Origin of the sequence: Mycobacterium lepromatosis, from assembly GCF_000975265.2 — a bacterium.
GTDB lineage: Bacteria > Actinomycetota > Actinomycetes > Mycobacteriales > Mycobacteriaceae > Mycobacterium > Mycobacterium lepromatosis.
Genome location: NZ_CP083405.1, coordinates 2,594,889 through 2,652,559 on the forward strand (window position 1 = coordinate 2,594,889; position 57,671 = coordinate 2,652,559).

A 57,671-nucleotide genomic window follows, 5' to 3' on the forward strand; every position below is an offset into this window, starting at 1 on the left:
CTCGAACTGGTTGATTACAACATCAGCCCCAGAAGCGCCAGCGGGTACACCGAGCGCTTCGCTGGCCGCCGCCACAACAATCTCAGCAAACGCAGCGGCCGGCATGATAGGCTGGTTGAACACCTTGTGGTCAGCTAACCAGGGGCATACGTCGGTTCCGACATCTGTCTGCCAGCCGTGGTCTCCGCTGCCAGGCATCTCGATGTGCACACCGAGCAGCGGATGGGTCACGGCCAGCTCCGACATCGCTGATCGATCCGCAACCCAGAATCGCGAGTGCTGCCACGGCGTGGGTGGCAGGTCCACCAATCGACCCTTGGTGCTGTCTGACCCGATCACTCCGACGGTGGCGAGTTGGGCGTGGAAAAACAGGGTCTGGTCGAGGTCGCGGTTCATCGCCGACGTGACAACATGGCCGCCGGTCTCACCGACGATGTCGGTGATGGCGTGTGTGAGTACGGGGTGGGGGCTGATCTCAACGAAAGAGTGGCAGGTACGACTGGACCCACCGACGCCGCTAACAGCCTGCGCGATGGCCTGGTGGAATCGCACCGGGTTGCGTAGATTAGCAGCCCAATAGTCGGCATCCATCACCGCCTGGGTGTGCTCATGAGTAGTGGTGATTATCGGGATGCTCGGCTTCTGCGGAACCAAATCCGCCAGTGCACTTCGCAACTCGGGGAGAATCGGATCGATGATCGAATGGTGCGAGGCTACCTCAACATCGACGCGACGCGCTAATCGATTCTGCTCCGCCACCGCCGAGATCACCGCATCCACCGACTCCGGCAAGCCGGCAATCACCGATTGACGCGGCGAAGCGTACACTGCCAGCGTCACCTGAGGATAGTCAGCAATCAGAGACTCGGCGGTGTCGGCGTCCAACTCGAGCAACGCCATCGCTCCCTGACCCGACAGCCTAGCCATCAACCGGGACCGGGTAGCTATCACCCGCAAGCCCTGCTCGGGTGTCAACGCGCCGGCTACCACTGCCGCGGACACCTCACCCATCGAGTGCCCAATCACGGCATCCGGCGTCACCCCGTAAGAACGCCACAACTCAGTGAGCGCCAACTGGATCCCCACCAGCACCGGCTGGATACGTCCGATACCTACCACCTCGTCGCCATAGGCGAGTGCCTGCTGCAGCGAAAAACCTACCTGAGCAACGAACGTGGGCTCCAGGTCAGCGACCGCCTTGGCGAACGCCGGCTCATCAACCAGCAGCTGCCTACCCATCCCGGCCCACTGCGAGCCCTGACCCGAATAAACAAAAACTCGACCGGGCCCAGCGGCATACTGATCACACCCCACCACTCCCACTCGTGATTGTCCGGCCGCCAGCGCCCGTAACCCCGCGACGGCATCTGCATGGTCACGCGCGAGCACAGTAGCCAATTTGGGGTGCCGGACTCGGTGCTGGTTCAGCGTGTACGCCACATCAGCGAGCGACGCCGCCGCGCCCGGTCCCGACATCCAGTCAGCCAACACTGCGGCTGCCGATGCCACCCGCATAGCCGTCTTGCCCGACACCACCAGAGCAGAAACATAATTCCTACCAACGGCTTCCGGCATAGCCATGTCTGGCGCCTGCTCAATCACCACATGCGCATTAGTCCCGCTGAGACCGAACGACGACACCGCTCCACGACGCGGACCTGGAACGGCCGGCCATGGCGTGCTCTCAGTAGGCACAAACAGCCGAGTCGTAGATGCGTCGATAGCCGGGTTCCAACGATTAAAGTGCACATTACGCGGGATGTACCCGCGCTGCAACGCCAGTACCGTCTTTATAAATCCGGCCACTCCGGCGGCGGCCTCTAGATGGCCGATATTGGTCTTGACCGACCCCAAAGCACACGAGACTTCACCGCGGCCGTAGGTGGCAGCCAGCGACTCGAACTCGATAGGGTCTCCCAACACTGTTCCGGTGCCATGTGTTTCGACATAGTTCACGCTGTCGGGAGTGACATCCGCGAGCCGCAAGGCAGTCGTGATAACGTCTCGCTGCGCCAGCGCGTTAGGTGCGGTCATGCCGTTAGACCGACCGTCTTGATTGGTCGCCGAACCGCGAACCACAGCCAGCACACGATCCTGGTCGCGCAGCGCGTCAGCTAGCCGTTTGAGCACCACCACTCCGCAACCTTCGCCACGCACGAATCCATCCGCGTTGGCGTCGAAGCTATTGCATCGCCCGGTCGGTGATAGCGCCGACCACTTGGACAACGCGATGGCAGTGAAGGGCGACAAGATGAGCTGCACACCGCCGGCCAGTGCCAAGTCACTCTCACGCAACCGTAAGCTCTGACACGCCAGGTGGATTGCCACCAACGACGACGAACACGCGGTATCCACGGCCACCGCCGGACCACGCAATCCCAACAGATACGAGATCCGTCCTACTGCCGCGCAATGCGGAGTTCCGGTGCTCAGGTAGGCGTCGATGTCGACTCTGCGCTCGATATTGACGATCGTGTAGTCCCACGAGGACAGCCCCATCATCACCGAAGTTCGGGTACCGTTCAGCGAATTCGGTGCAATGCCAGCGTGCTCAAGGGATTCCCAGGCAACCTCGAGCAGCATCCGATGCTGCGGATCCATCGCCACGGCTTCGCGAGGTGTGATACCGAAAAATTCAGCATCGAAAGCGTCAACGTCGGAAACGAAACCGCCCCATTTCGTCGTCATCCGCCCCGACGCCGACGGGTCGGGATCGTAGAACGCATCCGCATCCCATCGATCCGGCGGGACCTCGCTAATCGCGTCCCCGCCATCGACCAACAGTTGCCAAAAACTATCCGGCCCAGTTACATTCCCCGGGAAACGACACCCGATGCCCACCACCGCTATTGGCTCTGAAATGTCGGTTGGGAAAGCAGTCCCGGTACGGACAAGTTCGCGTGCCAGTGCCGAGCGTGCGTTCGGCGACAGTTGCGCCGCACGCTCTGCCAAGCTCGTCATGACTCGCCTCTCGTTGCGGCGGCTTCCAACTCGCTGGCCTCGACCAGATCAGAGAGCAGGTCCATTTCCGCTTTGGAGAGTTCCGCGTCCGTGTCGGTCGCCTCCTGCGCCTCGGCCGGTAACGCATAGTCCATTCGTTCGCATAGTGCGGCCGCAAGGTCAGCAGTTGTCGGATATGCCCATACCAATGCGACAGGCAACGTGATGCCCAAACTGGCTTCCAAGCGGTTTCGCAACTCCAAGCCCATCAAGGAATCAAGACCCAGCGTCTCCAGCGGCCGGTCGTGGTCGATTGGATCGCTCGAGCGCAGCACCGCGCGGATCTCGTCGGCGATCGCCGATGCGAGGCGTCCCGGGCGCTCGGCCGCGTCGAGAGCGTCCAGTTGCGCACGGATCTTGCCCACGCCGCGTCGCTCCCCGCTTTTCAGGGTTGCCGTGTCGTGCAAGTTTGCGAACAACGATGAACCCGCCACAGCCGGGAAAGATTGGAACCACTGCCGCGCATCGAGGCTGAACACACCAGTTTGCGCACGATCAGCGGCAAGCACCGTCTGCATCGCGGCCAACCCCTGCTCGGCGGTGAGCAAAGAGACACCGAGATCGGCGAAGAACTGGGCACGCCCCACCTCAGCCCATGGGCCCCAGTTGATTCCGACGGCAGGCAGTCCAAGCGAACGCCGATAGGCAACCAGGCCGTCGACCCACGCATTCGCGGCGGCGTACGCACCCTGCCCCGGTGTACCGAGCAGCGAGGAAGCCGAGGAGAAGGTCAGCCACCAATCGACTTCGAACGCAGCGGTAGCCTGATGCAGCCGCCAGCTGCCGGTGACTTTTGGAACGAACACCCGTCTCGCCGCAGAATCCGTCATGTTCAGCACGATCTCGTCAGCAAGAACCATGGCGCTGTGCAGGACTCCGGCCAGCCGGAAACCTGCACTTTGGACCGCATGCACCAGTCGGTCCGCCGTACCGGGTTCAGAGATGTCGCCCGTTACCACCTCAATCCGGTGGCCCGCTGCGGTCAAGTCCGCTATGGCCAACGTAACATCATCGCTGGGAGCCGAACGTCCGTTCAAGACAATCAATCCCGCGCCTTGCTCGGCCAACCACCGCGCGAAGACGAAACCGAGACCACCCATACCGCCAACGACCAGGTAACCGCCGTCTTGGCTGACCAATGGAACGGGTGGAGGGGAAGCGATCGCGTCGATGCTGCCCGCATGCGGTATTGATATGACGATCTTGCCGGTGTGCTTGCCGGATGCCATGAGCCGAAATGCGTCGGCCGCGTTATGCAGGCTGAATTCGGTGATAGGAAGCACCGGCAGTCCACCATCGGCCACGTGCGCCAAGATGTTTTGCAGCAGTTGACGATACCGCGCAGGATGCAGCTTCAGATTCAGATCAAGGTCTACCACGGAGAAGGACGCGCTTTTCGCCAGCGCAGCCAAGCCCAGGTTGGCATTATCGTAGACATCTTTCTTGCCGATTTCGATGAACCGTCCTCCGGGAGCAAGTATCTGCACTCCTCGCTGGATCGCTTTTCCTGCAAGAGAATTGAGAATAACATCAACGCCGTAACCGTCCGTGAGTTCGAGTATCTCGTCGGCGAAGTCCACACTTCGCGAGTCACCGACGTACTCGACACTGAGCTCGGACAGCATGTGTCGCTTAGCATCCGAGCCGGCTGTTGTGTAGATGCGGGCACCAAGCATCTTGGCGATCGAAACCGCAGCCATGCCGACACCACCAGTGGCGGAATGGATCAGCACACGTTCACCGGGGGACAGCCGCCCAACCTCACACAGGCAGTGCCAGGCGGTGAGGTACGCGACACCGAACGTGGCCGCCTCTTTATCAGATAGCGTGTCGGGGATTGGCACGACGAGATCGGAAATCGTACCCAGGTGTGTTCCGAATGTGCCAGGGCCAAAGGCGATAACACGCTGCCCAACCTCGACAGAGTCAACGTCGTCGCCGATGGCCGTCACGTAGCCGACGCACTCGCCACCGATCACCGGTTCGCTACCGTCGAGTCCCGGGTACACACCCATCGCCTTGAGCACATCACTGAAGTTGAGTCCCGCAGCGACGACACGAACCTCGACTTGATCGCCTTCCGGCTCGCCTCGCTTGACCTGATGCACCGTCAATGCGTCCAGTCGTCCGGGTTGATCGATCTGCAACCGGACAGCGCCTAAGCCACCCAGTTCTACGATCGTGCGGCGAGTTTCGCCTGCAAGTTCGCCCTTCGGTGTGATGGGCGCCGGCACCAACCGGTTGACATAGCGTTGTCCGCCCCGGTAGGCGACCTCGTCGTGGTCCGAGCCGGTAAGCAGCTCCTCGGTCAGGTCGGCAAGTGAGTCGGTGCCGTTAGCTTCAATGTCAAGCAGGGTCGCTCTGAGTTCCGAATGCTCGAAAGTCAGCACTCGGACGATTCCACGTAGCTCGGTCTGCGCCAACGTTACTGACTCGCCTGCGTCGAGCTGCTGCGCACCTCGGGTAACAATCCAAAGCCGTGGACTCTTGCGGGCACCCATTCGCGTCACTGCTTGGACCAAGCCGGCGATCTGGAGTGTGCGCGTCTGCGCTAGTTCCAGTTGAACATCATCAGGCAGCGACTCATCGTTCGCTCGCGGCGGATACACCACGACGATGCCATCCCAGCTGATGTCGGTTCGAGTGATCGCCGCCTGCAGCTTCGCGTCGTCGCTAACGGAGACGAACTCCACTGCTGCTGTCCCACTTTCGCTCAAGCGGGCGCGCAGTGACGACTGCAGAGCGGGTAACAGCGGGTCACCCGCGGTAACGTCCCCGATCAACAACAGGCCACCCTGCGCCGCAGATCTCGCAACCTCCTTATACAGCGGTGCGGGCTCCCACTCCAACGTGAATAGGCGATCGTTGAGTTCCGTTGCTTCGCTGCCGGCTCCAAGCACCGTCATCTGAACTTCGTCTATGACAAGTAGCGGTTGCCCGTCCGGATCAGTCAGGACGACTTCGCCGACCAGCCGATCCAAGCCCTCGGTTGCGGTCAGCAACCCGACCGCACAGACACCGCGAGTGATATCGCCGTACACATGCACGCCCGCAAAACGTACTGGCAGCACCAATGCTTTCCGGGCGGTCGACCCTCCGGCTAAGTCAGTCACCACCCGGGTAGCACCCAGTGTCTGTAACGCAATATCCATCATCACCGGATGCAACAAGAAGGCGCAAGAACCCATTCTCGCCGACGAAGGCAACCGCACCTCAGCGCGGGCGGCACCAGATTCTTCAACCGCAAGCCCGACGACCCCCTGAAACGCCGGACCGTGCTGTTGACCGGCGCTGCGCAGCCGCTGATACAAGTCGTCGGGGCCCAGTTCATCCACCACATCGGCCGGGGTTGCGGTGCGCCCCTGGCGATCCGACGGGTGCACTGACTCAGCACGTTCAACAGTGGCAGTGGCATGAGTGGTCCAACCCGAAAAGCCTTTCCGAGTGCGTATTTCGATCCGGCACCGCTGCTCGTCGCCGGTGAGCGTGGTGACGAGAACAGTGCCTTCGGTCACGTGCAAAACCTGATGAAGATCAAGCTCATAGATCATCCACGGCTGATCTTGTGCGACTCGCTCGTTTGGAAAGGTGTCCGTCGCGGCAGCCAGTGTGACCTCGGCGTAGGCTGCACCTGGCAGTACGCAAAGACCGTCAATAACGTGATCCCCCAGCCACAGCAGATCAGGGCTCAATTTGCTTTCCCATACCCTGGTGCCACTGGTGGGATCAGTGACACCAACGCCAAGCAACGGATGAGTGTCTGCCCTGTGGTATGCCGCCGACGTGGCACTGATCCAATGGCGAGTGTGCTGCCACGGGGTGGTGGGCAGCACCGGGTGCGGTTCGGGTGGGTGAGGAGTTCGGGGCGGGCGGCTGGTGTGCGTAGCGTTGAGGTTGGTGTGGAACTCGAGAGTGTCGTGGGCGTCGCGTTGTAGGGTGCCGATGCTCAAATATCCGGCAACGAAGGCACTTTCGTCGACTGTTCCGGCGGTGCTGCGCACAATATCACTGATCGCATGCGTGAGCAGGGGGTGTGCGCTGATCTCAATGAATGTATGATAGTCGCCGCCGACGTTGCTAATGGCGTGAGTGATGGCCTGCTGGAAGTGCACTGGGTTGCGCATGTTGGTGGCCCAGTGCTCGGCATCGAAGACGGGGGTGCTGTCAAAATCCTCGTATGTGGTAGAGATGATCGGAATGGTGGGTTGCTGCGGGGTGAGATCGGCTAGCTCCGAACGCATCTGAGGTTGCAGCGCATCCATAGCTGGATTGTGCGGTGCCACCTCGATGTTGACTCGGGTGGCGAAACCGTTCTGCTGGCGCACCTTGTCAATCAGAGCATCGATCATAGCCGTCGGTCCGGCAATCACGGTTTGGCGCGGGGAAGCATAGATCCCCAAGCTCACCTGCGGGCAGTCGGCGATCAACGCCTCAGTGGCCACGGCGTCGAGTTCGAGCAACGCCATTGTGCCCTGCCCAGACAACGGTGCCATTAGCCGCGACCTGGTCGCGGTGACCCGTAACCCCTGAGCAGGAGTCAGCGCCCCGGCCACTACCGCAGCAGCCACTTCGCCCATCGAGTGACCGATCACCACATCGGGTTCTATCCCATAGGAACGCCACAACTCGGTCAGCGCCAGCTGCATCCCCATCAGTCCCAGCTGAATCTGTTCGACGCCGACGAGCTCTTTGCCGCTGGCGATTACTTCATACAACGAAAAACCTTTTTGTGCAACAAATTCGGGCTCCAGCTTGGCAATAGCTTCGGCGAATGCCGGCTCGTCGGCCAACAGTTGGCGACCCATTCCGGGCCACTGCGATCCTCGTCCCGAATAGACGAACACGGTGCCCGGACCAACAACGCTGTCACAGGGGGCCACCACACCGGAGGTGGATTGACCCGCGGCCAGCGCACGCAACCCCGCCACCGCTTGGCCCCGGTCAACAGCCGCCACAGTGCCGAACTTGATGTGCCGGGCCCGGTGGTGGTTCAGGGTGTGCGCAACATCAGCCAGCGGCACCGCCGCTCCAGGGCCTTCCATCCAATCAGCCAGTACTGATGCTGTCGCAGCCACCCGCTGCACCGTCTTACCCGACACCACCAGCGTCGACACCGCTGGAACAAGGCGCAGCGCCGAACCAGGTGCCGGCACTGCCACCGGGTCTGGTGCCTGTTCAAGCACCACATGTGCATTCGTCCCGCTGACGCCGAACGACGACACCCCCGCCCGGCGAGGACGACCGGTAGTTGGCCATTCGAGGCCTTCGGACGCAATGTTTAGCCGCGATGCAGCCTCACTGGCGTATGTTGTCAACTGACGAAAGTTGAGGTGCCGCGGAATGAAACCACGTTGCACAGTCAGCACTGCCTTGATGAACCCCGCGATCCCGGCCGCCGCTTCCAGATGGCCGAGGTTAGTCTTCACCGACCCGATCACCAATGGAGCAGAGCCCTCCCGGCTCTCCCGACCGTTGAAAACCTTGCTCAGCGAATCGAGTTCGATTGGATCACCCAACGGCGTTCCCGTTCCATGGGCCTCGATGTAGTCAATGTCAGCAGCCGTCAACTTCGACGACGCTAACGCGGTGCGCAACAACTCCTGCTGCGCTGGCCCGTTGGGAACGGTCACTCCGCTGCTAGCGCCGTCCTGGTTGACTGCCGAACCACGCACTATGGCGAGGATGCGGTTGCCGTCGCGCACCGCGTCATCCAACCGCTTAAGCACCACCACTCCGGCACCCTCGCCACGCACATACCCGTCGGCGGACACATCGAAGGCCTTGCACTGCCCCTCCGGAGATAACATCCCCCAGCGCGAACATGCGATGCTCGGGCCCGGGCTAAGCAGCAGATTGGTTCCACCAACCAAAGCCCCGTCGCTTTCTCGGCGACGCAAGCTCTGACATGCCAGGTGCACCGCCACCAACGACGACGAGCAAGCGGTGTCGATGACCACCGCCGGTCCACGAACCCCAAGGATATACGCCAACCGTCCAGCAGCGAAGTTCGCCGAATTGCCAGTTGGTATGTAGGCGTCGAGATCTTCGGGCCGCAACCGGCCTGCCAACGTGAGCATGTAATCGTAAGCGGTGACACCGACGAATACCGAGGTTTGAGTCCCACGAATAGTGTGCGGCGCGACACCCGCGTCTTCCAACGCTTCCCAGGCAACCTCAATCAACAACCGCTGCTGTGGGTCCATTGCCGATGCTTCGCGCGGGGAGATTGAGAAGAACTCCGCATCGAACTCATCAGGCTGCCAGCCGGTAAGAAAACCACCTTCGGTGCTGCATATCGTGCCCGGCACGGTGTGATCGTCCGTGTAGTAAGCGTCGGCATCCCACCGGTCGGAAGGAACCCGAACGATGCCGCTTCGGCCATCGCACAACAGATCCCAGAACTGCTCGGGGTTGTTGACCCCACCCGGGAATCGGCACCCCATGCCGATCACCGCGATCGGTTCAGTGCTGGACTTTTCGGCGATTTCCAGGCGTGCGGTGAGATCATCGATCTTGTGCAACGCCTCAGTGATGATAGCCCGGCGATCAGGTGTCGCGGCGGTCATTGCGTTCCTCTTAGCCTTTCCGAAAGTTGATCCAACAACTCGGATTCAGTGAATTCGTCATATGCTTCGCCCGTTGTCAGCCCAGACGGTGCTTCTGGTTCCAGGAGTTCAGGCAGGATGGTGGCCAGATAATCGGTAAGACTGTACACGGTCGGGTAGTCAAAAACGACAGAAGCCGGCAGGAACTCGCCAAGGCTGTCCGACAAAGCTCGCTGCAGGGTCACGCTCATCAGCGAATCCATGCCGAGTTGGAAGAAGCCAGCCGACGGGTCGAGTGCTTCAGCGGGAAGCATCCCCATCGCCTTGGCGGCTAGGGCACTGACGTGGTCGAACAACATGTCGTGTCGACGTTCCGCCTGGCAGGTCCTTAGGGCTTTGCGGAATTCACTTTCCTGAATTGGTACCTCGCCCGGCGCGGGCAACAGGTCATCGACCATGCGTAACACCCCGCGTGTCCGGTATGCAGCGGCCAATATCGGCCAATTAGCCGCCGCCACAACCGAATACACTGGCGCTTCCGGATTCATCACCAACGGCAACGCCCCGATAGCTACGTCGTCAGTCATGGGTTGCAGGCCGGATTCAGCGCTTACCTGGGTCGCGTCTTGCTGCACGTCGGCCAGCGATTTCCACAAGCCCCAGGCCACGACAGTGGCCGGCAATCCGACCAGCCGCCGGGCGTAGCCCAGAATGTCCAGGAAGGTACTGGTCGCGGTGTAGTGCGCCAGCCATCGCGAGCCTATGAGACCTGAGATCGAAGAGAACAAAACAAAGTATTTTACAGGCTGTTTCAGCGACAAACGATGCAACAACGATGCGACGTCAAGTTTGGGTCGGAACATCGCGGCCACATCGTCATCGGTCATGTCGCTCAACAAGACCGGCTGGCCAGCAAAGGCCGCTAAGTAGATTCCCTCTAACGGAGGCAGATCCACTCCAAATCGATCGAACAACGCGGTCATCGCGGCGGGGTCGGTTGCATCCGCAGCAACCGAGATGAGGTTCGTCCCGGTTGCGGCGAGGCTCTTGTCCAATTCCACCAGCCGGGTGCTGGAACTGCGGGACACGGCGACGATCGTCGTGGCCCCCATCGCGGCGAGCTGACGGATCAGGTGCGGTCCGATATTTCCGGTGGCCCCGATGACGAGCTGGGTGGTAGCTTGCCCCGAACTCAGCTTCACCGGCGACACCGCGGATACAGTTCGCCTCTGCAGCCGTGGTGCGCGGCGTAGACACGCTCGGTAAACAACCTGGTCTTCTCGGTCTTTTTCGTCCTGGCCGGCGACTTCGTCCAATATGCACCGGGCAGCCAACTCGGGAGGCATCGACGCATCGAGATCGATGATATTACCCCAAATTTCGGGATGTTCCAGCGCCAATGTTCGGCCAAAGCCCCACAACACCGCGTGGGCGGGGTTGGCACGCTCACCTACTGCAACGGGTTGAGCATTACGAGTCACGACGACAAGTCTTGGTTTCGAAGTACCCATAACCATCGCGGCCGCCAACCGTCGCACCGCATGAAACAGCCGGTACCCGGACTCCGGATCGACGGGGTCAACAGATTCGGTCGAGACCGACGGCGCATAGAGTACGTTGTCCACACCCCGTAAAGCTTTATGCAGGTCGTCCAACGTGCTCACATCATGATCAAGCACCGAGGGGGCGAGGCACTCGACCCGGGATGCAGGATCAGCCAATACCACCAACCGGGCCAGTTCGTCCGACAGTCCGGCATCGGACACCACCAGCCACGAGCCGTTGCTGGCCCACGTCGCACCAGGCTCACTTGTCAAGGGGCGAGCGGGCCAATCAAGCTGGTAGATCCAGCCATCGAGTTCCGTGTTTCCAATTCCGGTCGCGTACGTCATAACCCTGTTGCGGTCGAGAGGTTGCAGCGCGGTCGTGCTTGCCAGCAGTGTGGTGATCCAGTGACGGGTGTGCTGCCAGGGAGTGCTGGGGATAGTTACGTGTGGTTCCGCAGGATGAGGGGTGTGTGGTGGGTGGGCGGTGTGGACGCTGTTGAGGTTGGTGTGGAAGGTGATGGTGTCATCGGTGTCGCGTTGCAAGGTCCCGATGCTGATGTACCGGGTGCCGTGCTGGGTGCAGTGCAGGGTGTCAGTAATGGCTTGGGTTAGCAGCGGGTGTGCACTGATTTCGATGAAGGTGCCGTGGTCAGTTCCAGCAGTCATGATCGCCTGCTGGAAATGCACTGGGTTGCGCATGTTGGTGGCCCAGTGCTGGGCATCGAACACCGGGCACGAGCCGAGGTCAGCGTAGGTGGTGGAAAGAATCGGAATCGCTGGAGTTCGTGGGGCCAAATCGGCGAGCTCGGAACGCATCTGCGGCTGCAGCGCATCCATCGCTGGATTGTGCGGGGCGACTTCAATATTGACCCGACTGGCAAACCGATTCTGCGCACGCACCTGGTCAATCAACTCATCGATCTGTTCAGTGGGCCCAGCGATCACCGTTTGGCGCGGAGAATTGTAAATACCCAACGTCACCTGAGAATAATCGACGATCAACGCCTCCGTCTCGGCAGCGTCGAGTTCGAGCAGGGCCATGCCTCCCTTCCCGGACAGCGGAGCCATCAGCCGCGACCGAGTGGCTGTCACCCGCAGCCCCTCGGCGGCGGTAAGCGCCCCAGCCACCACGGCGGCGGCCACCTCACCCATCGAATGCCCGATCACCAAATCGGGTTGCACCCCATAGGAACGCCACAACTCGGTCAGTGTCAGCTGCATGCCGATTAAACCCAGCTGGATCTGCTCGATACCAACCAGTTCCTTGCCATTAGCGAGCACATCGTGCAATGAGAAACCGGCGTGGACAACAAACATCGGTTCCAAATCGGCAACCGCAGCCGCGAAAGCCGGTTCATCGGCCAGCAATTGACGCCCCATCCCCGACCACTGCGAACCACGCCCCGAGTACACAAACACCGTCCCCAACCCCGGCTTACCATCCTGCGGCCCGACCACACCGGGCGCCTGTTTGCCGGCGGCCAACGCCCGCAATCCAGCCACCGCCTGGATCCGATCACGGGCAACCACGGTGCCAAACTTGGCGTGCCGCGACCGGTGATGATTCAATGTGTGGGCCACATCAGCCAACGCCACTTCAGCACCGGGCCCGTCAATCCAATCGGCCAGCATCTTTGCCATCGCTGCCACCCGCTGCGCGGTCTTACCCGTCACCACCAACGTCGACACCGCAGTGTTGGAACTGCATTCGGTCACCGATGTCAGCTCGGGACCCTGCTCAATGACCACATGCGCGTTCGTCCCACCCAAGCCAAACGATGACACCGCCGCGCGCCGCGGCCCTGCCTGACCTGCCGAGGTCGGCCACGAGGATTGCTCGGTGGGGACGAAGAACCTAGTCGATGCAGCGTCGATGGCGGGATTCCATTGCGAAAAGTGCAGATTCGGCGGAATCTGGCCATGCTGCACCGCCAGCACTGCTTTGATGAAGCCCGCGATGCCCGCAGCTGCTTCCAAGTGACCCAGGTTGGTCTTGACAGCCCCCAGCGCACATGCGCTCTCACCGCGGCCATATGTGGCCGCCAGGGCCTCGAATTCGATCGGGTCCCCCAACACTGTGCCGGTACCATGGGATTCAACGTAGTTCACGCTTTCGGGCGCGACGTCGCCAGCACGCAAGGCGTCGGTGATCACATCACACTGCGCCGCCGTATTCGGAGCTGTAACGCCGTTGGAGCGGCCATCCTGATTGACAGCAGAACCGCGCACCACCGCCAACACCATGTCACCGTCACAAACCGCATCGGTCAACCGTTTAAGCACCACTACGCCAGCACCCTCACCGCGCACAAACCCGTCAGCGGCTGCATCGAACGCCGCACATCTGCCCTGCGGAGACAACAATCCCCATGCAGAAATTGCGATTTGCGTCTCTGGGCGCAGCGTGATGCTCACTCCGCCGGCGAGGGCCAGATCGGTTTCGCGTAGCCGTAAACTCTGGCAGGCCAGGTGCACCGCCACCAGCGACGACGAGCACGCCGTATCAACCGCCACCGATGGACCACGCAGCCCCAACAGATAGGAGATTCGGCCGACAGTGATGCTGTGAGCGTTTCCGGTTCCGCTGTAGGCGTCTACATTCTCCAGACTGGCGGCCAACATGGATTGGTATTCGTTGAAGTAGACACCAATCATCACGCCGGTTCGGCTGTTGCCTAGGGAATCCGTTGGGATTCCAGCATTTTCGAGAGCTTCCCAGGCAACCTCGAGTAGTATCCTCTGCTGCGGGTCCATCGCTGCAGCTTCGCGTGGAGTGATACCGAAGAATTCCGCGTCGAAGCCCGCGATGTCGGGGATGAAACCGCCCCATTTCGTGGTCATCCGCCCCGGCGTCAACGGGTCGGGGTCATAAAGCGCATCCGCGTCCCAACGATCAGGTGGCACTCTCGAGATTGCGTTGCGGCCGTCGATCAGCAGATCCCAGAAGCTGTCCGGCCCCGTCACATCCCCAGGAAAACGGCAACCGATCCCCACTATCGCAATGGGCTCTGCCACCGCAATCCGAGAGAGCTTGGTGAATTCTTCGACAAGAGCAGCGCGCTGTTGCGCGGTCATGCCAGAAATTCGACTGAAAGCGGTCTTCATTACACCAACCCCTCGGCCTCAGTCGAGGTCGATTCGATGCGGTCGAAGAGACTGTCCAATACGCCTCCTGCCGAGGCGGATAAGGCGGACATCTCGTCTCCTTGCGAATCGTACTGCGGTGCGACAACTTTTGTCAGATACGCGGCTAGTAAAGCAATGGTTGGGTGGTTGAACAGCATAATGGCCGACAGCTCTATCCCAATGAACTGCTCGGCTTCACGCCGAATTGCCATTGCCATAAGGGAGTTGAGCCCAAGTTCGGCAAATGGTCGGTCGGTGTCCAACTCCGCCTCAGCCACCCGGAGCTCTGCGGCGATGATGGTCCGTAAACCACTTTCAAGCTCCTTCCGTACCTCGGCGGCCTCCATCTGCGACCAATTTCGTTTCGGAACTAGATCGCTGTCCCCGGCAGTCGATCCGGCGGACCCATAGGACCTAGGGACTGGCAGCACAACCACCTGTGCAAAGTCATAGGCATCGACGTACTCCCATGCGGTGAAAGCCTCCGAGGGCGTGATGTCACGCGACCCCATTCGCTGTAACTCGTCACTGACAATCTGCGCATCAGCGGCGAATCCAAGCCCGCGCCAGGCTACCCAATCGAAGCTCATAGTGTGACAGCCCTGTTGGCGACGCGCACGAGCCAACGCGTCCAGGTAGGAATTGGCGGCAGCGTAAGAGCCCTGACCCGGGATACCGAATATTCCTGCGGCCGAAGCGGTCAAGTAGAAGAAGTCCACGCTGCCAGGTGGAAAGACCTCGTGCAGCACCTGGCAGCCGGCGATCTTAGGCCACATAACCTGACGAACCGGATCGTCGGTCATGTTGGTCACTAGTTGGTCATTCGTAACGCCTGCCGCATGAATGATCCCCCGGATCGGCGCGGCACCGTCACGGTCACGCTTGGCCAACAAGGCCTGCACATCGTCGTGGCGTCCGACATCAACCGCAACGGCTTCGACTGTCACTCCACGCATCTCCAGGGCGCAAATCGCATCGATTTTTTGACGCAGTCCGGCGTTGAGAGTGTCGAGTTCCCAGTCCCTTCTTGGCGGTAACGGTGTACGGCCCATCAACACCAGTCGACGAGCACCGTGGTCAGCGAGCCAATCGGCCATCAGCAGACCAAGTGCGCCCATTCCACCGGTGATGAGATAGGCCCCATCGGACTTGCATTGCAAAGATTTGCGCACCGGCTCACTTTGGATCGGCACCAACGTCGGGGCACGCACGACGCCGTCACGTAATACGAGGATCGACCTAGTTGGTGTTTGAACCAGACTGGCAAGCGTCGGCCCAGATTGGTCGAGAATGTCGTCACGATCGGCTCCAAGCTCATTAGCCGCAAGATCGACGAGTCCACCCCACAGCTCAGGATGCTCCGCGGCGATGACGCCCGCAAAACCCCACAAAAAGCTCTGGCGTAACGCGGACGAGGCTACCGATTCGTGAACTCCGCGTGTGACGATCCACAGTGTTGCAGGCTTGCCCGGCTCCCGCTTCGCCAAAGCCCTCACCAAACCGCTGATCTCGGCAGTGATTCGCACGGCAAAGTCGACGTCGGTCTCGGAAGTGGTTGCCGGGTGGGAATCGGCGACGTAAACGACGTAACGTACATCAGACACCCCATCCGCTGACGTAACCAGCGTGTAGCCCGCCTCCTTGAGGCGCACGCCAAGCGCAGCGCCGTCATCGCCGATTACCGCGACGGATCCCGCACCGGCTACCGGGGTGGTGGAGCAAGCCAGATCAGTCCGCGGTTGCCAGTCGATCGTATGTACAAAATCCTTGGCATCTGTACCGGCATCCGCATGGGATTCAAAGAAAACAGCCGAACCCGGGTGTTGCGCGTTGTCAAAGTCTAGCGCCCGATACCGAAGTGACCGCATCAACGCCCACGGCACCCCACTGCCGTCGGCGACAGTGACATCGACAGTGATCCCGTCGTAGTCGCGAGCGGTGCGATTCAGCATCACCGAACCACATGGTCCTGTAGCGGTGTCGCCTAACCACACCTGCTTAATGCTTGCCGGCACGTAAAGCTGCGTTTCGGTCATGTCCTCCAGCACGGGGACAAGAATTGCGGCGTCGAGTAGCGGCGCGACAGCCCCATCGGGAAGGGTATCGGGAAACTCGATCTCGACCTTGCGACTAGTTGACTGCCGCGTCTTTTGCGCCCAGGACTTGACGGACCACTCGAAAGGCAGGCCGTCGACCCCACGCAACGCGAGCAGCGTGACTACGTCGGGAATCGGGTCTGAAATCACTTCAAGATGACCGTTAATCTGATCCGGATGGTGCGATGGAACCGTGGAACGCATCGATGCTGAAGAAAGCTGCGCGGTCACATGCCGCGTCCACCGATTCTGGGAAGTTTCGGTGACAGGACTTGAGGCCAGGCTGACCGATTGGTTATCGACGACAACCTGAATCAAACGAGGTCGATTAGCGAAAATGGGTTGCTCGAATCGGACCTCGGATAGCGTCGAATATCCCAATTCTGCTGCAGCGCAAAGGATTGTGCGCAGTACAATAGAAGCAGGTACCACCTCAACACCATGGAATCGATGCCAGCCCCGATAGGGTTTGGCCTGCGGCGCCAGCCGCGCCTGCCACAAGTGAATGGGCAAACTGCCGAAGACCGCGGTATGTTGGCCAAGTAGTGTGCCCACCTGAGGAGCCAATCCAACAGAGTTGACCGAACGTTTCCGAGTGATCCAGTGACGGGTGTGCTGCCAGGGAGTGCTGGGGATAGTTACGTGTGGTTCCGCAGGATGAGGGGTGTGTGGTGGGTGGGCGGTGTGGACGCTGTTGAGGTTGGTGTGGAAGGTGATGGTGTCATCGGTGTCGCGTTGCAAGGTCCCGATGCTGATGTACCGGGTGCCGTGCTGGGTGCAGTGCAGGGTGTCAGTAATGGCTTGGGTTAGCAGCGGGTGTGCACTGATTTCGATGAAGGTGCCGTGGTCAGTTCCAGCAGTCATGATCGCCTGCTGGAAATGCACTGGGTTGCGCATGTTGGTGGCCCAGTGCTGGGCATCGAACACCGGGCACGAGCCGAGGTCAGCGTAGGTGGTGGAAAGAATCGGAATCGCTGGAGTTCGTGGGGCCAAATCGGCGAGCTCGGAACGCATCTGCGGCTGCAGCGCATCCATCGCTGGATTGTGCGGGGCGACTTCAATATTGACCCGACTGGCAAACCGATTCTGCGCACGCACCTGGTCAATCAACTCATCGATCTGTTCAGTGGGCCCAGCGATCACCGTTTGGCGCGGAGAATTGTAAATACCCAACGTCACCTGAGAATAATCGACGATCAACGCCTCCGTCTCGGCAGCGTCGAGTTCGAGCAGGGCCATGCCTCCCTTCCCGGACAGCGGAGCCATCAGCCGCGACCGAGTGGCTGTCACCCGCAGCCCCTCGGCGGCGGTAAGCGCCCCAGCCACCACGGCGGCGGCCACCTCACCCATCGAATGCCCGATCACCAAATCGGGTTGCACCCCATAGGAACGCCACAACTCGGTCAGTGTCAGCTGCATGCCGATTAAACCCAGCTGGATCTGCTCGATACCAACCAGTTCCTTGCCATTAGCGAGCACATCGTGCAATGAGAAACCGGCGTGGACAACAAACATCGGTTCCAAATCGGCAACCGCAGCCGCGAAAGCCGGTTCATCGGCCAGCAATTGACGCCCCATCCCCGACCACTGCGAACCACGCCCCGAGTACACAAACACCGTCCCCAACCCCGGCTTACCATCCTGCGGCCCGACCACACCGGGCGCCTGTTTGCCGGCGGCCAACGCCCGCAATCCAGCCACCGCCTGGATCCGATCACGGGCAACCACGGTGCCAAACTTGGCGTGCCGCGACCGGTGATGATTCAATGTGTGGGCCACATCAGCCAACGCCACTTCAGCACCGGGCCCGTCAATCCAATCGGCCAGCATCTTTGCCATCGCTGCCACCCGCTGCGCGGTCTTACCCGTCACCACCAACGTCGACACCGCAGTGTTGGAACTGCATTCGGTCACCGATGTCAGCTCGGGACCCTGCTCAATGACCACATGCGCGTTCGTCCCACCCAAGCCAAACGATGACACCGCCGCGCGCCGCGGATGCCCTGTATCTGGCCATTCCATCTGCTTATCAACAACTTTCATCCGCAACTCGCCAAAGGGAATATGCGGGTTCGGGCTTTCAAAGTGCAGATTCGGCGGAATCTGGCCATGCTGCACCGCCAGCACTGCTTTGATGAAGCCCGCGATGCCCGCAGCTGCTTCCAAGTGACCCAGGTTGGTCTTGACAGCCCCAATGAGTAGCGGAGAATCCTCGGCACGTCCCCGACCCAGCACCGCGCCCAAGGCGCGCGCTTCGATCGGGTCCCCCAACAGAGTCCCAGTCCCGTGAGTTTCGACGTAGTCAATGGCAGTCGGTGGCATTCCTGCGTTGGCATACGCGGTGCGAAGAACCGCTACTTGGGCCGCCGGGTTGGGAGCCATCAGCCCGTTGGAGCGGCCATCCTGGTTGACAGCAGAACCCCGGATAATGGCAAGCACCCGATCACCGTCGCGCTGCGCATCGGTCAACCGTTTAAGCACCACTACGCCAGCACCCTCACCGCGCACAAACCCGTCAGCGGCCGCATCGAAAGCGCGGCAACGACCGGTCGGCGACAACGCCCCGACCTGATCGAAGCCACGAAATATCGCCGGGGACAACAGCAAATTCACGGCTGCCGCAATGGCCAGGTTGGAATCCGCGGTCCGTAAACTCTGGCAGGCCAGGTGCACCGCCACCAGCGACGACGAGCACGCCGTATCAACCGCCACCGATGGACCACGTAAGTCGAGGAAATACGAAAGGCGATTCGCGATGATGCTCATCGCGCCACCCGTGTTACTCCAGCCGTCCACTTGCGGGAGATCGGTGGAAGCGATGGCGCCATATTCGCTCAGGCATGATCCGGCGAATACTCCTGTCTGCGAACGACGCAGCGAGTTGGATGAAATTCCCGCGTGCTCCAACGCCTCCCAAGCCACTTCCAGCAAAAGGCGCTGCTGCGGATCCATCTTGTCGGCTTCGCTGGGTGAGATCTCGAAAAATTCCGAGTCAAAGGCGTCAATGTCCTCTAAGAATGAGCCCCACCGCGTGGTACGGGCGAGCAGTGTCTTTACTTCCGGCGAGCCGTCGTCGAAGAGCTCCCACCGTTCGTTGGGAACCTGCCCTATCGAGGAACGACGGTCACACAGAAACTGCCACAACGCTTCTGGACCAGATATCCCCCCTGGGAAACGACACCCCATCCCGATGACAGCTATCGGCTCCTCGAGTGCACCCTGGACCGAGCGCCTCAGCGTCAATTCCGATTCGGGGTCAGGGGCGGGAGCAATGAGATAGGTGGCCAACGCGTTGATCGTCGGATGCTCCCAGAAGTCGATCGGGGATACGGTCTTACCCAACAAATCGGTCAATTCCCCGGACAGCACGACTGCATCGCGAGAGCTCAGACCTAAGTCGGCCAGTGATAGATCGAGATCGACCTCATTCGGTGCACAGCCGATATTCGTCACCAGGTAGTTGACTAGCCAGTGGCAAAGATCGGCTTCGTCACCAATGCGCACCGTCATACCGTCACGTCCAGCCGTTTGAATCCGTCGCTGCGATAACGTTCAACACAGGATGAACGTCGGACCTTGCCGCTTGTGGTGATTGGGATCGAGCCCGGTGACACCAGAACGAGGTCGGCCACATGCAAGCTATGTAACTTCGATATAGCGGATGTGACTTCACGCTTCACCGAATGGACTTTGTGCATTTGATCTTCTGCGGACGCTCCGTGTTGCTTGAATTCAATGATCGCCACCAGCTGCTCGGTGAGGTCATCCGGCACAGTGATCGCCGCGACCCGACCTCCGGTGATCTCCTGGATCGTCGCCTCGATGTCGTCCGGATAGTGGTTGCGACCATCGACAATGAGCAGGTCTTTGATGCGGCCCATGATGAATAGTTCACCGTCGGAGATAACACCCAGATCTCCGGTCCGCAGCCACGGACCTTCCGAAGTGTCGGGCGCGGGGTTAACGATCTTTGCATTGAACGTTCGTGCAGTCTGCTCGGGCTTCCGCCAATATCCCATGGCAACATGGTCGCCCTGTACCCAGATCTCCCCAACCGTTCCAGCCGGGTTCTCGATCATGCTCTCTGGATCGACGATTCGCACAGCCGATGCGTCAGGGGAGCCGTAGCTAATGAGTTCGGTCGCAACATTCCCTTCGACTCGACGGGCCTTGGCCTGACTGGCCGTCAGGTATTCGTAGTCAAAACGAACCGCCTTAGGCGCGGTGCCGGGTTCCGGAGTCGCCACGTACACAGTAGCTTCCGCAAGCCCATACGAGGGTCGTACCACCGTGGGGTTGAGATTGAACCGAGCGAAGCGCTCGGTGAAACGTTTCACCGTTGCGATATGGACTCGTTCGCTGCCGCTGATGATTCCGGCCACGTCGCCGAGGTCGAGCCCGGTCATGTCGTCGTCGGACGTTCTACGCACGGCCAACTCAAAGGCAAAATTCGGTGCTGCAGAAAAGCAAGCTCGGGTAGTTGCGAGAAGTTGCATCCAACAAGCGGGGCGCCGCAAAAACGACATAGGGCTCAACAACACCGCACTTCGCCCCACGACCATTGGCGTAAAAATCCCAAGAATCAACCCCATGTCGTGAAAAAGGGGAAGCCATGACACCGCGGTCATTGTCAGAGCTTTTGCGGCATCGCCGAGATAGTCGTTCAGGCCCTGCTTAACGTTAGCGATAACATTTTTATGCGATACCATAACACCGGCTGGCGTGCGTGTCGAACCGGACGTGTATTGGAGGTAAGCCGGGTTGGTAGAAAGCTGGGGGACCTCTTGAAGCTGGAGTGACGCGTTCAAATCAAGCAAATCAATCTCAATTACAGACGGAGCGTTCCACCCATCTTGTTCACATACATATTTCGCCACGTCACTAACGACGGACGAAGTCGTAAGAATAACGACCGGTTGGGAATCCCGGAGCACCGCCGAAACGCGTTCGTCGTGAATCGCATACTGCGGTGGCGAAAGAGGTACCGCTATACATCCAGCCTGGAGAGCCCCTAAGAACGCGATAATGTATTCCAGTCCCTGTGGAGCCAAAATTGCGACTCGGTCACCGGGCACACCACACAATTTGAGTTCTTCAGCAATGACGCATGCACGCACGTAAACCTGGGACCACGTCAAACTCTCAACAAAACCCTTCGGGTCTGACCCGTAATCGATGTATGTGTAGGCGGTAGTGTCAGCCTGCTGATCCGCCCGTTCTTTCAGCAAAGCGGGGACGGAATAGTTGGTTGCGACCATACCACACCTTACCTTCCACCTTCCGTTCGGTTTTGACAGCTCATTTGGCCTAACCGCGTTCATGATGTAGCTGAACTGTGCTACCCCCCGATGGATCACATAGCTCGACTTCCCGACGCTGGGAAACTACGCGAGCGGAGCTGACCAGGCTGTTCTGACGATTACGCAGCTCTGCTATCGAAGCACGTCTACGTGCCTACCGAAGCCCATCTGCATGGTGTCAAACCATACTGGCCCTTGACTAAACTTGCTCCCCATAACAATTCCCCCCCTACAATCACTTCACTTAACATGTTAGGATAATCTCTTCCTGAGACAGCTGCGTGCATTGGTTGGAAAATCCATATGCTTCCCAGCTATCGTCCACGCCGTCGACAGGTGCTTCTACTCTATCAGCTAGACGTACTGGTCCCTACTCGCGATTTCTGCTGCCGTTGGTATGACCTGTGGTAAATCGGTAGACGATGGTCGGCCAAGTGCTATTTAGCGTTAGACGGGGCGCCTGCGGCCAACTTCGGGACTGATGTCCAATTTGTAACGAGATTCACACCTACTCCAACTGCACCGGTCATGGCGTCACGGGGTAGACAACAGTTAGCGATGCACGCCGTCCGATCCGCGACCACTAGACCCAGCTAAGCTCAATCACACAATTCGAGCGTTTTGTCTTCTATATCGCATACTAGCTCTGACAAATTATCGTTAAGGTAGAAATGGTCCCCAGGAAACACACGAATCGCGAAAACTCCCGTAGTTCGCTCACGCCATGGCATCATGTCTTCTCGGGTCGCAATCCAATCCTTATCGCCAATGTACGCATAAATTGGGCATGACACCGTCGTTTCTGGCGAACAATTATAACCTGCAATGATACGGGCCGACCGCAACGTAGGAAGCACCCCAACACGGAATTCTTCGTCCTCAAAAAAATCCGCATTCATGCCAGTCATGCGGACGACCAAGTCCAGCATATCGTTATCGGAAAAATCTCCGATCTGCTTGTATCTGATATGCCCTGGAGCCGAGCAGGCCGAAACGAAAAGGGCGATGAGACGATGCCCCGCCGATTGGAATCTCAACGCAACTTCGAAAGCCAGCATGCCGCCCATGCTGTGACCAAAAAAAGCGATTGGCTCCCCCATCGGCGCCGACGGCTTCATCATCGCAAAGATTTCGTCAGCGAGGGCGGGAATACTAGTGAGCGCCGGCAGTCCATACCCATCGCGCTGCCCCGGGTACTGAACAGCGATCCGCTTTACGTCAGCTGAAAACTCCCGGGAAAATGGGACATAGTATGTCGCATCTCCACCTGCATGCGGGAAAATATATAGTGTAGGTGCGGTAAACTTTTCGCCACTTTTGCCGTTGTTCGCGTGCCCGTTCACCGCGCCAGCATACCCTGGTCCAAGAACGTACAGCAGCACCTCGAGCGTCAAACAGAGACGACAAAGTCTTACCTGACGGCGTTACCGGATACGTTGCCTTCGACGACACCCGCCTTGGGCAATATCAGCGCAGCGTAAGGGCCGCAGCCGGTAGACATGCGGAGAACGCTGGGGCGCACTACCACACTGGCCGCACCGGTGCCGACGAGAGACTATTCGGCGAGCAGAGCACGCTGGGATAGCTAACCTGCTCGAGGTCCGACACACTCTACGTCGATGAGGCACCCACGACGACAACGAAGAAATGGTCGGCAAACAACTTGGTCGTGGCCGCGCTACCCTGTTGGTGTCCGCCCAGTGTTGAGCATTGATCCCGGAGGCAGCACCGCAACATCGAGAACGCAATCCCGCGCACATTTTTCATCTCGGTGCAGCACCGATAGATTGACGCCAACAACGATAGCAACAAGTTTTCCGCATCTTGTGTGATCGGTGCTACCGCGTCGACCAGCGTGGAGATCCTTGCCTTGGCTGGTCTGGCCAAGTTGCGGCCAGCCGGCACCACTGGGTCCGCGTAACTGGTCCCAGATATAGCGGTTTAGCTAGCAGTTCGGCTTGTTCGTCGTCGGTGAGCGCCATCGGCCCATCGTTGCTATAGCTAAGGCTGTGGCGAACCACGCTGTCAGCCCGTCGACAGAATTCATATCACACCGGCCGAGTGGCGGACAGCCCAGCGGCATACTACGACTGCATCCCGCGCCGTCAGTGTACTGATGCGCCACTTGTTCAGGCAGGTTCCGATTGGATCTGTACCCCACTGCTATGACACACAGGTAATATATACCTGTCAACAAGTTGACAGGTATATAAGCGTTAGCTTAACCAGTAGTTCACATGGCACGGACCGCGTACTCGACGAGGTTCCAGTACAGCTGGTTGATCTAGATCGACGCATCGGTGGGTGGAGTTTCCACCTGATTCGGCATCGAGCATCAGTACAGCCTGGGGGGACAATTCACCACCAGCATTGATCATCGAACGCACCGTACCGGCGTTGGCCGATCAATTCGGGCGTACGTGAGCGTAGACGATCCCAAAGATCATGCACCCGCTATCTCGTGCGGCAAGCGCCCAGCCATAATTTGGTAGCAAATTTATGATTATGACTTATGATAAGTGCAGTAGCAAACTCAACTCGAAAGAACATGATATTGATACAGGTCATTCCACGGGCACCTGATATTCGGACACGTCAACGAACAAAACAAGGTGTCGGTCAAGTTAGCGCTTTCTCAGCAAGCACCTATCTGCCTATTATCGGCAATGGCTATCGCCTATGGCTTAGTTACGACTGAACAGCAGGATTTTCCTCAAGCTCGACGCGGGAAACCCTGTTACAGCGGGACGCCCTGGCAGCATTGCTAAGCTATCGCCGACGCTCCACCAGGAAACGTGCTCTTTGATACGTCCCGTCACAATGAGTAGCTACTGATTCTGAGCGCAATCAAACGACGATTCCGTTGTGTATGTCAAAAAACACCGTATGATAGCGTCGACTCGGTCGCACGCAGAGACTGGAACCTGTGCGCGCATTCCAGAACCGGGGCTGAACATGCCATCATGTGCCGTGCCGATGGCAACCCAATCACCGTGCTGGTTGTTAACGATGCAGCTGTCCTCGCCGAGATTAGTGTCGATGACGTTACGCTACGAGAACTGGAACATCGTCGCCGCCGGCGATGGATCATCGGCGGTCTTAGTGGCCCCGCACGCAGCGACCCGATGTGATCGTTCTAGACGCGGATGCTACCCGAGATGAACCGGCTCGACGTGCTGCACAAATTACGCGAAGATCGCCCTCGCTATCGCACGCGATGCAAGACCGCATCGCTGAGCTAACCGCAGGTGGCGACGATGTCACCAAACCGTTCAGCATCGAAGGGTAATGCTGCGGTTACGAGCGTTGTTACGATGCATCGGAGTTACGACGGTAAACAGCAATGCGAGGTTGGTGGACGGCAACTTGGTGTTGAACGAAGACAGTTACGCAGTAATGCACGCTGGTGACAAATCTCGTCGACTTCCACCGAGTTTGAGCTGCTACGATTCATTGTGCGCAACGCCGAGCCAATGCTTGAGCAAGGCTCAGATCCTGGGCCGGGTGTGAAACTACGGTTTCAGCGGCCGCTCCAACATCGTCTAGCTTTACATCTCCCCACCTACGGCAAGAAGATAGACAGCGGTCGTGAGCCGATGATTCACATGCTACGCCGGGTTTATCCAGCCCGCTAGCGTTTGCCGAGCTTGGTCGCTTCGGCTGTGGCTACTGGATCGGGCAAATCGTGGTACTCACCGTGGTGTGCGTGGGAATTATCGCTGCCACCGAATTAGCCTTGAACCACCATCTGATGGCGTAGCTCGGCAAAACCCCTTACCGCTCCGCGTTTATGTACCCTAAACCGAAGCATCGGGAGGTGGCGATGCGAGCACTCCTACATTATCCGAGGCCGGGAAGGTTCGAAGTTCCTTAGTGCCCCCGGCGAGCCAGCCGCCATGGTGGCCGCAGTGGTCAACAACGGCCAAGTAGTCGATGACGGCTACCTGACCAACATCGGCTCCCACGCCGCATTGCCCCTCAAGCCGCCTAGGCCCAGCCAAAACGAACCGCCGGGAGCCGCACGTCGGCAATTTTGGACCTCGACGATCTCGATCGGTATCGGGTCGATGCCACTCCGAGCCGCAACGAAAGCAGCATTGTAGTCGCCGACCTGTCGATGGCAGGCGTTTATTCCACCATGCTTCGGATGTGGATCGTCTCTGCAATCGTCACCGTGGAATCACGCTGACCGCCTCGATAACCGCCGGCACGCTCATAATAATAAAGGGCGCTGGCGCCGCTACGACACGTCGCCCAAACCGCGAACCATGTGGCTGATCTGCCGCTGGACCGCAGCGAGGTCGCATTGCCGGTGCGGGTTCCCGAACCCAAGGTGGGTAAACTCGGATCGGCCCTCAACCGGATGCTCGATCACATCATGGCCGCACCGGGACACAGCAAGCGAGCAAAACCCAGTTGCACCAGTTCGTCGCCAACGCCAGTGACGAATTAGACAAACCGCTGGGCGCGACTATACCCAACCTAATCAGCACAACGGATGGGCCAGGATGGTCTGGGCCAGGAGGCGGCTGCACATATGATGACATGGGTGGTATCGGAGACCAAGTAGACAACGCGCCTCGTCAAGGACCTACTGACTTCCTGGGCCCGGGGCTTAGTACTCCAGTCGCCCGTTAGAGTGCGAACAGGACGCACACGCGGCAAGACCGGGCCACCGGTGAGAGCTTGCGCCACCCGAAGAGCCAGCGGTTGTTCCCGGTGATGGGGCGTGATTTCACCAAGGTGATGACTAACCTACTTGCCCAACGCACGCATTCATCCTCATCCCGGAGCCAGCACCGTCGCGGTTGACCACCGACCCCAGCCATGGCGTGCTGCAGGTGATCGACAACGATCCTGGCATTTCAGTAGCACTTCAGTCGGCGGTGTTCGAGCGGTTCGCCCGCGGCGACTCCTCACGCTCGCGCAAAGATGAGCAGCATCAGGCTTGAGTCTGACAATCGCATCCGCACAGTAGTCAAGGTACACAACGGAACGATCACGGTGAACAGTTCCACCCGGTCACGCCGAGTTCACGGCTCGGTTGCCACTCAACGGGTGGCAACCGAGCCGCCTATTAGTTCTGGGTCACCACGTGATTAGAAACAGGCCACACCGATTTCGAATGGCCTGTTCACCGACCACAGGGTTGACCAGAGGCGCTGGCAGCTGTCGTTCTAGATAGCGATCGAAGCGATTTCGGTTCCACAAACGGTTGTGGTGTGTGCTCATCACGACGCGGTGCGTAGTGGCGAGTTCTTGGTGGCTAGACCTTACGCTAGCAGCTACCCGACTTGTATCCCAGCATCACGCCGTTAACGTTGCCAAGCACAACGGACTTTACCTCAGGAGAATTGCAATAGGTGAGAACGGCGGAGATGCCCGTCGCGGCACCACCAATCGTGATGCTGACGGTGCCACCCGCAGTTGTGCATACGACCGCACCAGTGATGTCTTGGTTCTTCCCGTCTAATGATAGGTTGACCCGCCGGCAGCAGGCGATGTGGCGCCTATACTCGAAGTCCCGGTGCTGGTAATTGGCTTGTTGCTCAAAAAGCCAGAAACACCAGCAACCAAAATTGCCGCTCCGGCTATCGTGACGGTCCGGCCACGCTTCACCTGTTCTCCTTTGTTTGATCTTTGCAGTTCATCGCAGTTGAGGACCGTCTCAACAATACACGGAGTTAACACAACTGAACAAAAAAATTCCGCGAAAAATTCTTACTGGTAACCCTTAGCCAGTCGCATGGTTATTACCCGGATAAAAAATGTACGCATCTCTTGCCCGGGTAGCCGGATCGATGGCGAGGTAGTGACTGCGGCCCACAAACCCCTACCGAGGTCAACGAATCGACCCACAGCGAACACACTTTACCGTTACACGACACCACGGATTTCGACGACGCTGATCATGAATTCATTGTTGCCTTATTGCCATACGCGATCAAAAAACCAACAACCGCATGGGTGGAACAACGACGTGTACTCGTTCCTCGGCGCCCCCCGCACCGACTCCGGTGCATCCCAACCTCTGGCGGCAATCGACCCTAACCACCAAACAAGGGCTGTTCGGGGTAGTTCGCGGTATCTATATCTATCAGGCCCACAGCTTCGATATATCGAATATTACCTTTGTCGATGGCAACACGGGGATTATCGTAATCGATTCCCTAGTATCCACCGAAGTGACCGCTGCGACACTGGACTGGTATCGCAGCCATCAGGATATTGACAGTCCCGTCGTCGCGGTTATCTGCACCTATAGCCAAGTAGACCATTTCGGCAGCGTTCTGATGCTAGGTCTGGGCCTCACCACACAAGCGGATGCGGATCCGGCGATGGCCCGGCATGCGACCTACATGTATAGCACCCGGTTCGCCAGCGGACTCTCCCAAGCCAAGTGGGCTGCGGGCTCGGCCAGGCCCCGTCCACCGGTTAGATCGCTGTCATCGTTTCGATGATAAACATCTGTCCGATCGATAAGGCAACGCCATCGACAGCGTGGCGATCAAGTTCCAGATAGCGCCCGGCACCGAGGTCCCTACCGAGATGCATTATCTATTCCCCACGGTTTTCTGCACCCTGTGCAATGACCAGGAACGCCACCCACAACCTGCTAACCCTGCGGAGCACGTTGGTGCGCGATCCGCACATCTGGGCGTGCTACTTCACCGAAGCGATTGCCATCTTCGCCGATCGAACCGCTGTAGTGTTCCCCTCGCATCATTGGCCAACCTGGGGACGAGAGAACATCGTCGAGTTCATGTCACTACAACGCGACATGTATGCGTATCTACACAACCAGACACTGCGACTACTTAACCAGGAGTACACAGGTGTTGAAATCATCGAATTGTTCCAAATGCCACCCGCACGGGAACAGTGCCTGGCATATCCCAGCTACTACTGGTTGATCAGCCACAACGTGAAGACGGTCTACCAGTGCTGCATGGGTTGGTTCGATGGCAACTCAGCGCGGCTGTAGTCGCACCCCCATAAGCAATCGGGACCCGTTACGTCGATTCGATAGTTGGAATCGACCGGATCATCGAACTTGCCCCAAAAGCATTGTAATCCAGGGACTTCCGTTGGGAAGTAAAGCCACTCAATCATGCGATGTTCACCGACAGCTAGCATGCCACGGCCCGGGAACTGCACTCCGACACAGTGGAAAAAGTGGCCTACGGTTAAGGAAATGCGACATGGAGCAACTGTTGCATGAGCGAGGTAAAAGAATTGGGCTACAGCAACTTCAACACCGCTAGTACGACTAGCTCCGTATCAATGCTTAATCAGCCAACATCTAAGCAAATCTTCGACAACCTCACGTCCGTGTCAACGGCCCGCATTAGCATCTCGACATCGTCACTGACATCAATTTCGCAAATTTTCGCACAAACTATCAACTTCCTTACGCAACAGAACCATATTTACCGTCATGTTGCGGCGGTATAAGCAACAGCAACTGTTATAATGAAATTGTACAATAAGTTTCGACAACTGAGTATGACGATGAACGATTTCAGTTCACCCGAGCTGGAAGTGTTCGGCGACCGAGCCGCACTGCAGGCATTGCTGGGTGTGCTCGACGAGCCAGACCCAACTTCAACATCGTCACGCTGTAGCGCTCCGGCTGAAGCGACCTCAAGTGACGTCGATAACCACCTTGCACTCAGCAACACATCGCAATGCCGAAGGGGTCAATGACCACTCGAGCTGCATAATCGGTTAGCTACAGGATTCGGGATTTCAAAGCCCTCCCGGTCATAGTCGACGGTAACCGCTGTGCTGCCGGCATAGTTCAAACTTTTTCTGAGCTGGACGCTGCGTACAGAATCCAGGCCTTCATGGCCACCGCCAGATCGACGGCTGCTAATAAAGCACCCTACCGGTGGCATCTAAGACCACCACCGATTCTCCTTGCACGACATGGGCAATAGCCCGAGGGGGACGTCGAAGTTGAGCACGATCACCGTGTCGAACCACTTCTTGGTGAAGTCGGTCAGCTTGTTATAAAAAGTGACTACATATCCACGTTGTTAATCAAAGTGTCCACCCTGCCGAATCGCTCGCAAGCTACTTCAACCAATCCGTCGAACTGGTCCCAGTTTCCTACTTACACTTGATAAGCCGCAGCGGCGCTACCGGTTTCGGCCTCGACCTCCTCAGCACTCGCAACGCAGTTATCCATCTTGCGGCTGGCGATCACCCCGTTAGCTCCATAACGCACAGCGACGAAACCCATGTCACGTACCCATCCGCCGCTGCCGCCGGTGATCAATACTAACCGGTAGATGATATCGAAAAGCTGATACACATAACCTATTATTTCGCTGCATCTTGGCCGTTCGCGACCACACGAGCCCAACTATGGTAGAGATGAGCTGCGGAATCATCGAGTCGAAAGTTTCGGTGATCTTGACGTCAGCTTTACCGGTTCTTACCCGGCGGCTCAGGCCTTCTCCAACACAACACCAAGCTTCCAGTTAGACAACACTGGATAATAGTTGATGTTCTCGATGGAAAGCCAGCGGACCCTCTCGTAATGCTACAGCAACTCGCTGCGAGTTAGCAGCCCATGTATGCTCAGATAGACACCATCGGCGCAGGGATATTCGCCATAGTAACCCGGCAGATACCAGAAGAAATCCAACAGCAGGTCACCGATCATCGTCATCTCCCAACCCACAATCGCTGCCAGTCGCGCCGGAGCCCGTGCGCGAACATCACGTTGGCGACTGGTAGTAACCGTGCATGATGCCTGGGGCGGTTACCACGCAGCCAGTAGGCGGACTGACCTAATTCGGGCAGATTGCACACCTGGTACACGTCAAGGAACTCCAGCCAGTAGTCAACCTTCCGTTTATGGAATCCATCGGGATGGCCAAAGCCGTCAAGTCCTTAAGCGCGCCAATCGATTCTTTCTAGCTTAGCGGCACCATAGACAAGCTCGAACACCAGCCCGCGACGGGCCTGCAGATCGGTATCAAACGGCGTTTGCTACCCGTAGTCCATCGGGACTGCACCCGTCTATTGCTTGCATCACGTAGAACGGCATGCCGAGCATCGTGCCCGCCTCATCGGCGTGAAACGTCACTGCGTGTCAGAGAACACCGGCATCAGCCGGATCTTTTGCAATAAGCTGTCGATACGGCCGGCGGTGGCTGTGTGTACCAGCCACCTAGAGCACCATGTGCGCCACTGCTGGTTTAGGACCCCGCTCAATCAAACAAGCGTATTCTGCGAGCAACCCCTTAGCTGTGCAGCGACAGCTCCCCGCCGCCCGAAGCCCCGTTTTCGTCCAACCACCAACCCAGAAAACACGCATCCGGCTGAGGCCAGGATACTGTTGACCAGTGTTTACACAGCACGCACCCGCTGCAGATGCAGAGGATTCTTACTAAGGAGCCTAGCAGCGCTGACAACCACGATAGGAAGAAACATGCAGGTAATACTGACCCGACATGCGTTACCGCTGTGCAGCTAACACGGCGATGGTTCCGATCTCGACCTGTCGAATAAAGGCTAGCGTAGGTCGTGCGCCTGCTCGCGGCACTTGGCCAGTTTCCCATAATCCGGGTAGTGGACAGCCCACAGCCCCGTACCGACTAAACCGACGAACCAGTCACGACGGCGTGTAAACTCTCACGTCGACATAGAGGACCGATGCGCAGAGTACGACCCCGGCGTCCCATTGTATATCCTTATCAAGCAGGTCTGTGCAGAACATCCCGGAATGGGCGCGGATGACTCAGGACCATCTGCCTGGTGCGGTCGCAAGGATGCTTTTCGCGCATGCGTCCGCGGGCGACCAATAACCTGATTGCCGCCGCCGATCCCGAAGGACACCGTTAAAATGCTTAGCCGTGGCGAAAATAATCAACGTGCTTCTATACGATAGTCTGAGGACGGCCCGACTGTTATCATTTCCCTCGACTAACACGTCGCTGACACAGTTATCGTACCACGGTCTGGCCAAGCAACGGTAACGACGGTGAACGCAGTCAAGCGGGTGCGGATGGGTTGCCTCGAAATCAGCGGTGGTGAACCCAGCCGTCACCAGCGTGGTAGACAAGTTCGACTCGACAACAACTGACCAACTCAAGGAGCTCGGCCTGTCTGCATTGGACAGGTATCTGCGTTCACTCGGCATCGAGCACTACGACAAATTGGGGGGCGGAGTGCATTTGCCGATGGCAACTCCAATCTGACTGTCCGAATCTACGACGACAAACGAACTGTCTGGTTCGGCGTCTACCGCTGCATGGGCTGACGCCGTCCACGCACGAATATGGCACGCGAGTACCGAGTGGTCGCCGCGCTGCAAGACATACCAATTCCTGTGGCGCGCACCGCCGCCCTGTGTTAGGACAACGTGGTGCTGGGTGCACCGTTTCAGGTCTCGAATTCGTTGCCGGGCGAGTGGCGCAGCGGTGTGCCCAACTCAAAGCGTTAGGCGGCCGTACCGTCACCGACTGCTACATGAACGCATTGATCCGAGTCCTCGTCAACTTGCACAGCGTCGCCCCAAACGCGTTGGTACTGAATAACTTCGACAAAACAGCGGATATCTGGAACACCGAGTGCACCGATAAGGTTCGCAATGGGACCTGGTAAGGCTGCCTGGCGATCATCACTACGCCAACGTCGATCGACACATTCCGTTCTGCTCCAGACTATTCCACCGCGAAGTCACAGCTCGATCGTACACGGTTTCTACCGGATCGACCACACCATTCTGGACAACGACAACCCGACACAGGTTCATGCTGTTGTACGCTGGAACCTTTAGATCCTAGGGGGACCCGCTCAACTATACGACGTCGATGTGTGTGTACTGCTACCTCGCGCTCAACCTGACCGTCAACGCGCAAGCCGACTGGACATTGCCGCCGCTACCAACTACCGACCAACTTGCAGATCGGTACCCGTTGGTCGCCAGCTCGCCGCTGGGGCATTAAAAATGCTACATGGCGCTGGCCTACTTCAAGCTAGCCATCATCGCCGCGGACATCGATTCGCAGACGTATGTCGGAGCGGGCACAGGGAAAGACGAAACGTTTAACGACAAGAGGCCTGAAGTCGTGGCACCGTTGATTTCCCGAAAGCTGGCGGAGCTTGCCAAGCTGGGCATGTAGTCAACGGTTTCGAAACTCATCACCGATGAGCCGCCGCGTAACGTTTCTTGACCGTGCGACGCAGCTGAAGGATCCGCGCGGTGCCGACTGCCACTGTTAGCAGTCCACCACCCACGGCCGACAACATGATGGCTACCCCCAGAGGCAAGCTCCAATGCCAACCGAAGAAGGTAAACGATGTAGAAGTGGTGTTTTGTGCGATGAAAATCAGCAACAGGATCAAAATCAAGAAGCCGGCAAGCAATGCCGACCACAAGGCACCCGCGCGGGTAATCGGGACAGCCCGTTCCCCAGGTGTCAGGCCGGCGGCAGGCGCTGGCTGACTAGACGGGCCAGAAGGATTGCTGGTCATAAGATACCATCTTGTTCCTATCCCAGGCAGAATGGAACCAAAACACGCGAAAAAATCTGCCAAGGTGCACGCCAGATGCAGCAACGCCTCATCGTTTCTGACGTTCGAATCGGTGGTATAGAAATGACGCGACTCGTGCGTTATGCAATACTCCCCGTGGCAGCGTGGCGAGTCACCGTTTACCTGGTTGCTGCTTGAAGCAAGTCCGATCCGCTTGGGGCGCAGACCCGTAGTGTGAAATCCATTGTGATCGGTTCCGGTGCTATCCGGAATCTGCGATCGCCGCCGAAATCTATGCGCAAGTGTTGCAGGTCACGGTTTTAACCTCGGGTGGCGGATGGGAATTAGCAGCCGCGAGGCGTATACCTCGGTAATCACTCAAAGACCATTCCATTGACCTAGTACCGGAGTAAATCAGCAAGCTGCTGTTGTATTTTCAAACTGACTCCACAACGACCGTGCTCGACGCAGTCAAACAAGAGCTCCTGTACGCGGCTGCCCGAAGACCTATCACCTCTAACGCCATCATCGGAAATTTTACACCGACGCGGTAATTGTCACCAATCTGACCTCCACCACACGGCACTCGAAAACGATCACGACTTGGCGAACAGAACACATTCGCTGGATGTGAAGTTTGCCGCGCTGCAGGCCTTCCAAGGGGTTGCGACAGAAGTACTCACTCGATATCAGCCCGAGCAACTTAGCGGTGCCCAACGACTACGGCGGTGCGGTAACCGTGCACACTCCCTTGGAAAGAAGGGTGACCGCCGCGAACATCTTCATTACATCGCAGGCCATCCCACAAAGTCACCTGGTGGAACTCGACGATCCAAAGCACCACGTACTGGCCAGCAACATTGTTCCGCTGGTCAATTCGCAGAAGAAACCGGACCGTATCAAAGATGTGCTGGACACGGTTTTCATCTGGCTTGGTCACTGCCGCATTTGGTGCACCTGAACTGCTCGCCCGAGCCGTTGTTGTTGTGTGGTGGCCGGGGGTGTTGGTGTTTGTGGCAGGAATTGTTGGTCGGTTTCATAGGTGGCAGGTGAAGTAGTGTTCTGGTGTGCCATCGCTGGCCGATACGGTCGGGAGTTTGGTGGGCTAGCCTAGATCTTGTTGGCGCTGGGTGTTGGGGGCGCTTTCGGGTGCATGCTATGGCTGTGGGGTGTCTGTTTGTTCACCGGCCCTCGGCCAGCCGGTGTGCCCCCGGCTGTGTTGGTGCCGTGTTGGTTTCACAGTTCGTCGATGACCTCGCAGCCGGTGATGACGCGTACGGCGGTGCTCTAGCCTAGGGCAGTACTTGACTTTTTGTGGGGATCGACCGCGGAAGGAAGATAAAAGCCATCCACGGCGTGATCTGGTGACTTGTGCGCGTGGCGGGCTAACACATCACCAGAAAAGCGCAACTGATCCCCGGCCACCCGCCACACCAGACGCACCCCCAGCATCGCCAGCTTCGATGTCGCGGCCGGTGACCAACACCAACTACTCGGCGGCCCTTGCAAGCAGCCCACCTACGCCGCGACCAACCCTAAACCACCAACACAACCCAGGCAGTGCGAACTAGCTCATCCACCAGCGCCTCACACACTGATGGATGAGCCCAATCAGGCCGCGGCTTGCCCCATAGCAGCAGGCGACCGCCAACCCGATACTTCACGCCCCATGGCCAAAACAACTCACTGAGCAGTGATTCGGTGAAGCTGTGTATTTCAATATGCTACATTCATCCAGAATGCTAGACTAATACCCCGTCAACTACCCCGTCAACGAGGTGATCGATAACGCCGCGACAGCGGCTAGTACTGTGGGGCGAGTCGCGTCAAGCCGCTCGTAAAGACGCTTATCGGGTGCTTGAGCGGGTGTATCTGGATTACAGGCTAGGCGCTCACTAACCCTGGGTAGCTCTCCGACAGCAAACAATAACGCATCGGGGCGGCACGCGTGGTCCGGTTGATCCACCAATCCTGTTTATGGCCTAGCCGTTCTGGGACGTCGATGCCGTGGTTCGTGATGAATCGCAGAATAAAATATTGTGTTTGCAAAGCGAATTGAACAAAACCATTTCTTTCGTACACGAACGATATCAACTAGGAACTAGGTTTACTGACAAAGAAGCGATGTTCGGTCGAGGCTGGCCAATGAATTCGTGGCAAATTTTATCGGACTCGGCCGTAGCTATCGTTGGTTGCAGCTTATCGACGCGGCCGTCCTGGCCGCTGCACGGGATCGTGTGAATCTCTGCGCGCGGCCTCGCTGATCTTGGCAGCACACAAATTCTAGCCGGTTGTGTGCTAGTCGTCGACTAGGACGAGCGTTGGGCTGTATCGACAGCTAACGGCCCTGCAGCGACACCGTACCGAGCATATAGTTGTCCGACACAGTTATCGGTCCTGTTCCAGCCATTCGGGGATCTAAGCCGGGCGCTGAATGCGGCGTTGTTCTCGCCAACATCGGTGGACGTCACGATTAACGGCTAGAGCAACGTCATCGGCGGCGTATTGACCACCAATGTGCTGACCGCAGTCAAAGCCCGGCGGCGAGCCGGAACGGGTATCGCACGTGCAACTATCTACTTTCCCACCTCGACTACACGTGGGCGCTGACAGCGGTGCTTATACGACTGTCATTAATCTCGGTGCTGTTCGAGCGGATGACCGCGGTGCCCTGAGGATGCCAGTGCAAGACGCTCCGAGTCCGCTACGAGCTGAACAATCAGCGATTCCTCGAGGTGCCCGCGGAGAGCACCGTCGCCCGGATACTGAAAGTCTAGCTGCCGCTATCTCTTACGGTGTTTATCGCCGAGCTGCGCGTGGTCATAGTGACTAACACCGCGGTGGTATCGGTGATCAGCATCGAAGGTTTGGGCATTTGATTTACAGCGGGCTAAAAAACCAATAAAAGCGATCAGATCCTTGCTGGCATCATCGCGATGTTTGTGCTTACGATCGCCATCGACGTGCTCATCGATGTGGCCGGCCGATTAGTCACGACTTGGGAACGTGCCACGCGTACTGCCCGGCGGTGTCGCTCAGTAGTGGCCCCGATCGTGGGCGGCGCGCGATGCACTTTTGTGGCACGGGCGGTGTCTTATTCACTGACCGCCGACCTGAACTTTGCCTGGCCCACCGCACCCACCTTGAAGGGTTTGGAGTAGACCCCGCAGTGGCGGGGGCCTAGGCTACCGCTGGTTGCTCTGATGCTGTTGGGTTTCCTGGCATTCCTGGCTGGCAACTACACTGACGTAACCAATGCCGATCCGACGGTGGTCAATGCCGCACGCGTGATCGTTACGATGGAGGCAAAGGTGCTGCTGCGGATCCGAAGTATCTAACACGTTACCGTTGACACTGGGCGTGTTGCGCAGCACAACGCTTACAGCTAGTGGTGGCCGCGTACAGCACGCCTAGGTGGGCTAGGCGGTTACCTCATAAACGGAACCAAAGTCCGTGCATTCACCTCACCCTAGTCGGTGCATTGATGGTTGCCACGTTGGCGCTGACCGTTGACATACTACTAGTAGCTAGCTTTGGCGGCGTGGGTGTCGATGCCGGACACACGCCGACTGCGTAAACGCATCGGTCAGCGAGAGCGCACACTACTTTCCATAGCGAGGTTCGCATTTACCGACAAGCGTGCTGCGGTGCGTGGGCATATTCTACTTCTACGGTGGGGAGGTTAACCGCACCGGCTACGATGCAGAGCGAAGCGAGGAGGAGCAGCACACATAGACGCAGCATCCTCTAACCCGACGTGACCCCTTGGCTGGTGATGTTAACTTGGTGCACAAGGGATGTCTACGCGAACGAAATCGGTGCTACTGCAGTTCTCTGACAAGAGCATCAGGGCTCATGGCCGTATCGCCGCCACGGCCACCGCAACTAATCTAGCGTTCGACGCCTTCCACGAGGTGAATACCGACGAGAGTGACGCCACCAAGCAGTTGGGGGTTGACCGTCATGCTGGCTATGCGAAAACGTCAGCTTGATATCGCCCGCAACGGGGAAAACATGTGATTGGCGGACTGGCCACCAGGGGTAAAAACACCAAAGCATACAATCACGCGCACGACGTCGACGTGGTGTTTAGTGCGTTCTTCAATGCCCTACCGATCCCGCCGCCTCGGTCTACACGAACGGGTGGCAAAAATCACTTTCCCGATGGTCTATGTGCGAGTACCTGAGATGCCCGTCGCAGCCGAGACCGTGAGCTAAACTAGCTCGGGACGCCTTGACGGAATCCACTTGCGTTCACCGGTCGGAACACCATCGTCGACGCCAACGCTCTTATCATGGACTATCTAGGCTTGGCAGAGCGGATCTGATCACCCCACCTGCTCGGCCTGCAGCCGCCAGGTCTTCGCGCCAATTCTCCGCGCCGATGATGACGGTGACGATATCGGAGCGCGGGAAGCTATCGTAACGCGTGCGCGCGGCATGGCCCGCTTCGACTAGTTCAGCCACTGACTTGTTGCAAGCCAGGGAGTCGCGAGCACGGCAGAGCAACTCGATGACCCGGGTGGCGGCCGACAGCAGTTGGCCGGAGTTTCCTTCGCACATCGCACGCACTAAGTCCGGAGCGGTTCTGGCTACCCGGGTGGCGTCACAGAACGATCCTGCCGCCACCGCGAACGCCAGCGGAACCTCAGCGGCGACGACGGCCAAAGCCTCAGCGAGCAAATGCGGCATATGGGAAATGGCAGCTGCGGCGGCGTCATGCTCGTCGGATTTTGCCGGTACTATCAGCGCGCCGCAGTCCAACGCCAACGTCATCACCATCGACCACACCGCGGGGTCCACATGGTTATCCACGCTAAGCACCCAGGGAGCCCTGCTGAACAACCCGGCATGTCCGGCGCTCCAACCCGATTGCGCGGTGCCGGTCATCGGGTGCCCACCGACGAAGCGAGCCCGCAGACCAGCCGAAGCAACCGCGTCGAGCACCGCGGTTTTGACGCTGGTGACATCAGTGAGCGGACAGTTGGGCGCCAATTCGCGAATGCGAACGAGTATAGCCGGCAATGCCGGCATCGGCACGGCCAGCACGATCAACGCGTCGGTGTCGGCGGCACGAATCAGCGCGTCAACAAGTTCGGTAGTGGCGTCAAAACCGTCTGACCGGGCACCTTGTGCGCCTTCCACTGAGCGATTGTAGCCGAAAACCTCACGACCAGCTGCGGCCGTGGCACGCATGATCGACCCACCGATCAATCCCAGCCCAAGCACGCACACCGGTCGCTCCGCCGTAGTCCCAGCCACCATCCAAGGTTGACACAGTTTGCGGGTCGTGGCTGCCCCCAAGTGCTGTCGATCACGAGCGTTCATCTGGTCAAGGAGCCCGGTAGGCGACTAGCGTAAGCGCCCATGGGGGCACAACGGGCGTCGGCGAAAGTCCCGATGACGAACATGCCGGACGGTTTTGGCGTTGCGGTCGTGCGAGAAGAGGGCCAGTGGCGCTGTTCTGCGATGGCCTCCAAGTCGTTGACGAGCCTGACGGCAGCCGAGACGGAACTGCGTGAGCTACGGTGTGCGGGAGCAGTCTTTGGTCTCCTGGACGTCGACGACGAATTCTTTGTCATCCTGCGCCCAGCACCGTCCGGGACCAGGTTGCTGCTGTCGGACGCTACTGCTGCGTTGGACTACGATATCGCCGCCGAAATTTTGGACAGCCTAGACGCCGAAATTGATCCCGAAGACCTCGAGGATGCAGACCCCTTTGAGGAAGGCGACCTGGGGCTGTTGTCCGATGTGGGGCTACCGGAGGCGGCGCTGGGAGTTATCCTCGATCAGACCGACCTGTACGCCGACGAGCAACTGGGCCACATTGCCCGTGAGATGGGCTTCGCCGAACAGCTGTCAGCTTTGATCGACTGCCTCGGTCGGTGACCGCATACGCAGCGATGTCGGGCACAGCGGGGCGCCGCCATAAGCCCCGGTCAGTGACCACTGACGAAGATTTGATCTGTGCCGCACTAACGGTCGCCACGACGGCGGAGCCGCGCGATGTGCCGATTGGAGCAGTGATCCTCGGTGCCGACGGAACCGAACTCGCCCGGGCGGTAAATGCCCGTGAGGCCCTTGGCGACCCCACCGCGCACGCCGAGATCTTGGCAATGCGAATGGCGGCCAGTGTACTCGGCAACGGTTGGCGGCTGGAGGGGACTACATTGGCGGTCACCGTTGAACCGTGCACCATGTGCGCGGGTGCAATAGTCCTGGCACGCATCGAACGACTGGTGTTCGGGACCTGGGAACCCAAGACCGGAGCGGTCGGATCGCTGTGGGATGTGGTCCGCGACCGTAGACTCAATCATCGCCCGGCGGTACGTGGCGGAGTACTTGCTCAGGAGTGCACGGCACCATTGGAGGCCTTCTTCGCTCACCAGCGATTGGGTAAGGAGCCGCCGGTTCGGTAAACTACGCGATGGTGGTGTGTCCGAGCGGCCTAAGGAGCACGCCTCGAAAGCGTGTGACGGCAAAACCCGTCCGAGGGTTCAAATCCCTCCGCCACCGCCAAAGTTACCCGCAAGAAATCGCCGACGAGAGCCCTACGGTCGCAGCTCAATTACTGCCGGGCTTAGCCATCGCGGCCATCGCGCTGGGCCATCCGAGGAGAGTCCACAGGCACGGCGTCGAGGACGACCTTGTTCGCAAGCTAGTTGTCGTCGGCTGTTTTCACGACAAAACCCATGACTTTCATCCCGGACGGCAATTTGAAGCACGCGACGGCGGCCGGGTCCCACAAAATCAGTGTTCGCCGGATTGACCGGCACGGTCAGTGAATTTTTCGGTGACAGTGACATCGGAATGTAGTTCAAATCCTGCCTACTTACCTACCTCGGATGCTGGGTCTCGGCATTAGCTCGACGCCATGTTGAGGAAATCCAGACTCTAGGCTATCACCACTTTCGGTGGCCTACAGTCCCTGCTGCTGAAAAGCCACGTTGGTGATGTCCGTATCAGTGGAGTAGAGGGTCGACCGCAGGGCACTACTCAACACCTCCGCGACCGCTGAGACCAGCAGCTACGCAGGCATCTGTTGAGATCGTGAAACAGCGTTATATCCGGTGAAACCGCGACTATGACTTGCTCTAGCGCCAGTATCGGTGTGACCCGTTGGTGGTACGGATAACCTCGACGCCTGGATCGGTAAATGTTCCACCCTGCGTTGAGTTGCTAGCCAATCTTGCCACTGACAAGTCCCGTGCCATCGCTTTAAAGCCACCAGATCAACCTGTCGAAACAACTACTGGCACCCCATCGCTACTGGCCTGCACAGCAAACAACACACCACCCACGCCAGATGCTACCGCGTCGATAGTCGCTGCGACGGTATGGGCCGGGAAAACTGCCCTTTAACCCCAGCGGTGCGCGATGATCAGCGGTTCGTCGTCTGGTACAGACAGCTAAGAATCCAACACAGCCGTCTTCAACCCAAAATGCCCTTCACGCATTCCCGACCACCAGAGAACCCGATGCGTCCTTGCCAACAGACGACCAAATCACCCACTAGAGCCGCCAAACCAAAAACCACCAAACACCGCGTGCAACGCCGGACCCGTGCGATGTGGTTACTAGTGCTGCAGAGGCTGCGGCTGCTGAGCGCCCCCATAACCCAGTTGGGCCGCGGTGTAACGAGCGGCTTCAGTGATGGGTACAGCATACACCGCGGTGCCATAGGCATAGATCTCGGTCCACACATCGCCGAGCGCCGTCGTGTCGAAGCGCATCCCGACGATCGCGTTGCCGCCTTTGGTACGCGTTTCGTTCATCAGCCGTCCCATTGCCTCGTTGCGGCTCTCGGTCAGGTTTTTGGTCATGCCCTGCAGCTCGCCACAGAACATCGATTTGAATCCGACACCGAATTGGGAAAAAGTATTTCGCGATCGGACGGTGAGGCCAAAGACTTCGCCGCAGACACGTTGAATCTCCCAACCGGGAATGTCATTGGTAGTAACGACAAGCACCAAACAACCTTTCTGCAGAAAAGAGATTTGGGCTGGTTCCCGCTGCAGAGTACAGTCCCGTTTCTGCAATTGCTTATTCAGCGGCACGCTGAGTACACCAGATCTACTGAGCACGCGTTTAAAACTATGCTATACTGCTACGGTTCCTTGTCGTGCGTGGGGTGGTTCCCGATCAAGATCCCGGCATGGGTCTTCCTCGGGAGGCTGGTTTCTGCACCTTTCTTCGAGGGCACGTAGGCGCTCGTCCACCCAGGTGGCAGACGGAGTCGCGTTCGTCGCCCACGTCGAAAACCTTATCTTGGGGTGGTCGTGGCGACCGTTTTCACCCACATTAGACAAATCCTGGCACAGAGGCGCCTGCTTAGTTCAGCGGCAAAGTAGTTACTACGCAACAGGTGCTGCGGTACAGCGCTGATTATTTTCGGCGCGGCCAAATGCCTAACAATGACGGTAGGGCCCAGCCATCCACTAGCAGTGGAGCAGGATCACCCAGCGTTAATCAAAAAACAGGGTTATGTCGATCTCGAAGAAAGGAACCCCGGCAATATACCGATGGCGACTTCTGGCACCTCGAAGCGTCGGTACCAGGGCACCTCATCTAACTTCGGAGGCAGGATCTGACGTCAAGCCGCCAGTCTCCATCATCGGCACCAGCCCCAGCCCGGGTCATCGCCACAAACACAAACTGGGCTACTCGATCAGACCGGACCTCATACCTAGTCAGCACATTGCAGTTTGTTATCTATGGTGTCGAGACCGCCTCTGCGAGAAAAGTGCCGATAACGATCATATCAATAAACCGAACACGCAGCCGGCCTTCAAGACCAAGACCACGGGACCGAAAACCCACGAGCGACCAGTCGGCAAAGGCCGGCACCCGTTAAAAGTAATGCCACATGCGTTAACCGTCACACCTTTGCACTCTATCGTCTTTCGTAGACGCAAACTATTGCCTAATTGCTAGTGTTAGAAAAAGTTACTCCGCGATATTGCCGGTGACCCGAGAGGGCTGCTTCAGCTTAGCGGCATCGGTGGGCCTGAACGGCCAGGAGCATTCAAATGGCGGTCGCATGCGTACGGGAGGCAGGTACGGCTAAAGCGACCATGTCGTTCGGCCTGGCCAGAACGTATCGACGGGCTTGAAGATGCTGGTGCCCGATGGTACCGAGAAATTCTCTTTGTACGCGGTAGAGTTCCTCGCGGCAGAGGCTAATCAGGATGCTGGTTATAAGAACTAAGCGGTGCACGAAAAACCTCGGCGAGCGGGTGAGATGCTAGCAGGGATCGCCTGTTGGATTCGTAAGCCAACGTAGCAGTTAGCAACGTAATGCATACCAATACGCTGACAAGTTTTAGGTCGTGTAATTTTCTGCGGGAGTCAAGCGTTCTTTTCAAACTTACACCACGAAACATGGTACTAGGCATGTGCCTAATCGCAACGTGTTCGGCGGCCCGCTGGAACTTTGCATGACTGAATCACTCACCGGCTTCTATCGCTACAGCTGCTGCCCAACCAGGTTCGAGCATCTCAGTCGGCACACCCTCTGTGCTGGAAGGACCGCTGCATCCCTGGATCACCAGCACTCTAAATCTATAAGGACCTGCTAACACCGGTGTCCGAGTACCGGTTTCCCGTCCTGCTATCGAGCAACCGCTGGTGCGTGACCGCGTTACACTGGATGCAAATATAATATAACAGCCGCGCTAGCCGGTAGTATTGGCGTCATCGGACGGCTCATGCTGGAGGTGGCCCCGATCGGGGCGCTGCAGAAACACAAAATCGACCTTGCTGACAACTTGGCTAACCTTGCAACGCCGACGACCATATAGTTTCATCCAGAGGCAGCTAGCAGCAAGTCCTGTGCCTTTTCTCAGTTGTTCGTAGTAGCCTCGGTCGAGCTCATCAGCGCTTAGCCCGCCTCTGTGATCGTACCACAACCACTCCGCATAGCACGTGGATCCCTCGTGTATCCACAGTCCCCACAGCGTTGACGAGAGGTTGCTGAACAACCAAAAGCGAACTCGCTTTACCTGAATGACCTCAGGCAGCTAGTGGTGTGTGTTATTGGGTGGGTACGTTTGGTTGGTTGAGGTAAGTGGGTGGTGTATGTGGTTGCCGCCTTGGAGTTGCGCGTTGGTGATCGGGGTCGGCTGGAGTGGTTGACGAGGGCGTCGTGTGTGCTGGTGGGGCAAGTGACGCGGGCGTGGATTGGGTTGGTGGTGTCCGGTGGGGTGGCTAAATACTGATATCCTGGTTCGGGCACGCCGGGGACGGGATGTGCTTCGGTGCTTGTAAGAGATGTTGGTGGGTACGGGTGAATCGCTCGTTTATCTGGGTGTGACGCATTGGGCGGCGCGGTTGATGGCTGATCGGCTGGGGATCGCATTCGCCTCGGTCGCGTGGATTTGGCGTAAATAGGGGCATCCAGCCGCATCGTGTGGAGACTGTCAAGTTCCCGGGCGGGAGGCCAGACTGTGTGATGTGGTCGGGCTCTACCTGGATCTATGTGCGCTACGCAGCCTTGATGATTGAACGTGAAGGTGAGAGATCTTCGCCGCCGGTCCTGTCGCAGCAAGAACGGTGAAGCGGTAGCAGCCTGGCCTGGGTGACGCCGGGGAGGGTGGGAACCGTCCTAGGTCCTGCCTGGGTGCTGTGCGGCCAACACGCTTGATCGGGTTGGGTTCATCGTCGGTCGATCGGGTCAGAGGCGGGGCGATTCCACGCCTTGCGGATTGCCAATCTCCACGCGCCTCTCCCGGGGCCAATATGTCAAAGCATGTATCTTGACAATATCATCTTCTCGGTGAAGTAACGCCGTGTTTAACGAGCTTTGCCACGTTGGTATTTGGAGAACATGGACCTAGGTGCGGACGCACAACACCGCGTTTGCGGGCCGCGGTGATGAATTGCGGCATCTAGGACGCAGCAATCGGGTAGTTTCAACCCGCTACTCGTGCGCAATTCAGCGAGGCGCAACGGCTCGCTTTCATTTTATCGTGCGGCGGGACAATTAGACCGGCAGCACCCAGATCATCGCGCATCGACGCCCCCTGTCCTATGCGGACCCCGCCAACAAGAACCTCCGCTAGCGTGATGGTGTGAACGAACATATGCCCGGGTACACCCCACTAGCAAAAATCGCCGTCGCCGCATCATGATGCGAGTCGACAGGGTTCATATGCGCAATCAGGACGCTCGCGTCTAGAACGATCACGCGGGTCCAGTCCACCCGCAGCTCAACTAGATAGTTTGGGGCCAAACGCATCGGCATAACAGCCACTGCTTGCCAACACAGCAGCACGATGGGCCCTATCCTCTGCACGCTCATCATGCTCGAAAATACCGGCACCCACCTCGAGCAGACGCCTCAACAACTTCGATCGAGACTAACCGAGCCATCGCTTGGCCGGCCTGCTACAACGTGTGCGCTAATTGCGGGGTTTCGGTCACCTAATACTAAGAGCGTGGATGTGTGGTCGACACCAAAATAAAATGTGCCACTTTTCAGCACAGCAATACACCTGGTAAAACCCAAATGCACCACAGAATGCGCAGTTCCAGTAGCCATTTCCTAGGCCGGGTGTCCGCAGCATGGTTGGCTTCGACTGACTCAAGGGTGGTCCTGATGCCAGCCAACTCCAGCAGCAGCCGGCACAGTCCGCTGAACGACCGCACCGGCAGGACCAGATAAGAAATAGCGATACGGCAGCGCAGCCATCCTCCAAACCTGCAAGCGGCTGGAACTCGCTGTGTGTTGCACGCGAGTTTAGCCACACCAGCAACTCGGTGCGACGACGCAGCCTGACTAGAACATGCTGGAACACGTCGGGGGGTATTGTTGTCCCAGCCGTCGGAAGCGACGATCACCACCCCGCCGCGCAACAAGCTGCCACGGTGCGGAGCCAGCAGGGCTGGCGATACTGCGGCTGACGGACGTGCCTCTACACCGGTTGGTCACTTTAGGCATTGGCCCAATCCAGCGCCACCTCGACCGAGCGGTGCGCCAGCACCGAGGTGAGCCGGATCAGCGAGGTCGAAAAGGCGAAAACCTTGGGGTATATCCAAGCCTGGCGCAACACCATCGCTTGTATCGAGTATAGATAGATCGTGAGCTGAGGGTGCGTCAAGCAGCTTACGTCGCAGACCAGGACTACGTGCCAAGGCCGTGTTCGCGGCCACATCACCGCTTCCCAACCGGTCCCCCGCCCGCAAGTCGATTCTTTTGCCGTGCAAGCTGGGCTCACACCGCAAACTACGGCTTCGGGGCAACAATATAACGATCCCCTATCCAGGAACCAAGCAAACGCAGGTATTCGGTATCAAAACCGGGCAAACGGTTCATCAGAGCATACAGGCAATACGGCCGGGAAGAACATCGGACAGTTGCAGATTCACGCCAGTGGCGTCATCGTAATCCGTGACACTCCGAGTGACCCAAGACACTGGGGTGCCACGGGCTTGGCTGGCACTGGATCGGCTGTCAGCGCGATGCATTCGTACCCGCTGCGGGTGTGCGGGGCCCTGGAACGGACAGCAGCGAATCGGGGCGTGTCGTGCCGTTAGGATTCGACGATCCTGAACGGCGGCCGCAAACTATGTCGAAAATTGCTGAGATCATCCCTCTGGTTGACCAACGTCAAGCCTGGCAACCCAGTACAGCGCCGACGGGGTGGGTGAGGCCCGATGCCGCAACACTTGCACGAAATTCACTGGGCCGGCTAGCCAGGTACCAGCATGCCCGCGTTGCGCTGCCGCCCCACCAGAGCGGCAACAAACGTCGCTAAATCAACATCCCGAAAAACAAGTGGGTACTTCATGGCGGTTCAGCCCAATTTAACCCGGGCTACGCAACACCCGGATCAGCATAGGCACGACGAGCACCGCCAGCGCTGCAGCGACGTACTTCTTAAGTTGGCTACCACCGCAAAGTTGCAGTCGATCGATGGGAGCGAGCTCGATGGCCGGAGCCTGGACTCGAGGTGCGTTATCAATGGTCCCTACCGAGCTTTCTGCATCGGCGGGTTGCTGGAACGCGCTACGCTCTGCCCCGCCGGTTCCGCCTCCAACGACTCCACGAACTGACCCAGCAGCTTCTCCTACACCTGCTGCAGCATGCCGCTGCCGAATTGGGCCAATATCCCTACGATCTTCAGATCGGTGTGCTGACGGTGAACTGGTTGGCGAATTTCATCCGGTGCGTCCTCATCATGGGGCGGTACTCAATAAAAAATAAAAAAGCGTCACGAATCTGGGTGCGGTCGTCGAGAGTCTTAGCCAACACCCTCAAACTGACCAGTACAGACTTAACCGAATCGGGCGGAGCGAAGTCCGCAACAACCATACAACAACCCAAGTATATAACCTCGGCCATCCCGGTCAGCTTATCCAGATCAAGATCGTCCGCGCTGACTAAAGAATTAGGTGAAGTGTTCGAGCAACGGAATAGATCGCTGGGTATCGCACGGCGGAAAATAGCGTTAGCCTGGCACGACTCAGGGTAGCAGATTTAATGGCAGAGGCAATGTCGCCACAGTCCGGTATAGATGTCTAGGCTGCGGTTCTACGAACTTCTCGCTGGAATTCGTTTTCAGCACAGTCGCTTTAATCGATCAATATCACTGGAAATGTCGAACTGCGATGCCGCACACGCCCCAGGATGGGCCGACCCACAAGGTAGGTCTCGATTCCGAGATATCCAATATTACCGTGCCGGGCTTTCCGGCCAGCTGGATCGACAGCAGCCGACGTTGGTACTTCCAGCCATAGAACGCCTCGTTCGCGGTCAACCCATCGTAACAATGCAGTCGTATGCTCCTGGCATTCAGCACCTTTGCAAGCATTTTCACAGAAGTTGTTTACCCAATCCAGACGCACCTTCCAGCAACGGCTGGCCCAAACTGACCGCCAGATAGATAGATCGTCGATACCGTCATCACAGCGACAAACCACGATGTCGGTGGCGGGCCTTTCAGTCGCCAGCCGCCGCACAGTTGCAGGATTAGTCCGCGACTGATCGCCAAACATCACCACAATTCCGGCGACTTTTGAGTCCACCCGCTCGAGCGCAGCACACCCAAACATCCATTCCCGAAATTGCTGACGGTAACCCACGTTGACTCCTTCTAAGCGGTACAGCCAGCACGCACCACCTGGCCAGCGCCACCCAGAGTGACAATGAGATGGCCGAATCAGCGCTACTTACAACATCGATACTAGCTCCGAGCACGATCCTATATTGATATGGCAGAAGCTTTGAGGTACAAGAGTTCTCCTGGAACAATCGGTCGCGAGAACAACACCGATGACCCGCCGGGCTATCATGCGTCGGCTTCCTCAGTAGCGGGTAAGGTCAGGCTGCTACCGTAGATGGCGGCGATGTGTTCAGCGGCGATCGACACCGCGATTTCCGCGGAGGTCTTGGCGCAGATGGCCAAATCCTACCGGGGTATGTATACGGGAGTGCTCGGCCCCGGCGAGTTCGAGTTCATTCGTAATCGACACACTACGCATGTTGCTGGCCGCCAGACCAATATATCTAACACCATTACCCAATTCGGCACTAAATGATTTCGACCTCCGGACCAGTGGGGCTGGCGATGACCACCGCGGCGCTGTCGATAAGACCGCAGTAGCGTCGACCATCGTAACCGAGTACCTCCCGCAGTTGTGGGCCAGGGCGTCGCCGATAGGTGTGGCTACGTAGATCTAGATCAACCGAGCCGGTAATTGCTACGTCAACCAGATCTCCAACAAACCACCGGATAGACATGACATCAGCTCGACAAACACGAATCCCAAAGTAGGCTCACAACCACGACTCCGGCTCACCTTCGAGCCTATTCTGTGGCAACGTGGATGGGTCGACGGATGCTGACGGCATCGCGGTTGCCGGATTGGGTAGGTAATTCGGCGCATGCCGCGCCAGCAGGGATGTCCATGTACGTAGCGGCACTGCGTAAGGAATTTGATGACCCGTTGTTAACCAAGACGGGCGCCGATTGCTGCAGATCACAGCGTCCATCACCTTTGCCGAACATGCCGCCCCGGGACCGATTGACTCTATCTTATCGCGAGCCGATGATCTATCTACAGCTCAATCTTTGTACGACCCTTTCTGAAGTATCAGATCATCACCGTAAAGCGCGCCAACTAGCCCCTGGCCATAGGTGCGCCGACACCCGCGCTGTAACACCACCGCAGTTGATACTGGTCGCGTCGGCCGGAAGCGTGGACGGTGAGATTGCAATCTTATGGCACAGCTTGGCAATCCCGGAGTCAAAACAGCGCATCTCCCAGAGCGACACAGCGGTGCCCGAGAAGTCGCAGAGAGTCGTCGTTGTCACGTTTACTATTGGTACTATTGGCTCTGCGGTCGCCAAGAACCTCGCTGCCGGGCGATTGGCTCACCTGACCGGTACCCCGCGGTCCGGAGATCAATCGGGCGAGTGGTGTACGACCACCTTAGCTCCATCGATACGCAAACCCGACGCGGCCGAATTGCTTCGCTTCATCATAACTTCACGATGCATCCGGGTGATGCTCCGGGGAGCCAGCGCCGGAGTGATCCTATTCCGACCGAAGGTACCATGTCTCCCTGTGGAGCCACAGGGTGTGGTCAGTAACTCGATACCGCATTCGATATCAAATTGAAAGATGACGATAGCCCACGGGTGTCCGGTCGCTTTAGCTACCAGGCGCGGGACATGTCTGCGTGCTGCCTGATCCAGGCATGCATCGCGATCCCGGCAGCAACACCAGCGTTGATGCTGCGGGTCGAGCCGAACTGGGCGATTGACACAATCATCCCCGCGCCGGTCCGGGTCTCGTCGGTGATGCCGGAACCTTCCTGACCGAACACGAACAGACACTGCCGCGGCAACGAGATCTGTTCCAGGCGCGCTGCCCCCGGAACGTTGTCCACCGCGACCACAGTCAAGCCGGCGGCTGCCGCGAAGTCCAGCAACTTGGTAGTGCTGTCGTGATGACACAACCGCTGGTAGCGGTCAGTCACCATGGCGCCCCGGCGGTTCCAGCGCCGACGCCCAACAATGTGCACGGTGTCAACGGCGAAAGCGTTGGCGGTGCGCACCACCGAGCCGATGTTGGCATCGTGACCGAAATTCTCGATCGCCACATGAAAGGAGTGACGGCGCCTGTCAATATCGACAACGATCGCTTCTCGAGTCCAATAACGGTAAGCGTCGACAACATTGCGAGTATCCCCGTCCCGCAACAAGACTGGATCATGCCGCGGGTCATCCGAGACTTCACCGGGCCAGGGTCCGGCACCGTTATACGATGTTCCCCATTCGGTAGGGCCAAGTTCACTCATCAGACGGTCCACATCCTGGGGTGAGTCCCAAAGAGCACCGCCATAAGATACAATAACACCTGGTTCATGACGCCCCTAAGTACAGGATAACGCGTTTACGTGCACCAAATACAATGACGCGTCGGGCAAGATCAGCACCTACGAACCGTACGCAGCGCAAGCCGAGTTGAGTCCTAGACTGAACAGCGTCGGCGAAGCAAACCGAATCGTCGCGATACAAGACCACTATAGCGTCGGCAGCAAGCCCAAGCAGCATGTGGCCGCCGCCGGTTAATGCCCCCCGGGTCGCCAAGGTGCACTCCGGTAACCGGCGCGCCGTCAGTTCGCCAGGCCGACAGGCTGGCAATCTTTACCACCAGGCCGGTGTCGTTCGGGTTTGTCGATAACGGCACCACCGGAAATGCCACAGGGTAGGGGCTATCGCAGTATTAGGAATCCGGTCGCACGGTAAGTAGCTAGACACCCACGGACCGCACTTCGATCCTGCAGCGGGGCCAGGCAAACCGTGCCGGTAAGTCGGCTGGCAGGCGCCGACAACGGCGAGGCAATGTTCGGCATGCTGGCCATCTCGCTCTCGCAGCTAACCAATTCGGTGGACCCCATCAGGTGGGCAAGCACGCCGTAGAGCCCGAACCGATATCCTCGGGTTTGGTGCGCGGGGCATGCAGACCCGGTCAGAGTCGCGTCAATGTCGATCAGCACGTAAGTCACTACCCTACCGCAGATTCGGCACCGCCATGTTCCAGCCCAACAATCCCAGCAATTCGCCGAGGAAAACGCCATGCGCACCATACAGACGACCGACATGGCTCGAGCCAGAGTAGCCAGACAGACAAGCAGCCATGACAATCCTCCAAGGAAAGCACGCACCATGATCGCGCTAGAGGCTACCCCAATCCCAGATCGGCAAGGCTCAGCACGCTGCGGTACCGCAGTCCTTGAGCTTTGATGGCCTCGGCAGCACCGGTAGCGCGGTCCACCACGGTGGCCACGCCGACCACGTCGCCGCCCGCATCTTGCACCGCGCGCACCGCTGTCAGTGCCGAGGCCCCTGTCGTACTCGTGTCCTCCACCACCAACACTCTCTGACCAGATACCTCGGATCCTTCGATACGACGTTGTAAACCATGGTTCTTCACGGACTTTCGGACCACGAACGCGTCGATCGGACGCCCAGGTGAATGTATGACAGCCATCGCTACCGGGTCAGCGCCCAAGGTCAGGCCGCCGACCACCGTGTAGTTCCAGTCTTTTGTGAGTTCGCGCATCAACCGGCCGATCAGCGTGGAGGCCCGGTGGTGCAAGGTGGCGCGGCGCAAGTCGACATAGTGGTTGGCCTGTTTTCCCGACGACAGCGTGACGGGCCCATGCACTACCGACAGCCGACGTACCAGATCAGCCAACTCTTTTCGGTCACGTTCGGCCACCCCCCCGCCTCCACTTGTTTGTTTACGGCAAGCAACAGACTCCGCGGAATCATTCGCCCCACGGTGACAAGAGCCTGGCACTACAAGCCCGGAAACTGATCACCTTGCCACCCGCGATGTGGGCCAAAATGTAACTGCCCACGTCGTCGATTCCGAGGAGCGTGAACAACGATAGCTTGGCTATGTTGTATTCAGGGCCAGGTGTGGAATTACATGGGCACAAAAGCCAAGTATACCACATGTACACTCGCGTCGGTGCCTTTCAAACCGGCCCGATCAGGCCTTCGCTGAAGGCGATCAGCCAGAGCTTGGACCCGAATAGGTCGATCCGATCCCCGTTCAGTCAACAGCCCGGCAACGCTGGCGATATTGACGACGGTGGCGATACCAGAATTGAGCAGGGCCGAAGCAGTCGTCCAGAATTCGCCAGACGTGTCGAAGCCGGCATTGTTCACTAAATACCCGAACGCCTGCGAGGAGCCAGTTGGCGACTTTTGTCGTAGTCGACGGGATCGAAAAGATCCACGGGCAAAGTCTCGGTACAGCCGGTCTCGCTCTGCAGCTCGTCCGCCAAGTACGTCAACCGGTCGACATCGCGCGCGACTAGAAATCACGTTGTAGCCATTATGTGCGTAAACGGCACCGAACCCGGACGTGGACCCAGTGATCAGGGAGGCGGAGCGAATCACATGAGCGAGAGTGCACTGAGCGGGACCTATCCTTCCCGGATTCCCGAGCCACGCCCAGCACGCTAGTCAGTATTGGTAGTTCGTGGTCCGATGGCTGTTACGTCCCACCGACGGTGGGTATTGGATGCCGTCCCAACGGCTATCGTCGCAGCTAATAGGTCCAGCAGAGCGACCAGCCGAGTCTAGCAACCCGGCAACATCCGAGTCGCCGCCCCTGGCTGGCGGCAACTCCGCCCGGCCGGCCGGCGCCAACGGACGACTCGGCGACGCGTTGCGGGTAGACGCTCCCGCTTCCTGAGAGGTCTCGGTGGGCAACGGCGGCAATACCCGCAACAGGTCGTTGAATTGGCGCACGGTGCGCAGACCCTCGTCCCACTGGGCACGAGTACTGCCGATCGGCATGCCGACCAACGTCCAGTTCTGCTCGTTCCACATCACCTCGGCACAGTCAGGTGCCGTGTGCGCGAAGGTAACCATGCGCCGATCGCAGGCCCGTCGAGCCGCGTCCAGATTAGTGGAATACAGCATCCGCGGCCCAATCGCACCCAGCAGCCAGATATCGCTCTCTCGTGGCTCCTTGAGACCTTTTAACCGCAAGTCGACCACGACGTTGGTACCCACCTTGCGATGCAGCGCGATCACCGTCGCAACCTCCTCGAGATCGAAGATATATACTGCCTCACCGCGGATCTGACCCAACACGACGTTGTACGCGGGGATATCGCCCACCGTAGACATCACGCCGCGCTTCCACCGCTGCAGGATCTCGGTGGATTCGCGTTCGTAGTCGAATCCGTGCGACCGCGCCCACGATTTACGGCGTCTGCTGCGTCCGCGGCGACGATCGATGTCGACGTAAAGCAATACGACCGCACCGACGAAGCACAGAGCGGAGAGCGTGAACCAAAGTGGGACCATCCCAGAGAGCGTATCTGCTGTCAGCCCGAAATCGAGAATTGCGAGCAGTTCGCAAGTCCGTCACAAGCCGACTCGGCCCATTCCCTAGAGCCGATCAGCCCAGGATCAGCGCCTCCCCGTCGGGTCTAACGTTGACCGGAAGGGTGTCCCCGTCGTGCACTTCGCCAGCTAGCAGCATTTTAGCCAACTGATCGCCGATCGCCTGCTGCACCAGTCGGCGCAATGGCCGGGCACCGTATACGGAGTCGAAGCCGTGCTGCGCCAACCAGCGCTTAGCCGGTAGCGAAACCTCCAGCTGCAACCGCCGCTGAGCGAGCCGCTTGCCCAGCTGTTCAAGCTGAATGTCGACAATCCGCACCAGCTCTTCGGGGTTGAGCCCGTCGAAGATCAGTACGTCATCGAGGCGGTTGATGAACTCCGGCTTGAACACCGAGCGCACCGCCGACATTACCTGCTCCTTGCTGCCACCCGACCCCAGGTTGGAGGTCAAGATAGGGATGGTGTTGCGGAAGTCGACCGTGCGGCCTTGCCCGTCAGTCAAACGGCCTTCGTCGAGCACCTGCAGCAGCACATCGAAGACATCCGAGTGGGCCTTTTCGACCTCGTCGAACAGCACCACCGTGTAAGGCCGTCGGCGCACCGCCTCGGTCAGCTGACCACCCTGGTCGTAGCCGATGTAGCCGGGCGGTGCACCCACCAGACGGGCCACCGAGTGCTTCTCACCGTACTCGCTCATGTCGACACGGACCATCGCACGCTCGTCGTCAAACAGGAAGTCAGCCAGCGCTTTGGCCAGCTCGGTCTTGCCGACACCGGTCGGGCCAAGAAACAAAAACGAGCCGGTCGGCCGGTTAGGGTCGGCAACCCCGGCTCGCGAGCGTCGCACCGCGTCGGAGACCGCGTGCACTGCCTTCCTCTGCCCGACCACACGCTTGCCCAGTTCGTCCTCCATACGCAGCAGCTTGGCGGTCTCGCCTTCCAACAACCGGCCGGCCGGGATGCCGGTCCACGCTGACACCACCTCGGCGATATCGTCAGGACCGACCTCTTCCTTGAGCATCACGTCCTCACGAGCCTGGGCCGTCGGCACCGCCGCTTCCAGTTTCTTTTCCACCTCGGGGATGCGCCCATACCGCAGCTCAGCGGCCTTAGCCAGGTCACCATCACGCTCGGCGCGCTCGGATTCCCCGCGCAACGTCTCCAGCTGTTCCTTGAGTTCTCGGACGATGTCGATCGCCTTCTTCTCATTATGCCACCTCACGGTTAGCTCGGCGAGCCGCTCCTTCTGGTCGGCCAGTTCCGCACGCAACGTATCCAAACGCTCCTTGGATGCTTCGTCTTCTTCGTTCGCAAGAGCCATCTCTTCGATTTCGAGGCGACGCACCAGCCGCTCAACCTCGTCGACCTCGACAGGCCGCGAGTCGATCTCCATGCGTAACCGGCTGGCTGCTTCGTCGACCAGGTCGATGGCCTTGTCCGGCAGAAACCGAGCGGTGATGTAACGGTAGGAGAGCGTGGCCGCTGCTACCAGAGCAGAGTCGGTGATGCGCACACCATGGTGCACCTCGTAGCGGTCCTTGAGCCCACGCAGGATGCCGACGGTGTCCTCCACCGACGGCTCACCGACAAAGACCTGCTGGAAACGCCGCTCTAGCGCTGCATCCTTCTCGATGTATCTGCGGTACTCGTCAAGTGTGGTGGCGCCGACCAGGCGCAATTCGCCACGAGCCAACATTGGCTTGATCATGTTGCCGGCATCCATCGCCGACTCACCAGTCGCACCAGCTCCGACGATGGTGTGCAACTCGTCGATAAACGTGATGATTTGTCCGGCAGAGGTTTTAATCTCGTCGAGCACGACCTTGAGTCGTTCCTCGAACTCTCCGCGATACTTGGCGCCGGCCACCATTGACCCGAGATCCAGCGCCACCACGGTCTTGTCACGCAGGCTCTCCGGCACATCACCAGCGACGATCCGCTGAGCCAAGCCCTCTACGATCGCGGTCTTGCCGACACCAGGCTCGCCGATAAGCACCGGGTTATTCTTGGTGCGACGGGACAGCACCTGCACAACACGACGAATCTCGTTGTCGCGGCCGATAACTGGGTCAAGTTTGCCCTCGCCGGACCGGGCGGTCAGATCTGTGGAGTACTTCTCCAACGCTTGATAGATGGACTTGGGATCGGAGCTAGTTAGTCGAGAACTGCCACGTACCTTGACGAACGCCTCCCGCAACACCTGCGGCGAAGCACCGTGCCCGGTCAGCAGCTTCGCGACATCGGAGTCACCCGTTGCTAACCCTACCATCAGGTGCTCAGTCGACACATACTCGTCGTCCATCTCGGTAGCGAGCTGCTGAGCGGTGGTGATGGCAGCCAGCGACTCTCGCGACAACTGCGGCTGCGAGCTGGAACCGCTGGCCTGGGGTAATCGGTCCAACAGTCGCTGTAACTCATTGCGAACGATGTCGAGCTCCACACCGACAGTCTCCAACAACGGTATGGCGATTCCGTCGTTCTGTGTGAGCAGCGCCAATAGCAAATGCGCAGGTCTGATCTCGGGATTACCCGCGGACGACGCTGCCTGCAGCGCTGAAGTTAAGACCACCTGCATCTTGGTGGTCGGGTTGAAAGAGTCCACGACGATCTCCATTCGGGGTACGTCATAAAAATGCTTGTCGGGTTGTCCAACGCCGTCAACGTTAAGCCTGCTAAGCTCAATTTTATCTTTGGCGGCTACCTTAGGTCTAGCAGACGGTCCTAGGCCCCGTTTGCGACCTTCCCGGCCGGTTTATCCGGTTTATTGCTAGAGCAAGCCCGCGGGTAATCCCGGCCAGCGCGACAGCGACAACAGCCACGTTCAATGTGCTGAATTCCAAGGTGCTATCTCAGGATGCAGCAAACCCCACTGCATCGGATTCGCCGAAGCTAACCACGTGTCGGATGAACACATCGGGTTGTGACATGGTCACGGATACATATCTATCGGTACATCACTGATAACAGGAACCCCACGGACCACTATCGTCACATAACTAATCACGGGCGTCGACATGACGTCCTGCCCCTAGGAAGGTATGCCGTGTCGGCGTTTCGTCGAATCATTACGGTAGTCACCGCGTCAGCGGCCGCTACTGGACTCATAGTCGCGGTGGGCTTCGCGCCACCAGCTAACGCTATGCCCTGCAGCATGCCCGAAGCCAACGTCCCGCCACCTGCGGTACCCCCAACGATGCCCGCGCCGGCGCCGATCATTCAACCACCAACTGGGCGCCGACCTCCTAACGCGAACGACCATGCGCCGATGCCCGCGCTGGGGCCGCTGATCGCTTCTTTATTCAAACCTCCTGCTCCTAGTACTCGGCACTCCGCGCCGCTAAAACGTCAAATTCAAGCGGAAACAATACCGCCCGGACCCAACCCCGCTGTTCCGGAACAGCCCCCGAACACGGCCCAGCATATTCCGAATACACTCTCAGTCCTGCCACCGGCACCCCGACCGGAGCCGACTCCACCGCCCACTGCCTCCATCGCGGGCGCATCGACCTCGCTCGTCGAGTGGGTAACCGGACCCAACAGCCCAAACAAAACACTTCAACGTTTCGGTATCTCTGGAACCGACCTTGGGATCACTTGGGACAACGGCGATCCCACCAACCATCAGGTCCTTATGGCCTTCGGTGACAGCTTTGGCTATTGCAGTGTCAAAGGCAAGCAATGGCGATACAACATCTTGTTCCGCAGTTCAAACCAGGATCTGTCGCATGGAATCCGCATTGCGGACGGCGTGCCTAACGACAAGTACTCCGGTTCACCGGTGTGGACAACTGGCCTCGCTAAGCAGGTCGTTAATACCATTCATCTAGCGCCGCACGAGATAGGAATCATTCCGACAACCGCCATCTCTATCGGAAAAACTCAATACATGAACTACATGTCCATCAGAAAATGGGGCCGCGATGGCGAATGGACGACAAACTACTCGGCAATCGCTAGGTCAATCGACAACGGCCAAAGTTGGGGGATCTACCCCAGCACTATCCGCACCGCCTCACCGGACGCAATCCCTAGGACTCCTTTTGTTCCAGGTAACCAGAATTTCCAAATGGGGGCGTTCATTCGGGGTAACGATGGTTACCTCTACTCGTTCGGGACCCCGGCCGGACGCAGTGGTGCAGCCTATCTAGCCCGAGTGCCCCAAAACTTTATTCCAGACCTCAACAAATACCAATACTGGAACGGCGACGGATACGGAAATTGGGTCCCCAACAATCCAGGGGCCGCGACGCCATTGTTCTCGGGTCCGGTGGGTGAAATGTCAGCCCAATACAACAACTATCTCAAACAATATCTCATTCTCTACAGCAACGGTAGCAGCAATGACGTTGTGGCGCGAACAGCACCAGCTCCACAAGGGCCGTGGAGTCCAGAACAGCCGCTGGTGTCGTCGTTCCAGATGCCTGGTGGCATCTACGCGCCAATGATTCATCCCTGGTCGTCAGGTCGAGACCTGTACTTCAATCTGTCACTGTGGTCGGCGTACGACGTCGTGTTGATGCACACCGTGTTGCCCTAATAATTGAGTACATTCACTGGAGGGCAACACTTCCGACTCGACTCTCCGCTGGAGCAGCTTACGAACGGTATGGAGAAACACAATGCCGTATCAATAACTGCTATCCTCTTGCTGATCGGATATAGTGTTTCTGTACAAAGTGATTCACTCACTATATCTGGTCGTCCTGTGGCTGACGTAGAAGCGAAATTCGCAAGCTTAGACAAGCGGGGGCTTTACACATGTTGCCCAACATATTCACGGCAGGAGGATTTGGACCCGGCAAACGAAGCCAAAGAACTCATTCGGCAATTCTATACTCACCGGTTTGCCTCGACACCTCAATAAGCAACCTGTTCCCACCTGAAATATACAGCCAGTGAGCAGCTTTCGCGCATGCGCTGGACTGAACGTACAGCGAACTGGTCGACCAGCAAGCAGAAGAGCCGATGGCCTTCCTTACCAAAATTAGCTGCTATCACCACAAATTACATTGTTTAGCAAAACATTATGAGAAATTGTGTCGAGCTTTGCACATCATATTAATATTACGCACTCATCTGGGCGAAACGTGGACCGACGCCGTCTGCGACGCGGTTAGCGAGTCCATGCAGCCTGATCAACAAAATAATTGAACGGCGCCGCTGACACCGACGAAGGACCCGACTGGTGGGA

At 58.4% G+C, this 57,671-nt stretch carries 34 protein-coding genes, 1 tRNA gene and 11 pseudogenes (2 of these 46 cut by a window edge); 22 read left to right on the forward strand and 24 right to left on the reverse strand.

From position 1 onward, the window contains the following. The 7 genes from MLPF_RS12450 to MLPF_RS12480 form a co-directional block, all read right to left on the reverse strand. Positions 1-2,961: the 5' portion of a type I polyketide synthase gene (locus tag MLPF_RS12450; RefSeq protein ID WP_045843761.1), read on the reverse strand. It extends 2,502 nt beyond the left edge of the window; 2,961 of the gene's 5,463 nt are visible here — the first part of the coding sequence; the start codon lies at positions 2,959-2,961; the stop codon falls past the left edge of the window. Continuing rightward, on the reverse strand, positions 2,958-9,566 hold the full coding sequence (locus MLPF_RS12455) for a type I polyketide synthase (RefSeq protein WP_045843762.1): 6,609 nt from the start codon (positions 9,564-9,566) through the stop codon (positions 2,958-2,960). Before MLPF_RS12455 ends, MLPF_RS12450 begins: the two co-directional genes overlap by 4 nt. After that, positions 9,563-14,197, reverse strand: a complete 4,635-nt coding sequence (locus MLPF_RS12460; protein WP_237817210.1) for a type I polyketide synthase — start codon at positions 14,195-14,197, stop codon at positions 9,563-9,565. Before MLPF_RS12460 ends, MLPF_RS12455 begins: the two co-directional genes overlap by 4 nt. Then, positions 14,197-19,824 (reverse strand): type I polyketide synthase, encoded by a 5,628-nt coding sequence (locus MLPF_RS12465; protein ID WP_045843776.1) that lies wholly within the window; start codon positions 19,822-19,824, stop codon positions 14,197-14,199. The genes MLPF_RS12460 and MLPF_RS12465 overlap by 1 nt, the downstream gene beginning before the upstream one ends. Then, positions 19,821-21,572 carry a long-chain-fatty-acid--AMP ligase FAAL26/FadD26 gene (gene fadD26 / locus MLPF_RS12470; RefSeq protein ID WP_045843777.1) on the reverse strand — a complete coding sequence of 584 codons (1,752 nt, stop codon included), beginning with the start codon at positions 21,570-21,572 and terminating at the stop codon, positions 19,821-19,823. The genes MLPF_RS12465 and fadD26 overlap by 4 nt, the downstream gene beginning before the upstream one ends. 641 nt (positions 21,573-22,213) lie before the next feature. Further along, on the reverse strand, positions 22,214-22,993 hold the full coding sequence (locus MLPF_RS12475) for a thioesterase II family protein (RefSeq protein WP_045843779.1): 780 nt from the start codon (positions 22,991-22,993) through the stop codon (positions 22,214-22,216). 232 nt (positions 22,994-23,225) lie between these two features. After that, on the reverse strand, positions 23,226-23,522 hold the full coding sequence (locus MLPF_RS12480) for a hypothetical protein (protein WP_045843778.1): 297 nt from the start codon (positions 23,520-23,522) through the stop codon (positions 23,226-23,228). 1,055 nt (positions 23,523-24,577) lie between these two features. Between MLPF_RS12480 and MLPF_RS12485 the strand changes: the two are divergent. The 4 genes and pseudogenes from MLPF_RS12485 to MLPF_RS15935 all read left to right on the forward strand — a co-directional run bounded on the left by MLPF_RS12485 (position 24,578) and on the right by MLPF_RS15935 (position 26,566). Further along, positions 24,578-25,249, forward strand: a pseudogene (locus tag MLPF_RS12485) (response regulator). A 261-nt stretch (positions 25,250-25,510) separates the two neighbouring features. After that, positions 25,511-25,717: a hypothetical protein gene (locus MLPF_RS15925; protein WP_282435819.1), complete on the forward strand. Its 207-nt coding sequence runs from the start codon at positions 25,511-25,513 to the stop codon at positions 25,715-25,717. Between the two features lie 167 nt (positions 25,718-25,884). After that, positions 25,885-26,067 (forward strand): hypothetical protein, encoded by a 183-nt coding sequence (locus MLPF_RS15930; RefSeq protein ID WP_052696451.1) that lies wholly within the window; start codon positions 25,885-25,887, stop codon positions 26,065-26,067. Positions 26,068-26,422: 355 nt separating this feature from the next. Continuing rightward, entirely contained in the window at positions 26,423-26,566 is a 144-nt protein-coding gene (locus MLPF_RS15935) for a sensor histidine kinase (protein ID WP_156147126.1), read from the forward strand. Between the two features lie 332 nt (positions 26,567-26,898). Here MLPF_RS15935 and MLPF_RS16525 read toward each other — a convergent pair. After that, positions 26,899-27,233: pseudogene (locus tag MLPF_RS16525) on the reverse strand (lipoprotein LpqH); the annotation flags it as partial. 398 nt (positions 27,234-27,631) lie between these two features. Here MLPF_RS16525 and MLPF_RS17920 point away from each other — a divergent pair. Beyond that, positions 27,632-28,075 carry a hypothetical protein gene (locus MLPF_RS17920; RefSeq protein ID WP_427901938.1) on the forward strand — a complete coding sequence of 148 codons (444 nt, stop codon included), beginning with the start codon at positions 27,632-27,634 and terminating at the stop codon, positions 28,073-28,075. 128 nt (positions 28,076-28,203) lie between these two features. Continuing rightward, positions 28,204-28,599, forward strand: coding sequence for an alkyl sulfatase dimerization domain-containing protein (locus tag MLPF_RS17925; protein ID WP_420329650.1), 396 nt, complete (start codon positions 28,204-28,206; stop codon positions 28,597-28,599). 1,131 nt (positions 28,600-29,730) lie between these two features. Here the strand turns inward: MLPF_RS17925 and MLPF_RS12505 are convergent. Both MLPF_RS12505 and MLPF_RS17930 read right to left on the reverse strand, forming a co-directional pair. Continuing rightward, entirely contained in the window at positions 29,731-29,931 is a 201-nt protein-coding gene (locus MLPF_RS12505) for a Rossmann-fold NAD(P)-binding domain-containing protein (RefSeq protein WP_162196981.1), read from the reverse strand. Between the two features lie 231 nt (positions 29,932-30,162). Then, a complete protein-coding gene (locus tag MLPF_RS17930; protein WP_420329651.1) occupies positions 30,163-30,291 on the reverse strand; it encodes a hypothetical protein in 129 nt (42 codons plus the stop codon). Positions 30,292-31,678: 1,387 nt separating this feature from the next. On the opposite strand from MLPF_RS17930, the pseudogene MLPF_RS12515 reads away from it, so the two are divergent. Continuing rightward, positions 31,679-32,752, forward strand: a pseudogene (locus MLPF_RS12515) (phosphotransferase family protein). 19 nt (positions 32,753-32,771) lie between these two features. Here MLPF_RS12515 and MLPF_RS12520 read toward each other — a convergent pair. Beyond that, complete coding sequence (locus tag MLPF_RS12520) at positions 32,772-33,104, reverse strand: LapA family protein (protein ID WP_045843780.1); 333 nt, start codon at positions 33,102-33,104, stop codon at positions 32,772-32,774. A 117-nt stretch (positions 33,105-33,221) separates the two neighbouring features. Between MLPF_RS12520 and MLPF_RS17935 the strand changes: the two are divergent. Continuing rightward, a pseudogene (locus MLPF_RS17935) lies at positions 33,222-34,026 on the forward strand (glycine betaine ABC transporter substrate-binding protein); the annotation flags it as partial. Between the two features lie 198 nt (positions 34,027-34,224). Beyond that, positions 34,225-34,395, forward strand: coding sequence for a hypothetical protein (locus MLPF_RS12530; protein WP_237817104.1), 171 nt, complete (start codon positions 34,225-34,227; stop codon positions 34,393-34,395). Here the strand turns inward: MLPF_RS12530 and MLPF_RS12535 are convergent. Further along, positions 34,392-34,622, reverse strand: a complete 231-nt coding sequence (locus MLPF_RS12535; RefSeq protein ID WP_237817102.1) for a hypothetical protein — start codon at positions 34,620-34,622, stop codon at positions 34,392-34,394. The genes MLPF_RS12530 and MLPF_RS12535 overlap by 4 nt on opposite strands. A 1,229-nt stretch (positions 34,623-35,851) precedes the next feature. Here MLPF_RS12535 and MLPF_RS12540 point away from each other — a divergent pair. The 3 pseudogenes from MLPF_RS12540 to MLPF_RS12545 form a co-directional block, all read left to right on the forward strand. Then, positions 35,852-36,265, forward strand: a pseudogene (locus MLPF_RS12540) (hypothetical protein); the annotation flags it as partial. 30 nt (positions 36,266-36,295) lie between these two features. Beyond that, a pseudogene (locus MLPF_RS17940) lies at positions 36,296-36,790 on the forward strand (ABC transporter permease); the annotation flags it as partial. An 89-nt stretch (positions 36,791-36,879) separates the two neighbouring features. Further along, positions 36,880-37,432 (forward strand): annotated as a pseudogene (locus MLPF_RS12545) (putative glycolipid-binding domain-containing protein). Here MLPF_RS12545 and MLPF_RS12550 read toward each other — a convergent pair. Then, positions 37,398-38,339, reverse strand: a complete 942-nt coding sequence (locus tag MLPF_RS12550) for a prephenate dehydrogenase (protein ID WP_045843858.1) — start codon at positions 38,337-38,339, stop codon at positions 37,398-37,400. The pseudogene MLPF_RS12545 and the gene MLPF_RS12550 sit on opposite strands and share 35 nt — an antisense overlap. Before the next feature lie 132 nt (positions 38,340-38,471). Between MLPF_RS12550 and MLPF_RS12555 the strand changes: the two genes are divergently transcribed. From MLPF_RS12555 to MLPF_RS12565, 3 genes are all read left to right on the forward strand, one after another. Continuing rightward, on the forward strand, positions 38,472-38,993 hold the full coding sequence (locus MLPF_RS12555) for a tRNA adenosine deaminase-associated protein (RefSeq protein WP_045843855.1): 522 nt from the start codon (positions 38,472-38,474) through the stop codon (positions 38,991-38,993). A 53-nt stretch (positions 38,994-39,046) separates the two neighbouring features. Then, positions 39,047-39,523 carry a nucleoside deaminase gene (locus MLPF_RS12560; RefSeq protein ID WP_162196991.1) on the forward strand — a complete coding sequence of 159 codons (477 nt, stop codon included), beginning with the start codon at positions 39,047-39,049 and terminating at the stop codon, positions 39,521-39,523. A gap of 10 nt (positions 39,524-39,533) precedes the next feature. Beyond that, positions 39,534-39,623: transfer RNA gene (locus MLPF_RS12565), tRNA-Ser, on the forward strand. A gap of 1,058 nt (positions 39,624-40,681) precedes the next feature. Here MLPF_RS12565 and MLPF_RS12570 read toward each other — a convergent pair. After that, a complete protein-coding gene (locus MLPF_RS12570) occupies positions 40,682-41,074 on the reverse strand; it encodes a YbjQ family protein (RefSeq protein ID WP_045843856.1) in 393 nt (130 codons plus the stop codon). Between the two features lie 1,440 nt (positions 41,075-42,514). Here MLPF_RS12570 and MLPF_RS17945 point away from each other — a divergent pair. The 3 genes from MLPF_RS17945 (at position 42,515) to MLPF_RS12580 (ending at position 43,321) form a co-directional block, all read left to right on the forward strand. Then, positions 42,515-42,682 carry a DUF2237 family protein gene (locus tag MLPF_RS17945; protein ID WP_272946138.1) on the forward strand — a complete coding sequence of 56 codons (168 nt, stop codon included), beginning with the start codon at positions 42,515-42,517 and terminating at the stop codon, positions 42,680-42,682. A gap of 5 nt (positions 42,683-42,687) precedes the next feature. Further along, on the forward strand, positions 42,688-42,765 hold the full coding sequence (locus MLPF_RS17950; RefSeq protein WP_420329659.1) for a DUF2237 family protein: 78 nt from the start codon (positions 42,688-42,690) through the stop codon (positions 42,763-42,765). A 412-nt stretch (positions 42,766-43,177) separates the two neighbouring features. Beyond that, a complete protein-coding gene (locus MLPF_RS12580; protein WP_156147023.1) occupies positions 43,178-43,321 on the forward strand; it encodes a hypothetical protein in 144 nt (47 codons plus the stop codon). Between the two features lie 1,713 nt (positions 43,322-45,034). Here the strand turns inward: MLPF_RS12580 and MLPF_RS12585 are convergent. The 4 genes and pseudogenes from MLPF_RS12585 to MLPF_RS12595 all read right to left on the reverse strand — a co-directional run bounded on the left by MLPF_RS12585 (position 45,035) and on the right by MLPF_RS12595 (position 47,186). Further along, a complete protein-coding gene (locus MLPF_RS12585; RefSeq protein ID WP_236685224.1) occupies positions 45,035-45,256 on the reverse strand; it encodes a VWA domain-containing protein in 222 nt (73 codons plus the stop codon). A gap of 652 nt (positions 45,257-45,908) precedes the next feature. Further along, a pseudogene (locus tag MLPF_RS17955) lies at positions 45,909-46,234 on the reverse strand (SRPBCC family protein); the annotation flags it as partial. Beyond that, positions 46,225-46,446, reverse strand: coding sequence for a hypothetical protein (locus MLPF_RS12590; RefSeq protein ID WP_045843862.1), 222 nt, complete (start codon positions 46,444-46,446; stop codon positions 46,225-46,227). The gene MLPF_RS12590 and the pseudogene MLPF_RS17955, both read right to left, overlap by 10 nt. A gap of 230 nt (positions 46,447-46,676) precedes the next feature. After that, a complete protein-coding gene (locus MLPF_RS12595) occupies positions 46,677-47,186 on the reverse strand; it encodes a hypothetical protein (RefSeq protein ID WP_052696489.1) in 510 nt (169 codons plus the stop codon). A 264-nt stretch (positions 47,187-47,450) separates the two neighbouring features. On the opposite strand from MLPF_RS12595, the gene MLPF_RS12600 reads away from it, so the two are divergent. Next, positions 47,451-47,642: a hypothetical protein gene (locus MLPF_RS12600; RefSeq protein ID WP_156147295.1), complete on the forward strand. Its 192-nt coding sequence runs from the start codon at positions 47,451-47,453 to the stop codon at positions 47,640-47,642. On the opposite strand, the gene MLPF_RS12605 is transcribed toward MLPF_RS12600, so the two are convergent. Further along, complete coding sequence (locus tag MLPF_RS12605) at positions 47,635-47,844, reverse strand: hypothetical protein (protein WP_045843864.1); 210 nt, start codon at positions 47,842-47,844, stop codon at positions 47,635-47,637. The two genes, MLPF_RS12600 and MLPF_RS12605, sit on opposite strands and share 8 nt — an antisense overlap. Positions 47,845-47,930: 86 nt before the next feature. Here MLPF_RS12605 and MLPF_RS12610 point away from each other — a divergent pair. Then, a pseudogene (locus MLPF_RS12610) lies at positions 47,931-48,732 on the forward strand (hypothetical protein). 30 nt (positions 48,733-48,762) lie between these two features. Here MLPF_RS12610 and MLPF_RS12615 read toward each other — a convergent pair. The 5 genes and pseudogenes from MLPF_RS12615 to clpB form a co-directional block, all read right to left on the reverse strand. Further along, on the reverse strand, positions 48,763-49,407 hold the full coding sequence (locus tag MLPF_RS12615) for a TrmH family RNA methyltransferase (RefSeq protein ID WP_045843875.1): 645 nt from the start codon (positions 49,405-49,407) through the stop codon (positions 48,763-48,765). Next, a pseudogene (locus tag MLPF_RS16535) lies at positions 49,407-50,251 on the reverse strand (hypothetical protein). Before MLPF_RS16535 ends, MLPF_RS12615 begins: the two are co-directional and overlap by 1 nt. Before the next feature lie 43 nt (positions 50,252-50,294). Next, positions 50,295-50,834, reverse strand: a complete 540-nt coding sequence (pyrE, locus tag MLPF_RS12625) for an orotate phosphoribosyltransferase (protein WP_045843865.1) — start codon at positions 50,832-50,834, stop codon at positions 50,295-50,297. A gap of 755 nt (positions 50,835-51,589) precedes the next feature. Next, the gene (gene ttfA, locus MLPF_RS12630; protein WP_045843866.1) at positions 51,590-52,441 is read right to left on the reverse strand and encodes a trehalose monomycolate transport factor TtfA; all 852 of its coding nucleotides are present in this window, start codon (positions 52,439-52,441) and stop codon (positions 51,590-51,592) included. A gap of 94 nt (positions 52,442-52,535) precedes the next feature. After that, positions 52,536-55,082 (reverse strand): ATP-dependent chaperone ClpB, encoded by a 2,547-nt coding sequence (clpB, locus tag MLPF_RS12635; RefSeq protein ID WP_045843876.1) that lies wholly within the window; start codon positions 55,080-55,082, stop codon positions 52,536-52,538. A gap of 501 nt (positions 55,083-55,583) precedes the next feature. Between clpB and MLPF_RS12640 the strand changes: the two genes are divergently transcribed. Then, on the forward strand, positions 55,584-57,017 hold the full coding sequence (locus MLPF_RS12640) for a glycoside hydrolase family 183 protein (protein ID WP_236685225.1): 1,434 nt from the start codon (positions 55,584-55,586) through the stop codon (positions 57,015-57,017). 252 nt (positions 57,018-57,269) lie between these two features. Next, positions 57,270-57,671: pseudogene (locus tag MLPF_RS12645) on the forward strand (FAD-binding oxidoreductase); it runs 728 nt beyond the window's last position.

Excerpts from the sequence above, each read along its gene's own strand:
- MLPF_RS15925 (WP_282435819.1), top strand. The coding sequence starts at position 25,511 with ATGGTGGCCGCAGTGGTCAACAACGGCCAAGTAGTCGATGACGGCTAC.
- MLPF_RS17925 (WP_420329650.1), top strand. The coding sequence starts at position 28,204 with ATGACCAGGAACGCCACCCACAACCTGCTAACCCTGCGGAGCACGTTG.
- MLPF_RS17930 (WP_420329651.1), bottom strand. The coding sequence starts at position 30,291 with ATGACGATGATCGGTGACCTGCTGTTGGATTTCTTCTGGTATCTGCCG.
- MLPF_RS12605 (WP_045843864.1), bottom strand. The coding sequence starts at position 47,844 with ATGTCTATCCGGTGGTTTGTTGGAGATCTGGTTGACGTAGCAATTACC.
- ttfA (WP_045843866.1), bottom strand. The coding sequence starts at position 52,441 with ATGGTCCCACTTTGGTTCACGCTCTCCGCTCTGTGCTTCGTCGGTGCG.
- MLPF_RS12520 (WP_045843780.1), bottom strand. The coding sequence starts at position 33,104 with ATGACCAGCAATCCTTCTGGCCCGTCTAGTCAGCCAGCGCCTGCCGCC.
- MLPF_RS12465 (WP_045843776.1), bottom strand. The coding sequence starts at position 19,824 with ATGACGGTGCGCATTGGTGACGAAGCCGATCTTTGCCACTGGCTAGTC.
- MLPF_RS12590 (WP_045843862.1), bottom strand. The coding sequence starts at position 46,446 with ATGGCCGAGGTTATATACTTGGGTTGTTGTATGGTTGTTGCGGACTTC.
- MLPF_RS12615 (WP_045843875.1), bottom strand. The coding sequence starts at position 49,407 with ATGAGTGAACTTGGCCCTACCGAATGGGGAACATCGTATAACGGTGCC.
- MLPF_RS12555 (WP_045843855.1), top strand. The coding sequence starts at position 38,472 with ATGGGGGCACAACGGGCGTCGGCGAAAGTCCCGATGACGAACATGCCG.
- MLPF_RS12455 (WP_045843762.1), bottom strand. The coding sequence starts at position 9,566 with ATGACCGCCGCGACACCTGATCGCCGGGCTATCATCACTGAGGCGTTG.
- MLPF_RS12585 (WP_236685224.1), bottom strand. The coding sequence starts at position 45,256 with ATGTGGCCGCGAACACGGCCTTGGCACGTAGTCCTGGTCTGCGACGTA.
- MLPF_RS12460 (WP_237817210.1), bottom strand. The coding sequence starts at position 14,197 with ATGAAGACCGCTTTCAGTCGAATTTCTGGCATGACCGCGCAACAGCGC.
- fadD26 (WP_045843777.1), bottom strand. The coding sequence starts at position 21,572 with ATGGTCGCAACCAACTATTCCGTCCCCGCTTTGCTGAAAGAACGGGCG.
- MLPF_RS12600 (WP_156147295.1), top strand. The coding sequence starts at position 47,451 with ATGTGTTCAGCGGCGATCGACACCGCGATTTCCGCGGAGGTCTTGGCG.